Below are 57,671 nucleotides of genomic sequence, written 5' to 3' on the forward strand. Positions count from 1 at the left end.
ATCATAAAAATATTCTTAACTGATCTGCATTACGCCACTTTGGGCTCGTTTTTTTGTATTTACTGATAACTGACAGCTGCTTTTTTATTCCGGCTCATACCCCAAGTTAGGCGATAGCCATCTTTCAGCCTCTGCGAGTGTCATATTAGTTCGCTTGGCGTAATCTTCTACCTGATCCTTTTGCACCGCGGCTACGGCGTAGTATTTTGCCTCTGGGTGTGAGAAATACCAGCCCGAAACAGCAGCACCTGGCCACATGGCGTAGGAGCTGGTGAGCTGCATACCAATGCGCTTTTCGGTATCGAGTAGTTGCCAAATTTTCTTTTTCTCGGTGTGCTCTGGGCACGCTGGGTAACCAGGCGCTGGGCGAATACCTTGGTAGTTTTCGCGAATGAGTTCATCGTTAGGCAGGTTTTCATCTGGTGCATATCCCCAATACTCTTTACGCACTTGCTCGTGTAGGTATTCTGCAAAGGCTTCGGCGAGCCTGTCGGCAACTGCTTTAACCATTATTTTATTGTAGTCGTCTTGCTTGGCATCGAACGCATTGGCGAGGTCGTCCTCTTCTAGGCCGCCCGTTACCGCAAACGCACCAAAGTAATCAGGTATGCCTTTTGGCGCAATGTAGTCGGCTAAACAGTAATTAGCAAAGTCGGTTTTTTCGGTTTGCTGGCGTAAATGGCACGAGGTGGCTAACAACTCTTTGCGAGTTTCGTCGGTGTAAATTTCTATATCATCCCCCACGCGGTTTGCAGGGAATAAACCAATGACACCTAAAGGTTGCAAAGCACCTGACTTTTCAAGGTCGTCGAGCATATCGTTAGCGTCTTTAAATAAGCTACGTGCTTGCTCACCAACGACTTCATCGTCCATTATGCGCGGATATTTACCGGCGATTGACCAGGTCATAAAGTACGGCGTCCAGTCTATGTATTTACGTAAAGTCGAAATTGATACATTTTTAAATTCGGTCACACCCAGCTTTTTCGGCACGGGTGGGGTGTAGTTATCCCAATCGAGCTTTGCAGCATTATCGCGGGCGCGCTGTATGGTAACCGGTTTTGAGCGCGGCTTTTTGCGCGCTTGTTGTTCGCGTACTTTGTCGTATTCGGCTTTGGTTTTTTCTAAAAAGGCGGGTTTTAGCTCTTTAGATAACAAGCTCGATACCACGCCCACTGCCCGGCTGGCGTTATTTACATACACCACGCCTTTGTCGTACTGCGGCTCTATTTTTACTGCGGTATGCGCTTTTGAGGTGGTTGCGCCGCCAATCATAAGGGGTAATTCAAAACCTCGGCGGGTCATTTCTTTGGCTACGTGTACCATTTCGTCAAGCGATGGGGTAATTAAGCCAGAAAGGCCTATAATATCGGCTTTTTCGTCGATAGCTGTTTGCAGTATTTTTTCGGCAGGTACCATTACGCCTAAGTCGATTACTTCGTAGTTATTACATTGCAGTACCACGCCTACAATATTTTTACCTATGTCGTGCACGTCACCTTTTACGGTGGCCATAACCACTTTACCATTAGTGGCGCCTTCTTCTTTTTCGGCTTCAATAAATGGGTCTAGGTAGGCCACTGCGCGCTTCATTACACGGGCTGATTTAACAACTTGCGGCAAAAACATTTTACCGGCACCAAATAAATCCCCTACCACGTTCATGCCATCCATCAATGGCCCTTCAATCACGTGAATAGGTTTATCGGCGCCTGCGCGGCACGCTTCCGTGTCTTCATCTATAAAGGTGGTTATACCTTTAACAAGCGCATGCTCTAGGCGCTTTTCAACAGGCCATGTGCGCCATTCTAAATCTTCTACGCGTTCGGCTTGTGCCATGCCTGAATATTTAGGCGCAAGTTCTACAAGGCGCTCGCCCGCACCGGGGTCGGTGTTAAGAATTACATCTTCTACGGCTTTACGAAGTTCTTCGGGGATGTCGTCGTAAACCGCAAGTTGCCCTGCGTTTACTATGCCCATATCCATACCCGCTTTTATCGCGTGGTATAAAAATACCGAGTGAATCGCTTCACGTACGGGGTTATTACCTCTAAACGAAAACGATACATTTGACACCCCGCCCGACACTTTACAGTGCGGTAAGTTTTGCTTAATACGGCGGGTGCCTTCAATAAATTCCACAGCGTAGTTGTCGTGCTCTTCTATACCGGTGGCTACGGCAAATATATTAGGGTCGAATATAATGTCTTCTGGCGGAAAGCCAATTTCGTCGACCAAAATACGGTAGCTGCGCTCACAAATTTCAAACTTACGATCGGCAGTATCGGCTTGGCCGTCGGTATCAAATGCCATTACAACAGCGGCGGCACCAAAGCGTTTAATAATTTTAGCTTGGCGCTTAAATGGCTCTTCGCCCTCTTTAAGTGAAATGGAGTTAACAATGCCCTTGCCTTGAATACATTTAAGTCCTGCCTCTATTACATCCCATTTAGAGGAGTCGACCATTATAGGCACTTTAGATATATCAGGCTCTGATGCAATTAAGTTTAAAAACTTAACCATGGCCGCCTTTGAGTCCAACATGGCTTCGTCCATGTTTATATCAATAACTTGGGCGCCATTTTCTACTTGTTCGCGAGCAACATTAAGGGCGGTCTCGTAGTCTTCTTCCATGATCAAACGTTTAAACATGGCCGAGCCGGTTACGTTGGTACGCTCACCAACATTGGTAAATACTGCAATTTGCTGTGTCATGTTGGCTCCTAGTTTAAGTTACAGGCTTCAAGGCCTGATAAACGCATGCGTACATCAAGCTCTGGTAATGGGCGAGGTTTAACCCCTTCAAGCCCTTTGGCAAAGGCACGAATGTGCGCAGGCGTAGTGCCACAGCAACCACCAACAATATTTATAAAGCCCGATTTACCCCAATCGATAATCTCGGCAGCCATGTCCTCTGCTTCTAGGTCATACTCACCAAACTCATTGGGTAAGCCCGCGTTAGGGTGTACTGAGGTAAATGTTTCGCATACGCGCGAAAGCTCTTCTACGTATTGGCGAAGTAAATCGGGGCCAAGGGCGCAGTTAAGGCCAATCGAAATAGGTTTTATATGGCGAATAGAGTTATAAAATGCCTCAGTTGTTTGCCCCGAAAGCGTTCGCCCTGAGGCATCGGTAATGGTGCCCGAGATCATTACAGGTAATGTGCGCCCTGCTTGCTCAAACGCTTCTTCTACTGCGAATGAGGCTGCTTTTGCATTGAGGGTGTCGAAAATGGTTTCAATAAGTATTAAATCAGCGCCGCCTTCCATTAATGCAAGAGTAGACTCAACATACGCAGTAACCAGCTTATCAAAGGTAATATTACGATAGCCTGGGTCGTTTACATCTGGCGAGATAGAACAGGTTTTAGAGGTTGGCCCTAACACACCGGCTACATAGCGTGGCTTTTCTGGGTTTTTAGCAGTGAACTCGTCACATATTGCGCGTGCTAATTTAGCCGACTCTAGGTTTACCTCACGGCTTATGCTTGCCATGTCGTAATCTTCCATCGAAATGGTGGTCGAGTTAAACGTGTTGGTTTCAATAATATCCGCACCGGCGGCTAAAAAGCTGCGGTGTATATCAGCAATTAACTCGGGCTTGGTAAGGCTTAATAAATCGTTATTGCCTTTTATTAGCACGTGCCAGTCTTTAAAGCGCTCACCGCGGTAGTCTTCTTCTTCAAGCTTGTGAGTTTGGATCATAGTGCCCATTGCACCATCTAAAATTAAAATACGCTGTTTTAGCGCAGCGCTTAATTCGCTTTGCTTATTTTTGTTTGGCACGTTATTCGGCATAGTTGTTAGTCCTCACATCTTGGCTAACTAAATTAATATCATAAGGTGTAGTTTGGTACACGTAGTAATTTAACCAGTTTGAAAACAGTAAAAAGGCGTGGCTTTGCCACGTTTTAGACGGCTTTTTACTTGCATCGTTATCTGGAAAATAGTTTTCGGGTTTTGGCGCGTCTGGGCTTTTTTGTAAATCGCGTTCGTACTCTGCTTTTAATGTGTCGGCATCGTATTCTGGGTGGCCGGTTATAAACACTTGGCTGCCCGACTTATTTTTCATTAAGTAAGCGCCTACTTTTTCAGAGCCTGCCAATACCACTATATCGTCGCAGGCATTAATTTTATTTATATCAATGTGGCCATAACGTGAGTGCGGCACTAAAAAGGTGTCGTCGAAGCCACGAGTAAGTGCTCCGTGATCAAAATAACACTGGTGGGTAAACACGCCACAGAGCTTATCTTTTTTTAAATCACGTTTTAAATTGTAACGATGATACAACGCCGCATGCGCCGCCCAGCATGAGTAAAGTGTGGAGGTAACGTGTTGCTCTGCCCAGTCAATAATCACTTTTAGCTCATCCCAGTAGGCTACATCGCCGTATTCAAGGTGTGCTAGTGGCGCGCCGGTAACAATTAACGCATCGTAGTTATTATCTTTTACCTCAGAGAAATAACGGTAAAAGGTATCTAAGTGCTCTTCTGAGTTGCTACTGCTGCGGTGCGTATCTAAGCGCAATAGCTCTACATTTACTTGCAAAGGAGAATTAGCAAGCAAACGAATAAACTGTACTTCGGTTTCTACTTTATTAGGCATTAAATTTAAAATAGCCAAACGCATTGGGCGAATTTCTTGCGTTTTTGCACGGCTTTTTGGCATTACAAACACATTTTCTTCACGCAAACGGGCAATAGCCGGTAGCTCGTCTTTTACTGTGATTGGCATATTTTACTCCTACTCATAAAAACCGAGAATTTATACGCTCTCATTATGAACAGAATGCTAAAAATATCAACCTCTAGATGTATAGATGTCTAAATGAATTTATTCACCCAGTTTGTACAAATTGAATATGTACTTTAAAACAGCCCCATTCGTTGACTGTTTAACCCCTCAACAACTACAATACAGCATTGAAATTTTTATTATTATTTGAAGGCTTTCCTCCATGGTTTTACCTGATAAGTTTATATTCTCGATGAATCGAGTATCTAAAGTTGTGCCACCTAAGCGCACAATTTTAAAAGATATTTCGTTGCACTTTTTCCCTGGTGCTAAAATTGGTGTACTAGGTTTAAATGGTGCTGGTAAATCTACATTACTTCGCATTATGGCCGGTGTTGACCAAGACTTTGAAGGTGAAGCTCGCCCTCAACCTGGTACTAAAATTGGTTACTTACCGCAAGAGCCAGTACTGGATGAAAGCAAAACAGTACGCGAAATAGTTGAAGAAGCTGTTGGCGAAGTAAAGCATGCCCTTAACCGCCTTGACGAAGTGTACAACGAGTACGCAATGGAAGACGCTGACTTTGACGCCCTAGCAAAAGAGCAAGGCGAGCTTGAAGCGATTATTCAAGCGCACGATGGTCACAACATCGATAACGTTTTAGAGCGCGCTGCCGATGCACTTCGTTTACCTGAGTGGGATGCTAAAATTGAGCACTTATCAGGTGGTGAGCGCCGCCGTGTTGCTATTTGTCGTTTATTACTCGAAAAACCAGATATGCTTATTCTCGATGAACCAACTAACCACTTAGATGCTGAGTCGGTTGCTTGGCTTGAGCGCTTCTTACATGACTACGAAGGCACTGTTGTGGCGGTAACGCATGACCGTTACTTCCTTGATAATGTGGCTGGCTGGATACTAGAGCTTGACCGTGGTGAAGGTATTCCGTGGGAAGGTAACTACTCTTCTTGGCTTGAGCAAAAAGATGCCCGCTTACAACAAGAGCAAAAATCTGAAAAAGCACGTCAAAAATCAATTGCACAAGAACTTGAATGGGTGCGTTCAAACCCTAAAGGTCGTCAAGCTAAGTCAAAAGCGCGTATGGCACAGTTTAGCGAGCTACAGCAGTCTGATTACCAAAAACGTAACGAAACCAACGAATTGTTTATTCCACCTGGCCCACGTTTAGGTGACCAAGTATTAGAAGTAAACAACTTACGTAAAAGCTTTGGCGACCGTGTTTTAATTGATGATTTAAGCTTTAGCATGCCTAAAGGCGCTATTGTGGGTATTATTGGTGCCAATGGCGCGGGTAAATCAACCCTATTTAAAATGCTAAGTGGCGAAGAACAACCAGATAGCGGCAGCATTAGCGTAGGTGAAACTGTAGAGCTTGCAACCGTTGATCAGTTCCGTGGCAACATGGACGAAAGCAAAACTGTATTTGAAGAGATTTCTGACGGCCAAGACGTGCTAAAAATTGGTAACTTTGAGTTCCCAAGCCGTGCTTACGTTAGCCGTTTTAACTTTAAAGGTAACGATCAGCAAAAATTTGTTAAAGACTTATCTGGTGGTGAGCGTAACCGTTTACACCTTGCTAAGCTTTTAAAAGCCGGTGGTAACGTAGTACTACTGGATGAACCAACCAATGACCTTGATGTTGAAACACTTCGCGCCCTTGAGAACGCTATTTTAGAGTTCCCAGGCTGTGTAATGTGTATATCGCATGACCGTTGGTTCCTTGACCGTATTGCAACGCACATTTTAGATTACCGCGACGAAGGCCAAATTAACTTCTTTGATGGTAACTACACTGAGTACGAAGAGTGGCTTAAAAAGACCCTTGGCGCAGAAGCTGCACAGCCTAAGCGTATTAAGTACAAAAAAATTGGCTAACAGCCACCGTTAATAAGTTAAAAGCCCTGCATTTTATGCGGGGCTTTTTTATGCAAGCTATTTTTAGCTTTGAGCAAATTGGCGTGTTAAGCATTACCAGCTATGCTTATTATAAATAATAACTTTATAAGATTATTATGCAAAACCGTCGGCAATTAACATTGATATAAACAGCATTACGCATTTAAAGCGCTTGGTTGAACTAAACCTTGCTGATGAAACATTATTACACCGTGAGCTTGAAACGCTTATTTACCAAACATAAATAGACGCACTGCGTGAAGTTGATTACCATAACCAAAAATAATTAAACGACGCAGATATGAGTTTAAATCCCAATCTACCTTTAGTTTATCATCCTAATTACTCGTTTAGTTTTGATCCCAAACACCGCTTTGTAATGAGTAAATTTGCGCTGTTATACCAGCATGTTAAAACCCTTGGACTTGCTGGCAGCAATATCATAGAGCCACCACATGGTCGTGTTGAAGAGTTAGAAATAGTGCACTGTGAAAACTATATTCACGATTTATGGCATAACCGCCTAGATGAAAAAGCCATGCGCCGTATAGGCCTACCTTGGTCACAAGCACTAATGAATCGCACATTTACCGCACCATTAGGGACACTGCAAACCGCGCGTTTAGCACTTAAAAATGGGCTTGCGTGCCATTTAGCGGGCGGCACTCACCATGCCCATAGTGATTTTGGTTCGGGTTTTTGCATGGTGAACGATTTAGCTTTTACCGCACAAACGTTAATTCAAAACCGTGAAGTAACCAACGTACTGATTTTTGATTTAGATGTTCACCAAGGTGATGGCACGGCAGCCATGCTGGCTCATCAACCTTATGCGTTTACCTGTTCAATACACTGTGAGAAAAACTTCCCGTTTAGAAAGTCCCCTAGCGATTTAGATATTGGTTTAGCCAATAATATGCAAGACGCTGAATACATAGGTATTGTTGACGATACCCTGCAATTTTTATTACACGAGCTTAACCCAGATCTGGTTTTATACGATGCTGGCGTTGATATTTGGCAAGAAGATGGCTTAGGTAAACTGGATATTAGTTGGCAAGGAATAGAAAAGCGCGACCACATAGTGCTTAAACGCTGCCTTGCAAATAACACCCCAGTGGCCACTGTAATTGGCGGTGGTTATGACAGAGATCATCAGCGACTAGCACAGCGCCACGGCATTGTTATTGAGCAAGCGGCTAGTTTTTAATTATATTTTTAACTGACTCGGCGTAATGCCGGTCCAACGCTTAAAAGCTCGGCGAAAATTAGGAATATCATAAAATGCTAATCGCATCGCGACTTGTTCATTGCCTTGCTGGCACACCCCCAGTAAATGCAGTGCTTTAAGTTTATTTTGCTCATCTTGTAATTGCGAATAGCTAACACCATGTTGTTTTAACTTACGTTTAAACGTAGCAGGGCTCATAGCAAAGTGCTCAGCACTGTTAGCAAGGCTGTTGTTTTTATCACGGTAAATGCGCTGGCACACAGCCTCAACAAAAGACTGTGATACATTCTTATTTAACTCACTTTGCGCTATGCACTGCTGCCAGCGCAATGGACTCGACTCTGGGTTTGGGCACTTAAGCAATTGTTTATCAAAATGCCAACGGGTATAGGGTTGTTCAAATCGTACCCGTAAACCTAAATGCTGCTCATACTCTTGAATATGACGCGGGCGTTTACAAGTAAAATCAAAATAACAGTGCGGGTAGTGATCTCTCACTCTTTTTAGTAAGCTCATTAGCGCAGCGCTGTATATTTCAAAACAATAATTTTTTAAAGGCTCGTCCATACCTACATTCGGTTGCAAGTACAGATAGAAATCATTTTGGAAAATATGCTTACGAGTAAAAAATAAGGGGGCAAGCATCGCTTGTATTTTATGTAATTGCTTTAAAGAGGCACCTAGTGTTTAATGCGGATCGTTTAAGTTAATTGAACGATCTTTCAGAGGCTTCATAATAGGCTACAACAAAAGTTGTGGCCTATTTTTATGTCTGAATTTATTAAAGAATTACACCTTACTACTGAGTTTAGCCAAGATCGTGATATTGATTCGTTTACTAAGCATATTCCCCTTGAGTGGATTGAAGCAGCCGTTACTCAAACAGGAAGAGCCTCTGTGCGTAAACGACGTTTCCCCGCCGAGCAAGCTGCTTGGCTTGTATTAGGGATTGGTTTATTAAGAAACCGCTCAATATCTGAAGTCTGTGACAAACTAGAGCTCGCTTTTCCTGACGCTAAAGGAGAGCTTCCACCATTGGCGACTAGCAGTATTATAAAAGGGAAAGAAAAGCTAGGCGCAGCGCCTATGAAACACCTTTTTAAACATACAGCAACGCAGTGGGAGCAGTCGCAAACTTTTGATGACGTGTGTGGTTTAAAGCTGCTCAGCATTGACGGTACACAATTTAAAACTCAAGATACACCGAGTAACCGTCACTTTGGCTATGCTAAATCGACAACAAACTTCCCCTCAGTACTTGCTGTGACCTTGATGTCGACAAGAACGCATTTAATATCCGATGCAGCGTTTGGCCCCATTACTCAAAGTGAAATTCATTATGCTCAACAGCTTGTTGGCTCAGCACCTGAATATTCATTGACGCTATTTGATAGAGGTTTCTTTTCGGCTGAACTATTTACGAGCTGGCAAGGCGTTAGCGAAAATCATCATTGGCTTACGCCCATCAAAAGCAAAATGCGCTATGAAATAACGGAGTCATTTAGCGATTACGACCACTTAATAACAATGCCTATTTCACCACAAGCTAAGAAATCAGCCCCTTACCTAGGTGATACATGGCAAGCAAGGCTTATTCAAATTCCGACACCTAAAGGGGAAATAAAAGGGTTCATCACCTCATGCGTCTGTCCAGAAAAGTACCCGCTGAAAGCGCTACTCGATGTGTATTGGCAACGATGGGAAATAGAGCGAGGCTATGGTGAGCTCAAGCAGTATCAACTATCAAATAAACCAGCATTACGGAGCCTGAAACAGGAAGGTATTTATCAAGAGCTCTGGGGTATTCTGACATCATATAATATCGTGAGACTTGAAATGGCAGAGATGGCTAAAGCCCATAAAGTTGAGCCATTACGCATCAGTTTTATTAACGCATTATATCTCATACAAGACGAGTTTTTATGGTGTTCAGGTCGAAGCCCAGGGACAATCCCTAAAAAGCTAAAAGAACTACGTGAAAACGGTAAACGGCTAATATTACCGGAGAAAAGAAAGCGAAAAGCTTATCCGCGAGCGGTGCTGGCAAAGACACAAAAATATCCGGTTAGATATAAACGAAAAAACACCACTCGTTCTTAAACGAGTGGTGTTACACCTAGTGTGGGGCCTAAACGCACACTTTGCACCGCAGGGCTAACATCATTAACCAATTGATGACCCAGTAAAAAACCACTGTCGTTACTCTTCATTAAGGTTTTAAACTGGCTAATTAATGCCAATAACTGCAATAAACTAAAGCGCTGTGATAGATCATATAAATCTTGCTCAAAAATACCCGTACCACGCAGCAATTTATGCAGCGGGATCCCTCGTCCTTGAGCAAGCTCCACCAGCGCAGTGATCATTCCCTCCGCGCTGAGGTATTTATCATCTAGGCTAATATACTGCTGCACCTACAAGGGCCTTTTCTTTTTGTAATTGTTGATGTAACTGACTGGTTTGCTGCACTGGATCTTGCGCTAAATCCATTGCCATGGTGGCGGTTAAAATATGCTGAAACTGTGCGCCTTTGCTTTTTGCGACTTTAAACGCACAATGGTTAAGCGCCGCTTTCATTTGCGCTAGTAATTCTTTGGCTTGGCTTTGGCTGGTATTCGGCATAAGCACAATAAAACAATCGCCAGCATAGCGACAAAGCACATCATTCAAACGGCAATTCATTACTAGTAAATCACTAATTTCTCTTAGTAACCTATCACCTTCACTAAAACCAAACTGCGCATTAAACTTTGCAAAATCACGAATATCAATAACACCTAAAGTGGCGGATTGCTGCTCTGTTTGGCGTTGCTGCATCAGTGAATGTAAGTAGTTAACTCGGTATAACCCTGTTACCGGACAGACTTTTTCATGTTCGCGAAGATGCGCTTCACGACGACGCAATTGACGATTTAAAACAAATTGCTCTGATGCCAATAATAAAGCCCTGCGCTGGTAAGCGACATACCAAACGGCGCTGGTAGTGACTCAAACCAGGTGAGCCATAATTGTGAAGGTTGCTTTAACCACTCATCGAGTAAATCGAGTGTGGCTGGGCAGCTAAATGAACTCACTCGTATTAGTCCGCCTCAAGCTCAGCCTAATGCAGTGTGTTTATTTAAAAACAGCAATACCGAGACTGTATCAGCGTTTGTGCCAGATGTTCGCGGCCTGATCAGCGAAACGGTTATATATGATTTAGCCACTAACCAAGCTAAAAATATCGCAGTACGTGAGTTCTCTGCAGTCACAGAGGCTTCAGGTTGTGCAGTAAATGACGACACAAAAACCCTGTATGTGGGTGAGGCAAAGTTAGGTGTGTGGGCCATTAACGCGGATGCAGAATCTGATGCCAATAAGCAGCCTGTGGCTTTGGTACAACCCTACGGCGAATTAAACAGTGAAATTGGGGCCCTATCGGTATCACAAGACGGTACATTATGGCTCAGTGCCACTGATGGTAATGTGGTTTATGCTTACCAAGCTCAAACAGACAAGCTAAGCCAATGGTCACTGGCAGGTGAGCCCACAATAGAGTCTGTTGCAGCGAGCTTTATCAATGACAGCCAAGCCCAGCTGGTTTTAATTGATGATGAAACAGGCGCTTACATTCAAGCAAACATTAACTACACAGCGCAAACAGCGACTTCACAAAACAATGTCGCGATGACTCACCTTCATGCCAGCGCACAAACAACACCGGTTGCAGCATTTGGTGATGCAGCAGATGATCCGGCTATTTGGATAAATGAGCAAGACGCTAAAAACAGCTTAATTTTAGGCACTGATAAACGTCGCGGCTTGATGGTTTATGACCTTGCTGGCAACAAAGTACAATCGCTAAATATAGGGCGTTTAAATAATGTTGATGTGCGTCAACATCAAGGTATAAACAACGAAACTCACACTTGGATCACAGCCAGTAACCGTACTCTTAATAGCATTAGCGTATTTACTGTCGATAGTGATAACCAAGTAAACCATGTAACAGAAATAGCGACTAACCTACCTGAGGTTTACGGTATGTGTATGTATTCCTCTGAGTCTGGCTATTACGTGTTTGTTAATGATAAATCAGGTTTATTTCAGCAGTATAAACTCACCGGTGAGCAAAGTAATTTAAGTGGTGAACTGGTTAGAGAGTTTACTCTACCAAGCCAACCTGAAGGCTGTAGTGCTGATGATAATCTAGGCCAACTATTTGCAGGTGAAGAAGATGCAGGCATTTGGTATATCGGTGCAGAGCCTACCGCTGGTAACAAAGCAGTAAAGCTACAAAGTGTTAATGAGCAACTGGTGGCAGATGTTGAAGGTATGGAAATTTATTATGCTAATGATGCTCGCTATTTAGTAGTATCAAGCCAAGGCGATAATAGCTATGTGCTTTATAAAATCTCAGATGACAAAGAGCCGAGTCTAAGCTTTGCAGGTAAGTTTAATGTAATTGCAAACCTAGATAAAGGCATTGATGGCGTAGGTGAAACTGACGGTTTAACCGTTACAGCAACGGCTTTGCCAGGTTACCCCGAAGGCATGCTTATAGTACAAGATGGCTACAATCGCATGCCTCTACAACCACAAAACTTTAAAATTATTGACTGGCGCGAAGTGAAAAAAGCAATTAGATAATAGCTAACCCAAAATGTACTGATACACACTAAAGCTTTAGTGTGTATCACGTTTAAGCTTTACTAAAATATGAATGAAGATAATTATGTATAAATGTATACTACACTTTATATCTATAAATTAATTGAGGTTATTATGCGGCTACCCTACTTCGTATATTTATTTATCAGCATTATATTTTGTACCAGCTCGCTTGTTAATGCCGAAGAGCCACCAGAACTTCCGCCATTGAACCCCAAGTATGAAGCAGAGCATGCTATGGTGTTGGTTAATAAAGGTTCAAGTGTATACGCGATTAACATTCCAAGCTTTGAGCTTCCTTATGATGTGCATGTTATGTACAAGGTAGATGTATCTGATATTCCATTTTTAAATTTAGTACGCGATGCTGAGTTAGTTACAGTAAAACCAAAGCCGTTTAATATTCAACGCTTAATGCGAGGCGAAGAAGTCGCGATTACCGCAGATGTGTATCTTGGAGATTTTAGACAAGGAGGTAGCTTAGTTTATAGTGATAAATTAATAGAGCTTAGCGAGCAGTTATTTACTCGTGAGCTAACTGATTTAAGCCCAGCCTCAAAATGGCAACAGTACGATATGGTTACGCTAAAAAATAACGAGCGTATTTATATTCACCAAATAACTCAGCCACCAAGCTATCATCATATAATGTTTGTTAATTTAAGTGGTGCCTGTTTACAAAAGTTTCGCACCTCAACTGAAGTGCCCTCTGCTGATGAGCTCAATTATAAGTTTATAAATTGTGGCACATTGAAACCCATGTTTTATGATGCTGAAAGCTTAAGTAAATAATTTAGCTTTGTTTTAGGGACGAAAAAAGGCTCCTCGCAATGCTCAGAGCCTTTGGTTAACTTTGGGAATTAACTCGGTTCACTGATCAGATAAGATCAGTTTAGCGCCACTAATTGTGGCGCAATTGTTTGATAATCTACCGCCATCGCAATACTCAAAGCGGTAATATTAATAATAGAAAACGCAAACACTTGGCGTGCCCAACGGGTAGTATCTATGTTGTAGCGGTATCCTCTAAGTGCCATGAGTAACCACCAAAAACTCGTAATACAGGCAACGGCCATAAAGGCAGCACCGGTATAACCACTAATTGGCAATAGCATCACCACTAAAGCATATACCGCAATATAAAGCACAATATGGCGCTTAGCTTTATTAACCCCTTGCGCCACGGGCAATACTGGAATATTAGCGGCTTGGTAATCTTTAAAGCGAAAAATAGCAATCGCATATGAGTGCGGCATTTGCCACAAACTAAACATCACCAGCAGTATTAATGCACCCATATCGAACACACCCGTAACGGCGCAATAGCCAACAACAGGAGGAACTGCGCCCGACAGACTACCAATAAAGGTGCCGTAAACAGAGTTGCGTTTCATGTAGAGGCTGTACACGCCGACATAAATCACATAGCCAAAGGCGGCAAAAAATACCGCTGCTTGAGTGGTAAAGCCGATTAATAAGCCAAAGCCAATTAGCCCTAATAACACGCCATGGCTTAAAGCGGCTTTTGCAGACATTTCGCCCGTTACAGTTACACGTGAGCGAGTACGCGCCATAGCAACATCAATGTCTCTATCTATAACATTGTTTATGGCACATCCCGATGCAACAACAAGCGATAAACCAACCAAGGTAACCAACATTAACCATGGGTCTATATCACCGCGGGCGGCAAGTAAAAAACCACCGGCAACGCTGATCAAATTCCCCATAATAATACCTGGCTTAGTAACAGCTAAATAACGGCGAAACATCTGAAACCTCTAATACATCATCATTGCGTTTGATTCATAAATGATCCAAACAGACAGTCCAACCACCATGACGATGATCAACGCGCTAAACAAGAAGGTAAAGGTATTCGCTTTGCCTTCATCAGTGGTGAAATTAAGGTGTAAAAAGTATTTTAAATGCACCCAAATTTGCACGATTGCAAAAGTAACGATACTCCAAAGCGTCATGACTTTTGAAAAATCGCCCTCCATCACCATCCAAAATGGAATGGCCGTTAAAATCACTGACAATACAAAACCAATAAGATAGGTTTTTACACTGCCGTGTGACTGATCATGATGTTGGCTTTGCATTTGCGCTAAAGCATGCGTTTCGCTATGGCTCATTACATTGCTCCCATTAAATAAACAACAGTAAATACACAAATCCACACAATATCTAAAAAGTGCCAAAATAAGCTTAAGCAACTTAAGCGCGTGACGGTTTGTTTACCTAAACCGCGCTTGATCACTTCAATCATCATTATGCTCATCCAAATAAGGCCTGCAGTTACATGTAAACCATGCAAACCCACTAATGAGAAAAACGAGGTTAAAAAAGCACTTTGCTGTGGGCCATTGCCATGAACAATTAAATGATGAAACTCATAAATTTCCATACCAATAAACACCGCGCCTAAACAAAAAGTGACCGCGAGCCAACCAAGCGTCAGCGCCTTTTTTTTCCCCTGAGCGGCAATCATGGCAAAACCAAAAGTAATACTACTTATAAGTAGCGCCGCAGTTTCTACGGCAACAAAATCAAGCTCAAAAATATCTTTGCCCGATACACCACCTGCGGTGTTCATATAAAGCACTGCGTAGGTTGCAAAAAATGAGGCAAATAAAAGGCAATCGGTCATTAAATAAAGCCAAAAGCCAAAGATTGTATCGCCAGAGGTATCGTGATGCTCATGCGTATGACTTACGCTATGAGGCTCTAAATTTACATGGCCTTGAGTTGCAGATAACGTACTCATGCGCTTACCTCCTTCGTATTACTGGCAATATGCGCGCCTTCAATTTGTAATATTTCATCGTTTTGCACGTAGTAATCTACATCGCTGGTGTAAGCGCGGTTAATAAATAGCGCAATTGCACCAATAAAACCAAGCCCTGCTAGCCACCAAATATGCCAGATCATGGCAAAACAAAACGCCGTTAAACTCGCTGCAATAAGCACACCCGATGCCGTATTTTTTGGCATATGAATTGGGCTATAGCTAGATTTACCTTGATAAGCTAGGCCTTTTTCTTTCATATCAGTCCATGCATCAATATCATCAACATGCGGGATTTCAGCAAAGTTATAGTATTGCGGTGGTGATGACGTTGACCATTCAAGCGTATGGCCGTTCCAAGGATCACCGGTCGTATCATCAAGCGCTTCGCGGTTTTTAAAGCTCACATAAAGCTGAATAACTTGGCAAATAATACCGAACATAATAATCACGGCACCCACTGCAGCAATATAAAGCCAGATATTCCAATCAGGATTATTAGAGTGATTTAAGCGACGTGTCATACCTAAAAAGCCGAGTACATACAATGGCATAAAGGCTACGAAGAAACCGATTAACCAACACCAAAATGATGCTTTACCCCAACGCTCATCGAGCTTAAAGCCCATTGCTTTTGGAAACCAAAAAACAAAGCCAGCTAAGTAGCCAAATACTGCGCCACCAATAATGGTGTTATGAAAATGAGCGATTAAGAATAAGCTGTTATGCAATACATAATCGGCACCAGGGATTGCTAGTAATACCCCCGTCATACCACCAATACTGAAGGTAACCATAAAACCAAGCGTCCACAGTACGGGCACTGTAATGCGCAAACGGCCACGGTAAATAGTAAACAACCAACTAAATAACTTAACCCCAGTAGGCACAGCTATGACCATGGTCATTACTCCAAAAAAGGCATTTACATTGGCACTTGAACCCATAGTAAAGAAGTGGTGTAACCATACAATAAAGCCAAGAATAGAAATGGCACCGCTTGCATACACCATCGATTTATAACCAAATAAACGTTTACCAGTGAAGGTCGACACTATTTCAGAGAAGATACCAAAAGCTGGTAATACTAAAATGTATACCTCTGGGTGGCCCCATGCCCAAAACAGGTTTATATACATCATGGCGTTACCGCCTGCTTCATTAGTGAAGAAGTGGAAATCTAAATAACGGTCTAGCGTTAGCATGGCGAGCACTGCGGTTAAAATTGGAAATGATGCTGCAATTAAGATATTTGCCCACGTACATGCCCAAGTGAAAATTGGCATTTTCATCAGAGTCATACCAGGAGCACGCATTTTAAATACTGTCACTAGAAAGTTAACAGCGGTTAATAGCGTACCGAGCCCCGATATTTGCAAGGCCCAAATATAATAATCGACCCCCACCCCAGGGCTAAAGGTCAACTCCGACAACGGTGGGTAAGCAACCCAGCCTGTTTTAGCAAATTCACCAAATATAAGTGATAAATTTATTAAAATGGCGCCACTAGCGGTAAACCAAAAACTTAAATTATTTAAAAATGGAAAAGCCACATCTCGGGCACCAATTTGCAGTGGTACAACAATATTCATTAAACCAATCATAAATGGCATCGCCATAAAGATGATCATAATAACGCCATGAGCGGTGAATATTTGATCGTAATGCTCTGGCGGCAGATAGCCTGGCGCACCACTGGTAGCAAGCGCTAACTGTGCACGCATCATAATGGCATCAGAAAAACCACGAAACAGCATGATTAGTGCTAATAAAATGTACATAACGCCTAAGCGTTTATGATCAACCGAGGTGATCCAGTCACGCCAAAGCACACCCCATTTTTTATATTTTGTTATTAGCCCAGCTATAATAAGCCCGACAACAACAATCACCGCCATAGTAACCATGATAATAGGTTCATGAAACGGAATTGCATCTATAGATAATTTACCTAAAAACGACATGATTATTCCTCGCCCTGGCTGTGTGATGATGGCATTGAATGATTACCCATTGCTTGATGCTCATTACTCATCTGCTGATGTTTACCCATAGCATGATGTTTTTTATTCATATCGCCATGCGCCTGCATGTATTTCATCACTATGGTATGAAATAAACCGTCATCAACCTTGCCATAGTAAGCAACTGGGTTGTTCTCACTTGCTTTTGCAAGCTCAACATAATTGGCATGAGTAAGGTTATTAGCGTTGCTTTTTACTTGTTCAACCCACTGGTTGAAGTCAGCTTTTGTTGGCGTTGCAATGGCATTAAATTTCATACCGGTAAAACCTGCGCCACTGTAATTAGCCGAAAAGCCTTTAAATGTGCCTGGCTGATTAGCAATTAAATGCAGCCTAGTTTCCATGCCCGCCATTGAGTAGATTTGACTACCTAACTGAGGGATGAAAAACGAGTTCATGGTACTTTCTGACGTGATTTTGTATTCAACCGGAACATTGGCTGGAAATACCAATTCATTCACCGTGGCAATACCTTGTTCAGGGTAAATAAATAGCCATTTCCAATTAAGTGACACCACTTCAACAGTAAGATGTTCACCTTTACCTTCTATCGGTTTATAGGGGTCAAGCTCTTGCGTTGACTGCCAGGTGATCACACCTAAAATAACAACAATAACAATAGGAACCGCCCATACAACAGCCTCAATCTTATTAGAGTGAGCCCATTTTGGTGCGTAAATTTCATGGTTTTGTGTGTCTCTGTATTTCCAAGCAAAATATAAAGTCATCACAATAACGGGGATCACAACTAACAACATAAGCACAGTGGCGATGATGATCAGATTTTTCTCATCAATACCTATCTGCCCTTTTGGGTCGAGTACCCCGCCATTACAGCCTGATAAAATCAGCGCCATACTAGCTAAAGCAATATTAAAAAGGTTACGAATTAACAAGGGACTATCCTAAAACCTAAAGAGTTTTTATTAGCTGCCAAAAATATTTAGCAACGATATTTGATAAAAACCCAAGTTAATTAATATTGAATTACAATAATGCAGAGCGAATGCAAGCATGAAGTATTGACCACTGGCTTAATAATAAACACCTAGCAGAACCAACCCAGCTTTTTAAACACATTAATATAACGCAATAAAAATTAACTTGGGTGAGGTGTGGTTGGCTGAGAGTGTGTAAAAAACACTAAGCTACAATGAAAGTAATCGTTATTTACAGCAAGAATAAATAATTAGATACCACAGGTGTAACCTATACCCATAAAATTAATGGGTAAACAGACAACCTGTAAAGCTAGGTGGAGCACGACAACCATGCGCAGCTTGCACGGGTTGCTGAACTTTAGCCTCGCTAAAAGCAAAGGCTGCTTTACGGAGGATTATCCCAGCACGACGCGCTGGAAACATGTGGAACAAGAGCCAACAAAGGCCAATAAGTAACTGACACGATAAGATGGGATGAGCTAAAAATTCGGCAATTGTCAGTAATAATGGCTCTATAAAAAAGCCATCACTGACCAATGCTTCAAGCCTAAAGGCATCCTCAATAGCGCCACTAAGCAACATAACGACATTAAAAACTAATAATGTTACAGCCACACTCACGCCCTTTTTCGCTTTTTTAAAGCGCTCATGCAACACTGACTTACCTAAGGTAAGCAAAGCGCTGGTATGAAACAAAGAAAGTGAGTTCAAAAACATTAACCTATTAAAATGACTAATAACAAAATTAGGTATACACCGTGGCAACAAAAAAGGTTGCAGCCGTAAAGCCTTATACAGTGACATGAAATACAGTCTCAACGCATTAGCATTATTTTGCCAAGCTAGTTTTGATCCGCATCAATAGAACTTTCAAAACTTACTGAAAGTTCGGGCATGAGTATAACAAAGAGAATTTTCTGTTCAAGATAAAAACACGATTATTTTATCGGCTGGTGATTTATTTATGCCGATATAAATAAAAAACCTCCCGTAGTGAGCTACGAGAGGTTTTTTGTTTAAACAGGGATACCCTATTTAAAGAATTTGGTTTTCTTTCCATACTTGCTCTTTGGCTAGACGCTTTTTGCGTTTATCACATGGATCATCGCAATCACATGCTTTATCAATACCTACAGAGCCTAGGCCTCCGCAGCTACTCGCCATCGATTTTCTTTGTACTATCATGCCTATCGCCATTGCAGCGACAATTAAAATAAGTAAGCCAAAGGTTAGAAAAAAAAGTGACATTGCTTAGCCCCTATTGTTCAGCAATAAAATGAGCCCAAACATCATATCTGAGCTCATTGCATTATATACCCTCATGATAAGGATATAAACCTAAAGACTATAAATAAGGCTTAAACGCAGGGCTTGAATAGGTGACTAACCCCTGTGCCGATTTCGCAATTAAATACACAGGTAAATCATGCTGCTGCGCATAACGTTGTGCCTTTTCCATGCCCATTACCGTTAAAGCAGTCGCTAAACCGTCCGCCGTCATTGCACTTGGGTGTAAAACAGTAACAGAGACTAAGTCGTGCTTAATCGGCATGCCTGACATTGGATCAATGAGATGCGTATAGGTTTCGCCATCCATAGTATAAAATATTCTATAATCGCCTGAGGTGGCAATGCCATTATTACCCGGTGTTAATACGCGGTGTACTTTGCGCTCGCCCGGATTTGCATCAGGTTGTTCAATTGCTATTCGCCATGCTTGATTGTCTGGTTTTGTACCAGCAATACGTAGCTCCCCGCCAATCTCAACCATGTAATCTGTAATGCCTTTGCTTTGTAATAGCTCAGCCACTTTATCAATACCATAGCCTTTTGCTGTAGCTGAAAACGACAACTCTAAATCAGCAACTGTTTTAGCTAACCCTTGCTCATTAAGGACCAGCTTATCTATACCAATGTTACTGACCATATTTGCCAGTGCTTCATCCGTTGGGCGTTTTGTTGGTTTTTTATCAGGACCAAACCCCCATAAATCAATTAGCGGTCCCATAGTCACATCGAGTGTTTTAGTTGAATCACCAATTCGTATAGATTCTGCAATAACCGCTCTAAAATCATCACTAATTGGCATTACTTGATTAGCACCTAAACGGTTAAAGGTGTTTATTTCTGAATCCTCAATATAGGTCGACATAGACTGGTTAATATCAACTAAAACCGCATCTATTTCTGCTTGTACTGCTTGAGGGTCCACTTGATCAGCGTAAAACTTGATGTGGTAAGTTGTCCCCATCGTTTTACCTTCAAGGTAAGCTTCTTCGTTGTGTTGTGAATTGCCACAACCGGTAATAAGTAACGTGGATATGATTAAAAATAAGGCTACCACGCCTTTAACTGTGCTTAATCGATTCATAATAGCCTACTTATAAAGGTTAAATAGAGTATCAACTAAAATCAGCGGTAAAGCCAAACTCAGTCAGTTGATATAAAAAAGCCTCATAACACTTAGTGCTATGAGGCTGGTATTTTAACTAAATTTATTTAGTTTGGGTATTAGCCACCGAAATCATCTAATAAGATGTTTTCGTCTTCTACACCTAAATCTTTAAGCATAGAGATAACTGCCGCATTCATCATTGGAGGACCACACATGTAGAACTCACAATCTTCAGGCGCTTCGTGATCTTTAAGATAGTTCTCAAATAACACGTTATGGATAAAGCCTGTGTAGCCTTCCCAGTTATCTTCTGGTTGCGGATCTGAAAGCGCTGTGTGCCAGACGAAGTTTTCGTTTTGCTCAGCTAGGCCGTCAAAATCTTCAACATAGAACATTTCACGCTTAGAACGCGCACCATACCAGAAACTAATTTTACGCTTAGAGTTTAAACGCTTAAGTTGGTCAAAGATATGTGAACGCATTGGTGCCATACCTGCACCACCACCTACGAATACCATTTCAGCGTCTGTGTCTTTAGCGAAGAACTCACCAAATGGACCAGAAATAGTTACTTTATCGCCTTCTTTAAGTGACCAAATATACGAAGACATTTTACCACATGGTAGGCTCAAGTTTCTTGGCGGCGGCGTAGCGATACGCACGTTAAGCATAATAATGCCTTCTTCTTCTGGATAGTTAGCCATTGAGTAAGCACGAATTGTTTCTTCGTCTACTTTTGACTCCAGGTCGAAGAAACCAAAATGGTTCCAATCGCCACGATACTCTTCAGGAATATCGAAATCAGCGTATTTAACATGGTGAGCTGGCGCTTCGATTTGGATGTAACCACCCGCACGGAACGGCACTGACTCGCCATCTGGAATTTGTAGCTTAAGTTCTTTGATGAACGTTGCTTTGTTATCGTTAGAGATAACTTCACAATCCCATTTTTTAACACCGAAAATTGACTCTTCAAGTTCAATTTCCATGTCATTTTTAACATTAACCTGACACGCTAAACGACAACCTTCACGTGCCTCACCTTTAGAGATGTGGTCAAGTTCAGTTGGCAGAATATCACCGCCACCTTCTTTAATGTGAACGCGACACTGACCACAAGAGCCACCGCCACCACATGCAGAAGATACGAAAATACCTGACTCAGATAGTGCACCTAATAGCTTACTACCTGCTGATGTTTTAATGGCTTTGTCTGGATCGCCATTAATACCGATGATGATGTCACCGCTTGCAACTAGCTTAGATTTAGCACCAATGATGATTAAAACTAGTATTACAACGATAGCGATAAAAACACCAACGCCTAAGAAAATATCCATGATTGACCTCGCTATTATTACAGTGAAATACCAGAGAATGACATAAAGCCAAGACCCATCAAGCCAACAGTGATAAAGGTAATACCTAGACCACGTAAACCATCTGGTACGTCTGAATACTTCATTTTCTCACGGATACCTGCAAGTAATGTAATTGCAAGCGCCCAACCCACACCAGCGCCAATACCATAAACAACAGACTCGCCGAAGTTATAGTTACGCTCAACCATGAATGATACCGCACCAAAAATTGCACAGTTAACTGTGATTAGTGGTAGGAAAATACCTAATGCGTTGTACAGCGGTGGGAAGAACTTATCTAATGCCATTTCAAGAATTTGCACCAGTGCAGCAATAACACCAATGAACGTTAAGAAACGTAAAAAGCTAAGATCCGCTTCTGGGTAACCAAGCCACTCTAATGCACCCGGTGCAAGTACCGCATGGTAAACCAAGTTATTAACCGGTACTGAAATACCTAATACAACAATAACCGCTACCCCTAGACCAATTGATGTAGTTACTTTTTTAGACACGGCTAAGAAAGTACACATACCTAGGAAGAAAGCTAACGCTAAGTTTTCAATAAAAACGGCTTTTACAAATAAACTAATATAATGTTCCACTTATCGCCCCTTACGCTTTAGCTTCTACTTGATCTTTCTTATAAGTACGAAGTACCCAAATGAATAAACCAATAATGAAGAATGCACTCGGTGGTAAGATCAATAGACCCATAGGTTGGTACCAACCACCATTTTGTACTAATGGAATAATATCAACACCGAATAGTGTTCCCTTACCAAATAGCTCACGAATGAAACCAACAGTAAGTAATACCACTGAGTAGCCTAAACCATTACCAATACCATCTAAGAATGACATAAGTGGTGGCGACTTCATTGCGTACGCTTCAGCACGACCCATTACAATACAGTTAGTAATGATTAGACCAACGAATACTGATAACTCTTTTGCCGTAGCGTAAGAGAAAGCTTGTAGTACTTGGTCAACCACGATTACTAATGATGCAATAATCGTCATCTGTACGATGATACGTACTGATGATGGGATATGGTTACGAATAGTCGAGATAAAAAGGCTAGAGAATGCAGTTACCAAGGTCAATGCGATTGACATGATTAATGCATTTTTTAAGCTAGACGTTACCGCTAGCGCAGAACAAATACCAAGTACTTGTAATGCGATTGGGTTGTTAGCGAAAACTGGACCGAATAGGACCGCCTTCATTTCTTTAGTATCAGCCATTAGTTCAATGCTCCTTTACGTACTTTCGCAAGGAAAGGGCCAAAGCCATTTTCGCCAGTCCAAAAGTCAACTGCATGGTCAACACCATTAGACGTTAATGTAGCACCTGAAAGACCGTCGATCTTGTGCTCATCACCGGCTGCAGTCCCTTTAACGATTTGGATTGGTAACTCTTTACCTTCCCACGTTGCAGTCCACTGTGGGTTTTGAATTTCACCACCTAAACCAGGTGTTTCGTTATGTTTGTAGAAAATAATGTCTTTAATAGTTTCGCCATCGCTTTCAAGCGAGATAAAACCGTACATTAAACCCCATAAACCATAACCCTGAATAGGAAGGATGATTGCATCAGTAGAGCCATCGTCTTTTTTAGAGATGTAAACAGGCGCACGTTTGGTAATACGTTGAATACCTGCGATGTCCTTAATCCCATTCTCTTTTAAAGATTTACTTAAATCAGCATCGTATTTGCTTTTTTCAAAGTCGAAATCTTCTACCGGCTCAGCAAACTCACCACTTTGCATATCAACAAAGCGAGTTTCGATTTTAGCTTCAAACGTTTCGGCAACGTTATCAACTTTACCAATACCAGCAGCAGCTAAGATATTACTTTGAATATCTTTTGCTTTATTTGCTTTTTGCAGAGGGCGAAGTTGCACAGACGTTAGCGACACAATAACTGCACACACTAAACATAATGAGACAACAACAGCTAGCGTTTTGCCAATTGATTCGTTATTACTAGACATTACGTGCCAACCTCCGCTTGATATTAGCTTGCACTACAAAGTGATCGAATAAAGGTGCAAACAAGTTAGCAAACAAGATTGCTAGCATGATGCCCTCTGGGTATGCAGGGTTTACTACACGGATCATAACTACCATAAAGCCAATAAGCGCACCGTATGCTAATTTACCTTTATCAGTAAATGCAGCAGATACAGGGTCAGTTGCCATAAAGAACATACCGAATGCAAAACCACCTAATACCATATGCCAATACCAAGGCATAGCAAACATAGCATTGGTTTCAGAACCAATAGTATTTAGTATTGATGAGGTTACTACCATACCTAGGAATACACCTAGCACGATACGCCAAGACGCGATACGTACATAAATTAGGAATAAACCACCAATAAGCACTGCTAGTGTAGACGTTTCGCCCATAGAACCTTGAATGAATCCGTAAAACGCATTCCACCAAAGCTCAATATCAGTCGCGTAATTTAACGTACCAGCAAACGCTTGACCAAGCATAGTCGCGCCAGAGAATGAATCTACGGCAGTCCATACTGTGTCACCTGAAATTTGTGCAGGGTATGCGAAGAATAAAAACGCACGACCAGCAAGCGCAGGGTTTAAGAAGTTACGACCTGTACCACCAAATATTTCTTTTGCGATAACTACACCAAAAGTAATACCTAGCGCAACTTGCCATAAAGGAATCGTTGCAGGCAGGATTAATGCAAATAATACAGAGGTTACGAAGAAACCTTCATTTACTTCATGCTTACGCACAGAAGCAAACAATACTTCCCAAAAACCACCGACAATAAAGGTTGTTGCATAAATAGGTAGGAAGAAACATGCTCCGTAGAACATTTTTGCGCCCCAACCAGCATCAACGGTTAACTCACCGCCTAATAACTGGAATAAACCTACTTGCCAAATGTTAGCTAGTTCAAAACCATTACCAAGCGCGATTGCCGCTTGATGACCAATATTGAACATACCAAAGAACATGGCAGGGAACGTCGCCATCCACACTAAAATCATCATGCGTTTTAGGTCAATGTTATCACGAACGTGAGTTGAACCTTTGTTTACGTAACCTGGCGTGTAAAAAATAGTCGCAGCGGCTTCATACAGCGCGTACCATTTCTCATGCTTACCACCTGGTTCAAAATGCGGTTCGATATCTTCTAAGAAAGTTTTTAAGCCCATTTTAGCCTTCCTTCTCGATCGTAGTTAAGCAATCGCGTAGGGCTGCGCCGTACTCGTATTTGCCAGGACAAACGAAGGTGCATAACGCTAAATCTTCTTCATCTAATTCAAGCGCACCTAATGAAATTGCACTATCTAAATCACGAGACAATAAGTCACGTAATAAAAGCGTTGGCAAAATATCAAGTGGCATAACACGCTCATAGCTTCCAAGTGGAACCATGGCACGTTTTGAACCGCCCGTAGACGTTGTCATTTTAAATAAACGACTCGGTGTAAGGTGAGACAAGAATGTACGCGTTACAGAGAATTTATCACTACCTGGTGCAATCCAGCCAAAAAATTCTTTTTCGCGACCTTCAAGTAAAACAGATACTTGAACATGGTAACGACCTAAGAATGCATGAACACCAGACGACGTAGCACCGGCAAGTACAGAACCAGAAATAACACGGTTATCACCGTCTTCTAATTCGCCTGCCACTAAGTCATCAAGTGAAGCACCTAATTGTGTTTTCACTAAACGAGGATTTTTAACGCGTGGACCTGCGAGAGAAACAACACGGTCTGTGTAAATTTCACCAGTAAGGAAAAGGTGACCATACGCAATAACGTCTTGGTAACCAATGTGCCAAACTTGCTTACTAGCAGATACTGGGTCAAGGTAATGGATATGAGTGCCAACAAGGCCAGCCGGATGCACGCCACCAAACTCATGCACTTCTACTTGAGCAATAGGTGAACTAGGAACTTGACTACCTGCTTGCTTACAAACAAATACTTTGCCATCGGTTAAACGTGACACAACAGCCAAACCTGCTTCAAATGCTTTCGCATTTTCAGCAATAATTACTGCAGGATCTGCAGCAAGTGGATTGGTATCGATAGCTGTCACAAAAATAGAGCTCGGATTTGCATCCAACGCTGCTACTTTACTAAATGGACGAGCACGAAGTGCTACCCATTGACCCGATTGAACTAGTACTTCTTTAGCTTTTTCACGATCTAAGCTGTTAAGCTCAGTTTCCGAGAAAGAACCAAAGGTGATTTGCTCACTGCCGTTTACTTCAATAACAACAGATTGCAGAACACGTTTAGCACCGCGATTAATTTCTTTTACTGTACCAGAAGCTGGTGCAGTAAATAATACGCCTGGGTTCTTTTTATCTTCAAAAAGTACCTGGCCTTTTTTGACTTGGTCATCCACACGAACATGCATGGTTGGACGCATACCGATAAACTCTTCACCTAGCACAGCTACACGTTTGACGGCAGAACCATCATGAATAACTTGCTGAGGTGCGCCCTCTAAGGGTAAATCCAGACCTTTTTTTATATTGATCATACGCACTTGCACTACATTAACGGAAAGAAACTGAAAAATCGTACCAACCACGCCGCTATTTGTATTATTGCAAGCTATATAAAATGACTCGCTAAAAATACCAAACAAGCAGCGCAGTAAAACTCCTCACATATTGCTTTGATTTTAACATTATTGTGGCTGACTATGCGAGTGTATTTATGAAAATTATACGAGAGAAACGTTTATTTAGTTTTGTAATTAACAATTAATAAAATACAAGCTAGACCAAAGTGGTAAATTAGCCAACAATTAGCAAATATTTTTTTAAATCAAAGCTAAAAAACAAAAAAGCCGCACAAGGCGACTTTTTCAAAAATGCGTTATCAGCGACAAGTTAGTCAATCATATTAGCAATAGGTGCAACAGGATTTACATCTTGTTCATAATCAACCGCGTCAATACCAAAACCAAACAAGCGTAAAAATTCATTATGGTAACCAATATAATCGGTTAACTCATCAATTGAGTTTGTATCTACACTATCCCAAATGGCTTGAACGCGAGATTGAACATCATCTTCCAGCTCTTTGTAGTTTTGGAATAAATGCCCGCCCTCATCAAAGCGAGGTGAATCACCATATAAGTTCTCACTAAATAGCGCATGAATTTGCTCAATGGTGCCTTCATACGTGCCATCAGCCTTCATCACTTTAAATAAGGCAGAAATATAAAGTGGCATGATTGGAATTGCAGAGCTTGCTTGAGTAACAACCGCATTAAGCGATGAAACGTAGGCTTCACCATTTAAATCTTGGGTAGCAGCTTTAATAGCAGCAGTGGCACGGTCTAAATCTTCTTTGGCTTTACCAATTGTTGCATGACCGTAAATTGGCCACGTTAGTTCTTTACCAATATAAGTGTAAGCTGTGGTTTTAAAGTTATCTGCTAATACATCAGCGTTCTTAAGTGCGTCAATCCACATTTCCCAATCTTCGCCACCCATTACTTTAATGGTGTTGTCGATATCGTCTTGGTTTGCCGCTTCAACAGTTACTTCATCAATTTCACGCTTTGACGTATTCAAGTTTTTAGTGGTTACCGCATTACCAATTGGCTTAAGCGTTGAAGAAAACACTTCGCCGGTATTTGGATCAGTACGACGAGGTGACGCTAAGCTGTAAATAATACAGTCAACTTTACCTAATTCAGCTTTAATGGTGTCGATTGCTTTTTGTTTAATTTCGTTAGAAAACGCATCACCATTAATATTTTTTGACCATAAACCTTCAGCTTCAGCGGCTGCTTGAAACGCCGCCGTATTATACCAACCCGCAGAGCCTGTTTTACGCTCAGTGCCTTCTTTTTCAAAGAAAACACCTAATGTTTTAGCGCCACCACCAAATGCAGCGGTAATGCGAGACGCTAGGCCATAACCTGTAGACGCACCAATAACTAATACATTTTTAGGTGCATTTTTTAACGCCCCTTGCTGCTTAACATAATTAATTTGTTCTTGTACATGCTTTGCACAGCCTACTGGGTGTGCATTGGTGCAGATAAATCCGCGAATTTTAGGCTTAATGACCATTGATCATCCTATATCTTTTACAATAAAAATTAGCGCTAGTTTAAAGGCTAAAACAAAAAAAACTGATCTGATCAGTTACTCACTGCTCAAACCAATTCACTATACCTGTTATCCAACTTTTGAGCCGCCCATGCAATTAGGTGACTGCGGCGCTTCGCCGTCGTGCTCTGTAAATTCCTCAGGAGTATAAGTGTGCATCGCAAGCGCATGAATATGATTTGCCAGCTCATCTTTTAAAATTTCGTTAATTTCACGATGACGCTGCAATAATCGCTTACCAGCAAATTCCTGACTAACTACAATCACTTTAAAGTGTGATTCAGTGCCTGCACTGTGCATATGGCTTTCGTTGATCACATTTAAATGCTTGCACGCAATCGCATCGGCTAGCTTGTTACGTATTTGTTGTTGCATTGACATAAAAACCATCCTCAAAATTCAGTTATGGGCTTACTATAACAACTGCGGCTATACCATGGCTAATGCTATTTAACTGAAACTATTATTATAGTCTGTTGACCTTTCAAGATTAAATCTGCAGCAACCTGTTTAGTATTTAGGCAAGGCAGAGCTTATGTGGTGTAGTTATTCCCCATAAATAGGCGATAACGCAGCATCAATGCCAAACAGGCGCTGCCCTTCGGGTTCTGCCTAGGGGCGATTTACTCTTTTGTTGCCTACATGGATGTAGGTAAGGGGCGTGAGCAGGACGCGTAAGCTTTGCTCGGTTTTTACTTATTCTTACATGGATGTAAGCCAGTAGAATAACGAAGGAGCAGTTATCGAGCCCACTAGGTTACAAACCTCGCGCCGCGATTAAACCGCTCCTAGTTTGAACAAATTATAATCCGCAAAGATCAACAGACCCTGATATAGCGAAACGTTAAACTTATTCGAGGGTGTTTAAGCGTTGTTTGTTTGGGCAATGCATGTTGGTAATTTTGTTGGCTTTGGCCGCTCATTATTAAACAGCTACCACTTTGTAATTTAATGTTAGTAATGCTGTTACTTACTTTGTGTTTAAGTTTAAATAATCGCTCTGCGCCAAGCGATACACAGGCTATGGTAGGCTCAGACCCTAGTTGCGCCTCATCATCGCTATGCCAGCCCATACTATCGTGGCCATCTCGATAGTAATTAACCAAAATTGAATTAAACGGTTGCTGTAGGTAATTTTCTAAACGTGTTCGCATAGCAAGTAATACGTCTGGCCAAGGCTCTAAATCGAGTTTATGCCCAGAATAGCCGTACTCAAGATTCTCTTCGCTGATAAAACATTGCAACCTTGGTATTGGCCCCGTTTTGCCAAACACCGTGATATTTGGTTGTTGCCAATTTAAGTTTTGCTGCAAATAATAAAATAAACCGAGGCTTTTTTGCGCACTAAGCACCCTACTTTGATAAGAAAAGCCATTTGGTAACAGTTGGGGGTTGGCGTTTGGCGGTTGCATGTTAGAATTTACCTATCATTTGATTACCGATCATTAAACTATTATGACTACGCAAGCTACGCTCGGCGATAACACCTTTACTCTTGAACGCTTTCCTTTGGATCAAAAAAACCGCAGCTTACAAGCGTGGGATTCAGCAGACGAATACCTCATTGACTATGTTAATGAACACTACCCTGATTGTCGCTCGTTACTGATCTTAAACGACAGCTTTGGTGCACTTAGCTGTTATTTTAGCAAACAACAATTAACTGTTTGTTCAGTAAACGACTCTTACATTAGCCATCAGGCGGCGGCTCATAACTTAGCGCAAAACAAAATTGCAACAACTGCGTTTAGCCAGCTTGATAGTTTATCGGCTTTGCCCGAACAAGTAGACCTAGTGTTGGTAAAAGTACCACGCACATTGGCTTTTTTACAATATCAGTTATCTGAATTAAGCGAGGTACTGGCGCCCGGTACACCGGTTATTGGCGCAGCAAAAACTAAAGACGTGCATAACTCTACTATAAAAGCATTTGAAGATTTTATTGGTGAGACGAAAACAAGCCTCGCAGTAAAAAAATCACGCTTAATTATTAGCCAAGCCGCTGGCGGTTATAAAGGCGCAGATTTCCCAGTCAGCTGGCCACTCGAAGGCACTGATTTTACAATAAGCAATCATGCCAATGTGTTTTCACGTGATTCACTTGATATTGGCGCACGTTTCTTTTTCAATTATTTGCCACAAACAAATAAAGCCAAAAATATTATAGATTTAGGCTGTGGTAATGGCGTGGTTGGTTTAATGACATTAGCGCGCTGTCCTAATGCTCATATTAGCTTTGTTGATGAATCATATATGGCGGTTGAATCAGCTCGACTCAACATTGAATTAAACATGGAAGACAAGTTTGAACAATGTACTTTTATAGAGAATGATTGTTTAACTGACTTTGAACGTAAAAGTGCTGATATTGTATTGTGTAATCCGCCATTTCACCAAGCACAAGCGGTTACCGACCACATAGCATGGCAAATGTTTAAACAAGCAAAAGACACATTAAAAGAAGGTGGCGAGTTGCGTATTATTGGCAACCGTCATTTAGATTATCATGGCAAACTAAACCGTATGTTTGGTAACTGTACTTTATTAGGCTCTAATAAAAAGTTTGTGGTACTCAGCGCAACTAAAAATAGTGGGACGTTATAAATGAAACTCATAAAGATATTATTGAGCTGTTGTACTTTAGTGGTTTTTTCGGGATGTGCCAATCAGCCTAATCAACTTATTCTTAACCCTGTGTATAAAAGTGGTCAAATAAGCTCAATCAATAACAGCTTAAACACCAGCGTGATTGATTTACGTGGTGACAGTGCAACCTTAAAGTTGATTGAATCGAGCAAAACAAAAACCATTGCCAGCACGGGTATTACTGAGTCAGTTAAAAGTGCACTAGACAGTGCGCTTAGTCGCAATGGCGCCAGCATTTCTAATTTAGCGCAATTGCGCTTTGAGTTAGATATTCACACGCTGCAAGCGGTAGTTACAGAAAAGCTAATGAGCCATACCAGTGAAGCCAAGATTGAATTTGAAGTGCGGGTGATTCGCCCGACCAGTAATTTTAGTAAACGCTACAGCGGTAATGCTAATTTATCTGGACCACTTGGTCATGATAGAGCAAAAATTGAAGGTCAGCTCAATAAGTTGACTGAGCAGTTAATTACCCGCATTGTATCTGACCCTGAATTAATTGCATTTTTAGAAGGTTAATAATGAAGCAACTTTTTTTAATCTGCGTAAGCTTATTTTTTAGCGTAAATAGTTTAGCGGCACAAGAAGGCCGTTTTGTGCAAAAAGATAACATTTTTCCTCGGGTAGAAATTGTGACATCGTTGGGCAGCATTGTGGTTGAATTAGACCGCTCAAGAGCCCCTATTACGGTCAATAACTTTTTGACGTACGTGTCGGATAAAAGCTATCAAGGCAGCGTGTTTCATCGTGTAGAACGCGATGTAGAAAATGATCGTGATTTTGTAATTCAAGGCGGTGGTTATGATAAAGATTACGATGGCCTACATGAAAACGACCCTATTTTTAATGAAAGCGGTAACGGCTTAACAAACGATATGTATAGCATTGCGATGGCTTATCAAGACCGTGAACCACACTCAGGAACGCGTCAGTTTTTTTTTAATATGGATGATAACGATCATTTAAACCCTGGCCGTGATTGGGGATTTGCCGTGTTTGGCAGTGTGATGGAAGGCTATGAAACACTCGATAAAATCATGGCTGTAAAAACCGGATTTAATGACAAAATTGGCTACAACTTTGTACCCGAAAAACCGGTCGTTATATTAAATATTAAGGTGCTTGAGCAAGTTCCTTTATAACTTTTTTAACAAGAGCAGCCTTAGCTGCTCTTTGTATAAGCCAATGAGCCTCTATGAATAGCACACTTTCTGTTAGCGAATACTTTTCTTATTTTAAAGATAAACGTTTGATTAATGTTTTTATATTTGGAATGAGCAGTGGCTTTCCGTGGGTATTAATTGGCTCAGTAATGTCGGCATGGCTTAAAGATGAGGGCTTGAGCCGCAGCATGATTGGCCTATTTGGCATTGTGTTTGGTGCCTACAGCATCAACTTTTTATGGTCACCTTTAATAGACCGCACTAAACTGCCCTTTTTATATAATTGGCTTGGTCAGCGCCGTAGTTGGATCCTGTTTTGCCAAAGCTTTATTTTGCTTGGCACATTGCTACTTGCAGGACTTGATTTGAAAGCAAACCTAGCGGTTGCCGCCGCACTTTGCTTGTTAATCGCCATAGCCTCTGCAACGCAAGATATTGCAATTGACGCCTTTCGAATAGACACCCTTAGTGAAAATGAATCTCACAAAGCCACCGCGGCGGCTGCAATGGCCACCTCAGGTTGGTGGACTGGCTATGCTTTATTAGGAGCTGTGCCTTTTTACATGGCTGATATGCCAAATATTGACTGGCCACAGGTGTATTATTTTTTATCCGCGATTATGCTGTTATTAATTAGCTGTGTATTTTGGGCTAAAGAGCCACAATCAAATCGCGAAGCCGTACATGCCGAACTAGAACGTGTTTATCTTGAAAAACTCGCCGCAACTAAACAAACACCACTAACAAAAACGCTCGCATGGCTAGGCGTTACCGTGGTTGATCCGTTTAAAACCTTTTTTGCTAAAAATGGCGTTAAAACCGCGTTGGCGCTGCTGGCGTTTATTTTCTTATTTAAGATTGGTGAAGCATTTTTAGCGCGGATGTCGATTGTATTTTATAAAGAAGTTGGCTTCAGTAATACGCAAATAGCAAATTACTCAAAACTCGGCACGGGGTTAATCACCATTTTATTTGCCTTTTTGGGCAGTATTTTTAACCATAAATATGGCATTGTGAAAGGCTTATTTATTAGTGGCGTAGCCATGGCAGCATCTAACTTAATGTTTTCTTGGATTGCCTTAGCTGGTCCACAAGAGCACTTATATGCAATGGCAATTGTAGTTGATGGCTTTACCCAAGCTTGGTCTTTAGTGGCAATGGTTGCCTTTATATCTATGTTGTGTGACAGAGCGTTTAGCGCTACTCATTACGCGCTATTGGCATCATTGGGTAATTTAGGGCGTACGTTATTATCGAGTTACAGCGGTGTGGTTATTGATGATTGGCTAATGGGGAATTGGTCATTGTTCTTTGTATTAACTGCGCTTATGGTTTTACCCTCATTAGTGTTTTTATTTCTAATTAGGCACAAACTATATTCACTAGAGCAAAATTATCATAAAAATACCTAATGCATCCCTGCACTAGTATTGGCTGTAGACGCTAATTTAACTTTACGATTAGAGCCAAAAAGAAAGCGTTAGTCAGCTTTAATTAAGCTTAATGCTTCATACGGGTCGACTTCTAATGCATTACAGTAGCGAACAAACTCAATTACATCTAAACGACGTTCCTGATTTTCAATTTTGCCAATAAAAGAATGTGGCGTACCCAAGATTTGCGCTAAGCTGCGCATGGTGTAGCCTTTTTCATGGCGTTTAGTTTTAAGCCACTTTGTTAATTTTGCATTTTCTTCCGAAGATACGGTTTTACCCATCATATACAACTCCTACTCGTTGTTTAAATATACATATAGCTAAGCGCTTAAAATCGCCAACACTGTAAAACTACAACCACTCACTAAAGCGCAGTGTAAACGCTTACAATTCAACCAATAAAAAACGCTCAAATATGTATTAACACTTTATTATTGTGAAAAATGAAACCTTGCCCGTTTCACTCTTGGATACATTATATACCATTCACCGTTGATCTGAATGATTAATTAGTAATTATGCGATTAAAGTTTAACAACAAATATTTACTAAGTCTGAATAAGGTTAAATATTTTATAACTTTTTTGTTTCATTTAAATATAAGCCGTTTATTATTAACTTATTATTTGCTTAAAAAGGCTAAATCATGTTTAGACTACTTTTTTTACTGCCTATTATTTTATGCTTGGGCTGGTACTTTTTTTTGCGCCATTATGCAATTCCAATCAAACAGGGTAAAAAAGGCTTTATCTATATTTTAGTCTTCTCTGCGTTTGTGCTTGGCTTTTTTGTGTTAATGATGCAAATAACAGAATACAGCCCAACTGAGTTATGATTTTTTAAGCACATAAAAAAACCGCTGATTAAGCGGTTTTTTTGGATAACGATATTTTTATACGCTAAAACTAGCGCCACAGCCACACGTTGTTGTGGCATTAGGGTTAGAGACAAAAAAGCGTGCCCCTTCTAATCCCTCGGTGTAATCAACTTCACCATCAACTAAATATTGGATACTCATAGGGTCAATGACTAAGGTAACCCCGTTTTTAACAATTTCTAAATCGCCAGGATTCGCTTTTTCATCAAAAGTAAAACCGTATTGAAAACCTGAACAACCACCGCCTGTGACATAAACACGCAGTTTTAGATCTGGGTTTTCTTCTTCGTCGATTAACTGTTTAACACGCACAGCGGCTGCGTCGCTAAACTTAATGGGTAATTCTTCAGACATTTTATAACCCTCAATACCTTTATACTAATGCACCAGATTATCTAATACCTGAGTGTTTTAATCAAGTATAGTAAGCTCGCGTTTATAAGCTTTAATTAAAACAATGCGCGTTTAATCTGTTCAGTGAATCAATATACTATAAATTTAATTTAAATTAATCGGTTGTTAAAAATCTCAAGGACTTCCCTAGACTATTTTGATAAACTTGACGCCTAAAAATGCTACGGGGAAATAAAGCATGTGGCTTGAGCGACTGAGACGTCGATTAGCAAAACCAAAAACATCCGTACAATTATGCTTATTGGGCGTAAGTGCCGGACTAATTGCTGCATTTTTCATTATACTGTTTCGCCTAACCATTTTATTTTTTCAAAGTTTATTTTTAGAAACCCCTGACGACTTTACTACTCTCCCTACCCTAGAACGGGTATTAATGCCTTTGATTGCTGCACTTCTGATAGCCACATTTGCGGCTTTTACCGGCTTTAAACATTACCGCTTGGGTATCCCCTTTGTAATACACAGAATAAAACGTCATTACGGGCAAATGCCACTTTATAATACGGTTAACCAGTTTGTAGGCGGCGCGCTTGCACTGATCAGCGGTTTTTCTGTTGGCCGCGAAGGCCCCTCAGTTCACATGGGAGCAGCAGGGGCAAGCATATTAGCAAATAAACTACACTTACCCCACAACGCTATGCGTACCCTCAGTGGTTGTGGCGTTGCTGCGGGCATTGCTGCGTCGTTCAATACTCCTCTTGCTGCGGTTATTTTTGTAATGGAAGTCGTGCTCAGAGAATACAAAGTGCATATTTTTGTGCCGATAATGCTCGCAGCCGTTACAGGTGCATTAGCTACTCAATTTGTATTTGGTGAAGGCTCAGAACTTGCGCTAATAAGCATTGCGCCTTTAAGTGGTTGGCATTACCCCTATTTAGTTTTGTGCGGCATGGGGTTGGGCGCGGTGGCTTATGCTTTTAATCAAAACTTAATGCTGATTATTAAAACCTTTAAACCACTTAGTATGTTTCCACGTTTAATAATTGCAGGGTGTATTGCCAGTTTAATTGCTTACGCAGTTCCACAAGCAATGGGCTCGGGTATGAGTGCGATAACTATTGCGGTTGAGTCACCAGAAAACATGCAACTACTCACCACTATTTTAATTGCTAAGTTATTAGCCACCTTATTTGCTATTGGCTTAGGTATTCCTGGTGGGTTGATAGGTCCGGTTATTGGGCTGGGCGTTTTAACCGGTACTTTAATGGCATTTTTTGCTCAATTTATTAGCCCCGGCACCGATATAGCCGGCACTTACGGGGTGCTGGGCATGGCAGGATTATTAGCGGCCACACTACACTCCCCCTTAGCGGCACTGACCACCGTAATGGAGCTGACCTCGTCACCGGAAATTATTGTGCCAGCGATGATCGTCATTACTACCGCCTACGTTACAGCTTTACAGGTATTTGGTAACCGCTCCATATTTTTACAGCAATTAGACTTTCAAGGGCTTCCCTATCATGTCTCTCCCGCCACTGAAGCCTTACAAAAAGTAGGAGTGATGGATGACATGGATGAAGACTTTAAACTGCTCTACTCCGACGATAAAGAGCAAATAAAAAACAGTCTAGATGCCATGGACAGCCAAACACCATTAATTGTATTTGATGAAGAAAATGGTTATCGCCTAGCTGAATATGACTTAAGTTTAATGTCTGATCAGGCGGTCAATATAAAATACATTAGCTTACAAGGTATTAGCAGCCAAGCCACCCTTGCAGATGCATTTGAAATTTTGAATGATAAACGCAGTGGTGCACTTTATGTATATAACTTGCTAGATAATCAACAAATTATGGGATTACTAAGGTGGGATCAAATCCACCATATTTTAACCATACGTAACAGTTTACTTTAACAATAATGAGAACAATATGAGCGCATTATTAATTTACAAAACCTTGCACGTATTTTTTATGATTGCTTGGTTTGCCGGTATTTTTTACCTACCTCGACTTTTTGTTTATCACGCTATGAGTGAAGAAAAATCGTGTAACTCAATGCTAAAAGTAATGGAACGTCGGCTACTTTATTTTGTTACACCCTTTGCGGTGCTTACCGCAGTATTTGGCGTATTAACTATTGTTGAATACGGCCGCGAATGGTTTCGTTACAGCATGTGGCTGCATTACAAACTCGTGCTGGTGATTATTTTATATATTTATCATGGCTACTGTTTCAAATTGTTAGCTGATTTTAAACACGATAGAAATACTAAAAGCGATCGGTTTTATCGCATTTTCAACGAGCTACCCGTTTTAGCGCTACTCGTTATTGTCGCTTTGGCGATTATTAAGCCAAACTTTTAGCAAAGGCTTATAAATTACGCTGCCAAGTCGCATACTAAGTTTGTATAATACGCGCGATTGCGTGCTCCTTTGTGGATTATCGCGCCTTTTTGAATAACTAGGAATAACCCCATGTTCAGTTTCCAAGGTGAAAATATACTCTCTGTTAATCAACTCGACCGAGACTGTATTGAACGCATATTTGCTGTGGCAAAAAAAATGGAGCCATATGCTAAAAAACAAAAGCGGACCAACGTGCTTGAAGGCGCTATTTTAGCAAATCTATTTTTTGAACCCAGTACACGTACTCGTGTTAGTTTTGGCACTGCGTTTAACTTACTCGGTGGACTGGTTCGTGAAACCACCGGCATGCAAAGCTCTGCGCTTGCTAAGGGCGAATCACTTTATGATACCGCACGCGTTATTTCAGCTTATGCTGATGCGGTTGCTATGCGCCATCCTGACTCAGGCTCAGTAGCTGAATTTGCAACAGGTTGCAGCGTACCAGTAATAAACGGTGGTGACGGACCCAATGAGCACCCTACCCAAGCATTGCTTGATTTATTAACTATTGAGCGTGAACTTAACCGCTTCGATCAAAATATCGATGGTATGCACATTGCGCTAGTCGGCGATTTAAAATATGGCCGTACTGTTCACTCGCTATCAAAGTTATTATGCCATTACAAAGACATTAAGTTTTCGATGGTTGCCCCTAATGGCTTGCAAATGCCTGACTCGATTTTATCTGCGGTTGAAAATGCCGGTCATAAAATTGAACTGGTAGATAAAATGGAAGGTAACTTAGCAGCCGATATCGTTTATCAAACACGAATCCAAGAAGAGCGCTTTCCGTCGCAAGAAGAAGCCAACAAGTACCGTGGTGGATTTAGAATTAGCCAGTCTATTTACAATAGCCATTGCAAACCTAATTCGGTATTAATGCATCCGCTTCCTCGCGATAGCCGTTTAGAGGCAAACGAACTTGATAACGACTTAAATGCTAACGACAATCTAGCGATATTCCGCCAAGTACAAAATGGCGTACTTATTCGTATGGCACTGTTTGCTTTAACCCTCGGCGTAGAAAACAAAGTCGAGCAGTATGAAGTAGACGTTCCTTGGTTTAGCCGCAAACGCGATAGCTAAGCTTTTAATTTTAAAGTGATAAAACAATAGGATTTTTCATGACAATTAGCCAAGACTTATTTAAACGAGCTCAAGACTCTATTCCTGGTGGCGTAAATTCACCAGTGCGTGCATTTAATGGTGTAGGTGGTACTCCGCTGTTTATTACTAAAGCACAGGGCGCGTTTACATTTGATGCTGATGGCAACCGTTACATCGATTATGTAGGCTCTTGGGGTCCAATGATTATGGGCCACAATCACCCTGAAATAAAACAAGCAGTGCATGACGCGGTAGAAAATGGTTTAAGCTACGGTGCACCTACTGAAGCTGAAATTTTAATGGCTGAAAAAGTAAAAGAGCTAGTCCCATCTATCGAAAAAGTACGTATGGTAAGCTCAGGTACAGAAGCAACAATGAGCGCAATTCGCTTAGCCCGTGGCTTTACTGGTCGTGACAAAATCTTAAAATTTGAAGGGTGTTACCACGGCCATGCAGATTCACTGCTAGTAAAAGCCGGCTCTGGCGCATTAACTATGGGTGTACCTAACTCTCCAGGCATTCCTGAAGATTTAGCTAAGCACACACTCACCGTTTCGTTTAACAATATTGAAGAAGTGAAAGCGATTTTTGCCAAGTACGCCGATGAAATCGCGTGTATTATTGTTGAGCCAGTTGCCGGTAACATGAACTGTATCCCACCAGTACCCGGCTTTTTAGAAGGTCTGCGTGAAGTATGTGATCAGTACCAATCTGTGCTTATTTTTGATGAAGTAATGACAGGTTTTCGTGTCGCCCTTGGTGGCGCTCAAGCGTATTACAACATCAAGCCAGACCTAACCTGTTTAGGTAAAGTAATTGGTGGTGGCATGCCAGTTGGCGCATTTGGTGGTAAAACAGAAATAATGGATTACATAGCCCCTGTAGGCCCTGTTTATCAAGCGGGTACACTTTCAGGTAACCCAATTGCGATGGCAGCAGGCTTAAAATCACTTGAACTACTAAGCGCTCCTGGCGTGCATGATAAGTTAGAAGCCATTAGTAAGGCGATTTGTGAAGGCTTTGAAGCCGCAGCTAAAAAAGCAGGTATTGCCTTAACGACTAACTACGCTGGCGGTATGTATGGCTTTTTCTTCACCGATGCAGAAAAAGTAACTACTTACCAACAAGCTACTGAATGTGATTTAGAGCGCTTTAAAAAGTTCTTCCACTTAATGCTTGAAGAAGGGGTTTATTTAGCGCCTTCAGCGTTTGAGGCGGGTTTTGTTTGTGCTGCGCACACAGAGCAAGAAGTTCAGGCAACGATTGAAGCGGCAGAGCGCGCTTTTGCCAAGCTATAACGTTTAGCTCATAAGATCGCTTACCCATAAAAAAAGCCCTTTCGGGCTTTTTTTGTTTTTACTATTTAACGAATACATTGGGGTCTTGGTTTAAACTCACTGGCTCTAAGCGGTAGCTGAATCACTTTGCCACAGCCCGGTGGTGCTTGCTTACCGGTTTGCTCGTTTACAAATGCCCACCTAATTGAAGGCGGACGGGTATCGGCAATTGCTTGGGGGTTTAGCGGTTTTAAATAACGAATATAGGTTTCAAGCGCGCCAACACTGCCGGTTAAGCCGGTGCTTTTATTATCGTCACGGCCTATCCATGCAACCGTCACTGTATTTTGATCAAATCCAGCAAACCAGCTGTCGCGTAATTCATTACTGGTGCCTGTTTTACCTGCCAACTGGATTGACGGAAAATGTAAGTTTAAGCGCTTAGCGGTGCCATCTTTAGTTACTCGCTTCATAGCATATTTGGTCATGTACATGGCATCTTTATCAAAGCGTTGCTCGTTAATTACTTTGTGCTTATAAAGTACTTTACCAACAGAGTCGGTTAACGCAGAAATAGACGTCAGCTCTCTGTATTCACCGTCTGCTGCAATCGTGGTATAAAGCTGTGCCACTTCAAAGCTCGACATTTCAATAGCCCCTAATAGCAGCGATGGGTATTCATTAATATAGCCTTTAGCTCCTAAGCCCCTGAGCGTGTTAGCCACTTTATCGACGCCTACATCAAGCCCTAAGTTAACTGCCGGTATATTAATACTGTGGCTAAATGCTTTATAAAGAGGCATGGCACCACGGTATTGATGATCAAAGTTTTCTGGCTGCCATACTTTTCCCTCTTCGTTGGTGACTTGCACGGGTGAATCATCAAGTAACGTCGCTAAGTTATAATGAGGAAGCTGCAGTGCACTTAAATACACTGCCGGTTTAACTAATGAGCCAATATTGCGCTTGGTATCAAGCACCCTGTTAAACCCTGAGTAACGCACATCGCGTCCAGAGACTAACGCTGATACACCGGCTTTTTCAACATTAACGGAGATCATTGCCGCTTCTAATTCTTTGGTATTTGGACGCCTTTCCAAATAAGGTAAACTGGCCTGAATCGACTCTTCCATCGCGGTTTGTTTTTGTAAATCAAAGTAGGTAAATACGCGCACACCCGCATCCAATACGTCTTGATCAGGTAGCAGCTGTTTCAGCTCGCGATTAACCAACTCTAAGTAACCTGGGTAAGACTTTTGCAAGCTGGCTTTCATTGGTGCAATATCAATTGCGCGCTTTAACGAGGCTCTATACTCTTTAGTAGAAATAAGTTTGTTATCGACCATTAAACGCAGCACTAGGTCACGACGCTCCATAGCACGTTCTTTGTAACGTCTAGGATTGTAATAAGATGGGCCTTTAACCATAGCCACCAGCAAGGCAATTTGGTCGTACTCGAGTTCATCAACAGGTTTAGCAAAGTAAAACTCGGCGGCCAGCCCCATTCCATGTACCCCTTGGTTGTATGACTGACCTAAGTACACTTCGTTTAAATAGGCTTCGAGAATCTGATCTTTTGAGTAACGGTAATCAAGAATAAGCGCAATAAAGGCTTCATTAATTTTACGTACTAACGAACGCTCACGGGTAAGGTAAATATTTTTAGCCAGCTGCTGGGTTAATGTACTCCCCCCTTGCACGGTGCGGCCTGCGCGAATATTGGTATACAAAGCGCGTAAAATTGAAAATACCGATACACCGTGATGATCATAAAAATCGCGGTCTTCAACTACTAATAAGGTATTTTTAAGCATGTCAGGAAATTTATCTAATGGTACAAACTCTCTATCTTGTTTTGAGTCATTACCAATACGGGCTATTTGTACAGGCTCTAATCTGGCAGTGTTTAAACGACGGCCAAACTTATCTTTAATACTGGCTACCTTCTCTCCAGAGAAGCGCAATTCAATAACATGAGCGCTCTCTAAACCATCATAAAATTCAAAGTCACGGCGAAAAATCTTAATACTATTGGCTGTTTTAATATACTGCCCAGTCCGACTTAAGCGATTAACTTGCGTGTAGTTTAAGCGCTTAAGCTCCCATAAAACCTCTTGCTCTGATAAAAACTGGCCTGGAAAAAAAGTCATTGAGCGGGCATATACTTGTGCCGGAAGTTGCCATTTATTGCCTTCAAACTGGCGAGTTATTTTTGCATCAAGGTAAATAAAATAAAGTGCAATGGCGATAAAAGTCGCCAGACTCAGTTTCCAAAAAATAGAAAACAACGTTTTAAAAAGTGGCCGTTTTGCGGTGCTTGAAGTTTTTTTGGTCGCACTTTTTCGCGCCGATGATTTAGATGACTTAGTAGCGCGCTTAGTCGAGGGTTTACTGGTCGATGTTTTCTTTTTTTCAGCCATTTAAGTGTAATATATTCCGAAGGTTAATTTAACGCGAGGAGCTTATCACATTACCTTAGCACCTGAAAAATTAACCTCCCCTGAAATCAAAAAAGCCCTAACAGAGTAGGGCTTTGATTGAACACACAATACTTTTAATTAATTACTTCTAACTGATACAAACTCTGGATAAGCATCAATACCACAATCGTGTTGATCCATACCGTTTAACTCTTCTTCTTCGGTAACACGAATACCCATAGTTTGCTTGAGGATTGCCCATACAATGAATGAAGCAATAAACACAAAACCAATAATACATAGTAGGCCAATCAACTGATTAACAATGCTGGCCTCAGCATTAGTAACAGGTACTAGCACGATACCTAGGATGCCACACACACCATGAACAGAAATAGCACCCACGGGATCATCTATCTTCGCTTTGTCCAGTGCGACAATACTAAGTATCACTAATGAGCCACCTAGTAAGCCAAATAAACACGCCATTAGTGGTGATGGTGATAATGGGTCTGCAGTAATAACCACTAAGCCTGCAAGTGCACCATTAAGTACCATGGTTAAATCGGCTTTGCCCCATAAAAGTTTACATAAGAACAAGGCTGAAATTGCCCCCATAGCTGCAGCAGCATTGGTATTAAGTAATATTTGACCTACCGCTGTTGCGTTTTCTTTATCTGAAATTAATAACTGTGATCCGCCGTTAAAGCCAAACCAACCCATCCATAAAATAAACGTACCCAATGTAGCAAGTGGCAAGTTTGAACCTGGAATTGGGTAAATTTCACCATTTTTACCATATTTACCTTTACGTGCACCCAGTAGTATTACACCCGCAAGCGCTGCAGCCGCACCCGTTGCATGGACAATTGCAGAGCCTGCAAAATCAACAAAGCCTAATTCAGATAAGAAGCCGCCACCCCATGTCCAGTAACCTTCAATTGGGTAAATTAATCCTGTAAGTACTACTGTAAACACTAAGAAAGCCCATAACTTCATTCGCTCTGCTACGGCGCCAGATACAATAGACATGGCCGTTGCAACAAACACTACTTGGAAGAAAAAGTCAGACTCTAATGAATGATTAGCATCTGCCGCTTGGCTACCTATTAGCCCACCAAACGAAGGAATAACGCCGCCTTCAACATTATCTACGTACATAATGTTGTAGCCTATCAACAAAAACATAGTACACGCGATAGAATAAAGCGCGATATTTTTAGTTAGAATTTCTGTGGTATTTTTAGAGCGCACTAAACCCGCTTCTAACATTGCAAAACCGGCTGCCATCCACATGACTAAGATGCCAGACATTAAAAAGTAAAACGTATCGAGCGAAAACTTCAGCTCTATAATTGTATTTTCCATGTTGCCCCCTTAAATTGCATCATCATCAAGCTCGCCAGTACGAATACGGACGATTTGGTCTAGGTCGTAAACAAAAATTTTGCCGTCACCAATTTTGCCCGTTCCAGCGACTTTGGTAATGGTTTCTACAACGCGTTGGCAATTTTCACTACGAGTAGCAATTTCAAGTTTAATTTTAGGTATAAAGTCAACCTGATATTCAGCACCACGGTATAACTCAGTATGCCCTCTTTGACGTCCAAATCCCTTAACGTCAACCACTGTCATTCCTTCGATGCCTAAATCAGCGAGTGCTTCACGCACATCATCTAGTTTGAATGGCTTTATTATTGCACTGATCATTTTCACAAAGGCCCCCTTAGGACGCTAGCTTGTTATTGTATTTCCTCTATACAATCCAACCTTTGTGCCATTTTTAAATTAATAATAAAAACATAAACTTAAAAAAATAAATAATATATAAAACAAAAAAGCGCACCATTTAGGTGCGCTTTTTTTATGCAAAATGCAGGATTGGTGCGATATCAATGAAATACAAAGAAGGCGTTTAAAAAAAGTCTAACTATTAAACAAAGTTTATTCTTAACAGAGGTGGTTACTCGCTAACTCAACGATTATTATCGGCAGCTAGTCTCAATACTTTTGTTTTTTACTCAAATATCGCTATAACTGCAGTACATAAAATAAAAAGGGTCACTTATGAAATTTAGTCGAAGTCTATTTTTACCCATTGCCGCTATTGCGCTCACCCTAAGTAGCGCCTCGTTTGCCGATAATCAACGTCGTATTGATATTGACAGTAAAGTGGTTACCCAGCACAAAGCAAAAATAAATAATGAACGATTTTCTTACACAGTAGCAACTGGCACACAACCGGTATGGGATGACAAGGGAGACGCCATCGCAACCCTTCAATACACTTACTACACGCGCGATAAGGTCGATGATAGAACAAAGCGCCCATTACTTATTTCATTCAATGGTGGCCCAGGCTCAGCGTCAGTTTGGATGCATTTAGCATACACCGGCCCACGCGTTTTAAAAATTGACGACGAAGGCTACCCTATTCAACCTTACGGTGTTAAAGATAACCCTTATTCGGTTTTAGACGTAGCCGACATCGTTTACGTAAACCCTGTAAACACGGGTTATTCGCGTGTCGTTGAAGATAAAGATGGTAACCTTCTACCAAAGGATAAACAAAAAGAGTTATTTTTTGGTGTGAATGCCGATATAAAATACCTAGCAGAATGGCTTAATACTTTTGTATCTCGAAATGAACGCTGGCGCTCTCCAAAATTTTTAATTGGTGAAAGCTATGGTACCACTCGTGTATCAGGCTTAGCGCATGAGCTACAAAATAGTCAGTGGATGTACATTAACGGTGTTGTACTCGTTTCACCTACCGATATTGGCATTAAGCGCGATGGCCCTGTAAAAGCCGCTAATCGCCTACCTTACTTTGCAGCTACAGCGTGGTATCACAAAGCACTAAACGCCGATTTACAAGCAAAAGACTTAGACGAGCTATTACCAGAAGTTGAACAGTTTACTGTTGATGAGCTTATTCCAGCGCTTGCAAAAGGCGGGTTTATTGCCCCAGATGAAAAACGTCGTATTATTAAAAAAATGGCCGAATATGCAGGTCTATCTGAAACATTTGTTAGCCAAAATAACTTAGACATCCCGACACAATTTTTTTGGAAAGAGCTATTACGTGAACGCGGAAAAATGGTTGGTCGTCTGGATTCTCGTTATTTAGGAATTGATAAACGCGATGCCGGTGAATCACCAGATTACTGGGCAGAGCTTACATCGTGGCTGCACTCTTTTACCCCTGCAATTAACTACTACCTGCGTGAAGAGCTTAATTACAAAACCGATATCAAATATAACTTATTTGGTAACGTTCACCCATGGGATAGAAGCGGAAACAATACAGGTGAAAACTTGCGTTTAGCTATGGCTCAAAATCCGTATTTAAATGTGATGGTTCAAGCTGGCTATTATGATGGCGCAACAAACTACTTTGATGCTAAATACACAATGTGGCAACTAGATCCAAGTGGCAAAATGCAAAATAGATTAAGCTTTAAAGGCTACCGTAGTGGTCATATGATGTACCTACGTCATGCAGATTTAGAAAGCTCTAACAACGATTTACGCGAGTTTATAAAACAGTCTATTCCTAAAGACGGTCAATCCGCTAAATACTAATGATTATGCGCTTATAACAATTAAAAAAGTGACCACTCAGGTCACTTTTTTTGTATATAACTGAGGTCATTAGCTATGCGTGCAATTACCGGTGCGAATGACGGTTGGCTTTGCTGCGTACTGCTTTGTCGTGAGTATTTCAGCTAGATTTTACACATTTGTAACAAAACACAAAAGCGATAGAATAATGCACTTTTGCAACAAGTTAAGCGTGCAAAAGTGCTTAGCCATCAAAGCCAATACGGTTCTGTATCAAATGAAGCGTGTCGACTTTGCTCCATGGCACTGACTAAAAAGTCAGACTTTTGTTCCAACCATAGTTGTATTTTTGCTAGTTGAGCATCTTCTTGTCCGCCACACAGCTGTTTTAAATAATCAAGCGTACTTAGCTCATACATGCCATGAGAAATATCGAGCCAAGGGAGCCTAAATTCTAATCGTTCATCTTTATCAAACAGTGCACCTAAACAGTTACCACTGAGTAAGCTATTTTCTAACTGAGTACGAAAATTTAAATAATCATTGCCCGATAAACTTTGCTCTTTAGGCAATAAGCGGTGTAAATTTTTCCAATCTTTATCAAATAAACGATGAGCAATATCAATAACGGGCTGCTCAGCGTTTTGAAGCTCTGCTTGGCTCCAGTCTTTACGCCACTGCTTATTTATCAGCCACGTTGTTAAGCTCAGCAATAAACGGTTGTAGCGCGCACTATGAAAAAGCGCAAAAATATCATCAATACTCGGTTGTAACTCTTTTAAATCGTTAATAACTTGAGCTAAGGCGGGCGCACTGTTTATTTTTTTATAAAAAGCATGACGCTTAGAAGTGTAAGTTTTTAACTGAATGGCATTTTCAACCCATGCTAATTCACTCAATAACCACTTTAGCTCCGTTCTGAGATGCTCGGTGCTGTCTTTACTGACAATATCATCAAATAACCAAAAGTTATGACGAATTAAACTAATACCGTCAGTCACACGTTTTAATGTTTTTAAACTTGGCTTATCAAAATAGCATTGCTCATGTTTTTGCACAAAGCGAATACCAAAGCCCATGGCTTCAATAAGTGCTTGCTCTTGAGTGGCTTGCTTAGTAAGTTTAACAAAACCGATAGATTTACTCGGTTGTAACGGTGTGTTATCCGCTAGGCGGTAGCCTCTTGCTGCTTTTGAATAAAGCCCCAAGCGCACACTGTTTTGGCTTATTAATTTATCTGCTAAAGCAAATAGCTCGTCTCGGCTACCTTCGACGAGCTCTATTTCAAGCTCGCTAATAATCTCCACTTTACCCGAAGCGGCCACTTCACCTTTATCTAATACCACTTCAATTTTGGCACCATTTTGCGTTTCAATTAACCACGTACGGCGGATAAAATTAGTACTAAATATAGGGTAGAGGTTTTGTGATATAACATCAATTTGCATGCCGTGTGGCCAAATTGATGAATCAAACGCCATTAAATTAGGCCGATTTGTTTCTATGGGTAGGTTATATTCTGGACGTTGATGTAATCCCCCCACCACGTCTCCTGCAAGCTTAATTGTTTGCTCACAGCGCTCGTCTGTACAACGCGTTCTAAAACCAATATCGAGTGCTCTCAGCTCTCTGCTTGGCGTATCAAAATAAGCATTTTGCAAACTTTTAGAAGGCTTGTTTGTGACTGTTTTTGCAAATTGAGTAATTAACGAGGGGATCAGTGGAATGACGTCATCTGATACCAAAAACTTCAGTTCTATCTCAGTATCCATTAGGCTTGCGGATTACCCTTAAAATTAATAAGTGCTCAAAATAAACAAAGCAGACCTATATTGCAAATTTTTTAGTCATAAACACGCAAGCAAAATGCTTTGGTTACAATATCTATCTTGCTATTAAACTATTAAATCCATACTATCTATATACTTATGCGAAATAAAAATCACGTTCACAACGGACACTGCTAGATTAACAAGGTAGATAAATGCTAAAACACTGTTTACTATGGCTGCTTTTAACAGCCGCCCCGTTTATGAGCCAAGCAGAGGAAGCTCAATCAACGCCGCCTACTAATGCTAAAACAGCTTATATAATCGATAACTTGTATACTTTTATGCGTTCAGGCGCCAGTAAAGACTATCGCTTACTCGGTTCTATAGATGCAGGCACACAACTGACTTTATTATCTGATGAACAAAACGGTTTTATAAAAGTTAAAGATGATAAAGACCGTGAAGGCTGGGTAGAGGCTAAATTCATCAGCGAATCAGCTGGTTTAAAGCAGCAGTATCAAGCGCTTAACAGCGAAATTAGCGCTATGCAAAATAAATTACGCCAAGCGCAAGTAGAATTACCTGAACTACAAGAACAAAACTCACAGCTAACCGAACAAAATGCTCAGCTGTTAGCACAAATAAGTCAATTACAAGACTCGCTTACTCAAGAACAACAATTAAAGCAAGCAACCAGTGCTAAAGAAAAGCGTCAGCTACTCACTTATGGCGGTGCTATTGCATTTTTAGGCTTGTTCTTAGGAATTATTTTAACCATCGTGTTATCGCGCAGAAAACGCTATGAAGGTTGGGCGTAAGCGCCACCTATATTGCAGGCATAAAAAAAGCATCAAAAAGATGCTTTTTTTATGCCTGCAATTTTTTATACCTGCAATAATGTACTCAAAAATTACATATCTAAACGCAGTCCAGGATCTTGTTTTATTTTTTCTATTACCATGTAAGTGTGGTGTGTACCCACTCCCGGAATATCGACCAAATCACCTAATACTTCTCTGTATTCGTCCATATTAGAGACGCGAATTTTTAATAAATAGTCGTAACCACCCGCTACCATGTCACATTCAACAACCTGCTTAATTTTAAGAATGTGTTCGCGAAACACTTTAAATACCGCTGTATTTGAGGTGACTAACGATACCTGCACATGCGCCACTAAGCTTTGATTAAGCTTTTCTTCGCTTAACTTTGCAAAATATCCCTCAATGTAGCCTTCTTGCTCCAGACGTTTAACTCTATCTAAACAAGGACTAGGACTTAAATTCACTTGTTTTGCGAGGTTAACATTTGAAATTCTACCATTGCGCTGCAAAACGTCTAAAATTGATATATCGATACGATCAAGCAGGCGTAATCTATTCGGATTAGTCATATCAGTATTTTATATGGATAAGTTAATAATATGCCCTGTAAATTATCGTAAAACGACAAAATTAACCAGCATATTCTGCTGGATTTTAATTAGAATGCACGCTTTACACCAACAACATTTAGCGGTAATTAACAATTACCCTAAGTCTTAACACTCCTGAGGGTTGCTTATGTTATTCAATGGCGATTTAACAACGACTTGTCCGATCAGACAAAAGATCCGTGACTTCTACCGTATAGATGAAAATGCGGTTATTGATCACATTTTACCACTTGCAGAAGTCGGTGTTAAAGCACGAAGCCGTGCATGGGAAAGAGCTCGCCAAATAGTTTTAAACATTCGTAAAGACCAAGACGGTCAAAGCGGTGTTGATGCGCTATTAAATGAATTTTCACTATCGAGTGAAGAAGGTGTGGTATTAATGTGTTTAGCCGAAGCGCTGCTTCGTGTTCCTGATAAAGCAACTCAAGAAACATTAATACGTGATAAATTAGCAAACGGCGATTGGAGCTCTCACTTAGGTAGTAGTGACTCTTTATTCGTTAATGCCTCGTCTTGGGGGTTATTAGTAACCGGTAAAATGGTTAACTATAACGATAAGACTAAAGAGCAACAGTTTGGCATACTCAAAAAAACCATTGGTCGTTTAGGCGAGCCAGTTATACGTAAGTCTGTTAACTTTGCTATGAAGATAATGGGCAAACAGTTCGTAATGGGTCGTACCATTAACGAAGCGATTGAGCGTGCTGCTGAAAAAGAGCAAAAAGGCTATGTATATTCTTACGATATGCTAGGCGAAGGTGCTCGCACAATGAAAGACGCCAAGCGTTACTTTGATAGCTACATGAATGCGATTCATGCTATAGGTAAAGCCGCAAATGGCCGTGGCCCAATAAAAAGCCCAGGTATTTCTGTAAAGTTATCGGCTATTCATCCTCGATATGAGTTTACTCATAGAGAGCGTGTAATGGAAGAAATCGTTCCAAAACTAAAAGAGCTAGCCCTTGCTGCTAAAAAATACGATATCGGCTTTACTGTTGATGCAGAAGAAGCTGACCGTTTAGATATTTCTCTTGATGTTATTGAGGCAGTATTTAGCGATAACGATTTAGGCGATTGGCAAGGTTTTGGTTTAGCGGTTCAGGCTTATCAAAAACGCGCTATTTTTGTTATTGAATGGCTAACCGACCTAGCAACCCGTGTGGGTCGCAAAATGATGGTGCGTTTAGTAAAAGGCGCATACTGGGATACAGAAATCAAAACCACACAACAAGATGGTTTAGATCACTTCCCGGTGTTTACGCGTAAAGCAACCACGGATGTATCATATAAAGCGTGTGCGATTAAAATGCTTGAAGCACGTGATGTACTTTACCCGCAATTTGCAACTCACAACGCCTACACTGCAGCGACTATTTTAGAAGTGGCCAAAGGTGATAACCAAGGTTTTGAATTCCAACGTCTTCACGGTATGGGTGAATCTTTATTTGACCAAATCGTTAATGAAGAAAAAATTCAGTGCCGTGTATACGCACCGGTAGGCCAACACGAAGACCTACTTGCTTACCTTGTACGTCGTTTACTAGAAAATGGCGCTAACTCATCATTTGTAAATGCCATTGTGGATACCACAAAACCGGTTGAAGCGTTATTACCAGATCCTGTTGAAACACTGCAAGGTTTACGTAATAAATACAACACGCAAATAAAAATGCCAATTGATTTATACGGTGAAGAACGTGCCAATTCAAAAGGTATGGACTTAACTGATATTAACGTGATCACCCCGTTTAAAGAAAATTTAGACACTTGGTTTGAAGAGCACTTAATTGATGAAAGCCAAGTACCAGAAGGCGCGCTGGCAGTTAAAAACCCAGCAAACCATAAAGAAATTATTGGCCATATAAAATTACAAAATAGCGATGAAATGAAAGTGCTGCTAGCCAACGCTGAAACCGCATTTGAATCATGGTCACAAACACCGGTAAAAGAGCGCGCCAATTTATTACGTCGCGTTGCTGATATTTTAGAGCGCCATCACGATGAGCTTGTAGCTATCTGTATTAAAGAAGCAGGTAAAGTAGCACAAGATGGTATTGATGAAGTACGTGAAGCCGTTGATTTTTGTCGTTACTACGCAGCCCGTGCTGAAGAGCTTGCGCAAGATGAGCGCTTTGAAGCCCGTGGTGTTATTTTATGTATTAGCCCATGGAACTTCCCGCTCGCTATTTTCTTGGGTCAAGTTGCAGCGGCCATTGTTACCGGTAACACGGTTATTGCAAAACCAGCAGAGCAAACCAGCTTAATCGCACTTCGTGCTATTGAATTAATGCTATCAGTTGGTTTACCTGAGCACGTTGTACAACCTGTCATTGCTCGCGGTAGCGAAGTGGGTAAAACCATTGTTCCTGATGAGCGTATTCAAGCTGTTATGTTTACAGGTTCAACTGAAACGGGCACGCTTATCTCGCAAACATTAGCGGCACGTAACGATATTCAGGTGCCTTTAATTGCAGAAACTGGCGGCCAAAACTGTATGATTGTTGATTCAACAGCGCTTCCTGAGCAAGTTGTTGATGATGTTATCAGTTCTGGTTTCCAAAGTGCGGGTCAACGTTGTTCAGCATTACGCGTACTCTTTATCCAAGAAGACGTAGCTGATGGCATTATCGATATGCTTAAAGGCGCACTTGCTGAGTTGCATATTGGCGACCCATCATTACTCTCTACAGACGTAGGCCCAGTAATAGATGAAAAAGCGCTTAAAACACTCAACGACCATGTTGAATACCTAAAAGGTAATGCAACACTTCACTATGAGTGTAAAATTCCTGATAACAGCGAAAATGGCGCATTTTTCTTTGCACCACGTTTATACGAAATTAAAGACTTATCGGTATTAAAACGTGAAGTATTTGGCCCTTGTGTGCATGTTATCCGCTTTAAATCGAGTGAGCTTGATAATGTTGTCGACCAAATCAACAACACGGGTTACGGCTTAACAATGGGTATTCACTCTCGCATTGAAGAACGTTGTGAACATTTAGCGAAAATGTCGCGCGCAGGTAACGTATACATCAACCGTAATATGATTGGTGCCATTGTTGGCGTGCAACCGTTTGGTGGCCGTGGACTCTCTGGTACTGGCCCTAAAGCCGGTGGACCAAACTACCTACAACGCCTAATAAAAGAAAAAGCTTCACCAGATAACGTACAAATGACTAACCTAACGCCAGATGAGCTTGATTTACACCACTACAGTGGCGCAAATGAGCAAGTAGAAAAGCTAATGGTTAACTCTATGCGCGATGAAAAAATCTGGCGTGCAACGCCACTGAATGACCGTGTTTCTGCGGTACGTCAGTTATTAGCGAAAGTAGCGACTGTTGAAATTATTGACGACCTCGCGGACGATTTAGCGTTAACACTTGCCGATGCTCGCGCTCAGTTAAACCGCTTAGAAAAGCACATGCGTAAATATACAACATTGCCAGGGCCAACAGGTGAGTCGAATACACTTCACCTTGAAGCTCGTGGTTGTGTGGTTTGTTACGCAGATAAAAGCACCTCATTTAACTTTTGGGCACTGTCTATTATTACCGCACTAGCGGCTGGTAATACGGTAATTACTGTTGCATCTGAAATATTTTACGACGAAGCGGTTGCCTTTAGAGATAAGTTTATTGCAACCGGCGTTGCTGAAGGTGTTTTCCAAGTAGCTAAACCAAACCAGTTACAAGCTATATTGGCACACCCTCACCTAGCGGGTGCGGTAGTTGCTGCACGTTCTTCTCGCTTAGGCTACTTCAGCCAACAGCTTGCACAACGTAAAGGCGCAATATTGCCAGTGATCAGCTCAGAGTATTACGACACGCTAATTAAGCGCCTTATTACTGAAAAAACAATCAGTATCGATACAACGGCATCAGGCGGTAACACCTCGTTGATGACGCTTGTTGAAGATGATGAATAGATAATAGTCATCATTTAATTAAAAAGGCATCAATTTGATGCCTTTTTTTATTTCTAAATGTGAATTTATTTGTTACTTTCATTAATCATATTTGTTAACTAGAGTTCACTTTGAAAACCATTCCGACTACACAGCTAAAACCTGGTATGTTTGTACAAAAAGTTGTTAAGCAAACTGGCAATATTAGAATAAAAAACCAAGGCTGGGTTAAAACTCAAAGTGGAATTGATAAATTAATAAAATCTGGCATTTTAAAGGTTGAAATCGATCCTGATAAAATGCTCACCTCTGAAGAATCTGAAACACAACCAACGCCTGCAACTAAGCACGAAATCAAAAAGCGCGATCCATGGTTAATAACCCACAGCGCTGAGCAAGAAATGAATAAAGCTAAAAAGCTTTACGATGAAGCAAAAAACTTACAAACCAAAGCATTTGGCGATATAGAATCTGGCCGCACTGTTGATGTTGCTCCTTTTAGGGAGCTGGCTAGCGGGTTTATTGACTCCGTCTTTAGAAATCAAGATGCGCTGGCGTGCATTACGCAAATGCGCCAAAAAGATGCCTATTTATTAGAGCACTCGATAAATGTGTCTATTTTAATGAGTATTTTTGCAAAACATCTCAATATTGAAAAACCAATCATTGAAGAACTTGCAACAGGTGCCCTATTGCATGATATGGGAAAAATAAAAATACCTGACGCGATTCTCAACAAACCAGGTCGCTATAGTGACGAAGAATTTAAAGTAATGCAAAACCATGCGCGCTTTAGCAAAGAAATACTAGAAGACGCAGGATTAACGGGGATTGCTGTTGATATCGCAGGTATGCACCATGAGCGCTTAGATGGTAAAGGCTACCCCTTTGGTAAGAAAGGCGATGAAATAAGCAAATACGTTCGTATGGCCTCTATTGTTGATGTATATGATGCATTAACCGCTGAACGCGTTTATAAAGCGGGTATGGAGCCAATTAAGGCGTTTAAAATATTAAAACAAGGTTGCCCAGATAGCTTTGATGGCGTGCTGCTGAATAAGTTTATTCAATGCATTGGTATTCACCCTGTGGGCACGCTGGTAAAACTTTCCAGCCAAAAAGTGGGGCTGGTGACCCAAAGTAACCCTGCAACACCATTAAAACCAGTCGTAAAAACGTTTTTTAATGCCAAACATGGGCGTTACACTGAAGTTCAAGATATTGACTTATCAAGCAAAAGAACACAAGACACGCTTGAGTCAGCAATAAAACCCAAAGAGTATAATATAGATTTAGAGGGCTTTTATAAGCACTCTATCTTTAGTTAATTGGCCACTATTGTGGCCAATCTTGCAGGGCTTTTAAGCTAAACTCATAGCCATCAAAATCAAGTACGCTCTGATCCGGCGCTATTTCTAACACCTTCAACGCACCAATAGACTCCCCCTCATATAGCTCTCTGCCATTGAGCTTTATCCAGCGTTTATCTGCTGTCGACGAATAAATATGTGCCTGATATTTAATGCTTGGCAACATACTTTGTAGGCCATCAGGCAGTAGCTCAACGGGTTGTACCCGTGATGAATGACGAGAGCCTTGAGTTACTTCGTAGTCGGCTGTTGTTTCTGTATCATTAACGGCTTGCGCAAACGCATTTTTCAGCGTGTCGGGAACCGTATCTAGTTCAGCGGTTGATTCTGGCTGGGCAGGCACATTTTGATTAAGTGGTTTACCTAACACTTTGTATTTACTCAACTCATCGGCACTGAGTGTTCTTTTCGTTGATTGAGTTGGTACACTTTGAGGTTGGTTGCTCGGTGATTGAAAACTAGATGAAACGTTACTCTGCGCCGAGAAATTTTGCGTTTGCCCTTGAGACGCTTGATTAACGCTCATAGGTAAATATTGCCCTTGTGGCGTAAGCAACATTTGCTGTACACCCGTTGGGGTTTGTACATAAACCAATTGCCCTGCCAGTGGCACAGAATTGTTAGGCGCAGTTGTAACAAGGGGCGTTTGAGGGGTTGTTACTGTTTGAGCAACCGTTTTTTTTACTTCCTCTGAGCTTGTTGGTTTTTCTACTACTGCTGAGTCTTTTTGACTAAGGTCATTTTGAACAACCTCATTTTTTACGGCTACATTTTCTTGTTGCAGCCACTTACCGACAAAAAAGCCACTGGTCAATATACCCGTTGCCAATAAACTTCCTGCGAGTAAAAAACTAATTCGACGATAGGCCATCAACTGGCGTTGTTGTTTTAATTGTTGCGCTTGCAAGTCATATTGCTCTGCGCTCATGGTATCGTGCTTTGACTGCTTTAACGCATCTAATAAATAAGACATGAATCACCTAACTAAAGAATAAATGACAGGCCAATTCCTGCACCAAAAAGCATTAACGCAGCAGCACTATAAGGCCAAATAGAACCTGTTTTACTCACCTTATTATTTGTAGCAATAAAGTCGATAGGTAAAGATTCACTCGCCGCTTGCTTAACAATATCACTGCCAACAATTTCTTGCTGTTTGGAAAATGCCCCTACTAATGCGCGTTCACACACCAGGTTCATTAATCGTGGCACGCCGCCTGTGAGCTGATGCACCATTTGCATCGCTTCCATTGAAAATATTTTCTTGTCACAACCTGCAATATGTAGCCGATGTTGAATATAAGCAATGGTTTGCCCTGGTGTTAGCGCTAACAAGTGATACCTAGCAGTAATACGTTGTGCCAGCTGTCTTAACTCATTTCGCTTTAGAAGTACCTGTAACTCAGGCTGCCCTACTAATACTATTTGTAATAACTTTTTATGGTCGGTTTCGATATTGGTTAATAAGCGAAGTTGTTCAAGCACATCGGGGGCAAGTAGCTGTGCCTCATCAATAATTAAAATAGTATGCCCCCCCGCTTTATTATTAAACTCGAGGTGCTTTTTAATCACATCCGTTAGACTCTTCAGCGTGGCATTTTTGGCGTCGTAAGTTATTTGTAATTCATCGCAAATACTGGCTAACAGTTCAAGTTCTGATAAGGCAGGATTATAGATCATGGCTACTTGGGTATTTTCAGGCAGTCGCTCTAACATACTACGTGTTATGGTGGTTTTACCCGTACCCACTTCACCAGTTAACAGCACAAAGCCACCGTCTTCACCTAGTCCATAGGTAAGGTGTGCTAATGCTTCTTTGTGGCGTTCACTTAAAAATAAGTAGTGGGGATTAGGCGAAATTGAGAATGGCTTTTCTTGTAAACCAAAATAGCTTAAATACACCTTTATAGTCCTTGGTCGTTAATTCACGGCCTATAATGGCAAAAAAATAGCCTAGGTGACAACTACAACCAGGCTTTATTATTAAAATAGTGTAAATAAAAAGGCTAACCGTAAATAAAAGAGCATTTTTAGATTCGCTAATATATTAATTAACTACTTCTCATAGCGTACTAGGCGTAAATATACGTTACTTGTTTTAGCATGTAAGCTATTTAAACCACTGGAAAATTGATAAACCCATGCCGAATTTATATTGCTAATACCCGAGGTATTAGACCAATAATTTTGCGACTGCGTTGCTAAAAAAATACCCGCATTAATACTTGGATCGGTACAACGGTGATCTACTATACTAGCTAACTCTTTAATACTCGGCACTTGCCAGTCGTTATAATTTGCCGTGGTGTCATTCAGTGCGCCTTTAAGTGAGGCCTGCCAGTTTAATGGTTGAGTATCACCATCGCAGCTAGTTGTTTCGCTATTATAAACTTGACCATAGTTACAGCGCTGCCACATTAGCCCTGTTTTAGTATCTGACACAGTGCCATCAATATTAATCACAAATCGGTCGGTATCATCGCTAGTCGCTACCTCTTCATAACACTGCTGCGCTGCAAGTGACTGGCATAATCCCAAGGCTAATAACATAGAGACTTTAATTAATTTCATAATAATCACCTTAACGATTTCTAACTAAGCGCACGTAAGCGGTATTATCTTTTGGATAGGCTAAATCATTGCCATCCATCATATCGATAGTGTAAGCCTGAGATAAACTGGCACCATCAACCGCGGTCTGTGAGGTCCAGTAACGTAAATGCCCTACACTGTTAGTCGATGGTGTATTAGGAAAAAATGCAGTATCTATCAATACATTTTGCCCTTGTTTACCGTAATCAATTAAGCCTAACAACTCAGTATAAGTAGGTAAACGCCAATTACTGCCGCCACAAAAATCAAGCGCATTAACTTCATCAATATAGGTTTGTAAGCCACAATCAGTATTGCTCGGACATGTGGTATTATCACTACCCGCTACATCGCCACTATTGACAGTCCCTTGCCAAATATAGCGGTTTTGTCCATCTCGTAAAGTGGTATTTGGTAACACACCGGAATAAGGGCTTTTCACTTCCCAAACAAGGCCGGTAGTATTATCACGAATACAGCTAAAGTTTTGCGCATCATCGAGAAGCTCATCGGCAAACTCATTAAGTTTGGTGTAATCAAAAGCCAGATTCCCTTTACCCACTTTACCTAAACGATTGGCAAAACTATCGCGCCCAAGATCAGCATCTTGAGCTGGAAATTCATCATTATTACAGTTAATTCGCTGAGTATTGTTATAACACTCTCCTACCCCTGTATCATTTATTAACCCAAGCGCTTTGGGTGTTACATCAATAAATACGGTATCTGTGTCGGTGCGCCCTTTTAAGTCCATAACTTGTACTTCAAAGCTAAGCGTTGCATTTAAATCAATATCAGAGGCAAAAAAGCTGGCAGTACATGACTGTGATTCAATCAGGGTTTCTGCATTACCGGTAAGTTGTTGCCACATGCATTGATAAGATTGAGTTGCCGCTTCGCTTGCAGTGGCATCTAAAATAACCTTATCAAACTCTTCTACTGTTTGATTAGCGCCTGCATCGGCAATAATCACTTGAGCTGTTTTATTAAGGGTCATATCAAATTGTGATGCAGATACTCCGCCCTCATCATCTGTTACGGTGAGCTGCCATTTTAAGTTGGTGTTATTTTCTAATAATGGATGAGAAAAACTAAGCGTTGGATTGGTATAGCTATCAATTGTTAAATCAGGCCCTGACAATAATTGCCACAAATAACTGC

General features: G+C 41.2%; 53 protein-coding genes and 2 pseudogenes (1 of these 55 running past the window's edge). 19 read left to right on the plus strand and 36 right to left on the minus strand.

Going from position 1 to position 57,671, the window contains the following annotated elements; all coding sequences use genetic code 11:
- Positions 1–84: 84 nt before the first annotated feature.
- Genes metH through BG00_RS00015 form a run of 3 tightly spaced genes read right to left on the minus strand, consistent with a single transcriptional unit; the run spans position 85 to position 4,734 of the window.
- Positions 85–2,715, minus strand: coding sequence for a methionine synthase (gene metH / locus BG00_RS00005; protein WP_036979626.1), 2,631 nt, complete (start codon positions 2,713–2,715; stop codon positions 85–87).
- An 8-nt stretch (positions 2,716–2,723) separates the two neighbouring features.
- Complete coding sequence (locus BG00_RS00010) at positions 2,724–3,797, minus strand: homocysteine S-methyltransferase family protein (RefSeq protein WP_036979629.1); 1,074 nt, start codon at positions 3,795–3,797, stop codon at positions 2,724–2,726.
- The gene (locus BG00_RS00015) at positions 3,787–4,734 is read right to left on the minus strand and encodes a homoserine O-succinyltransferase (protein ID WP_036979631.1); all 948 of its coding nucleotides are present in this window, start codon (positions 4,732–4,734) and stop codon (positions 3,787–3,789) included. Before BG00_RS00015 ends, BG00_RS00010 begins: the two co-directional genes overlap by 11 nt.
- Before the next feature lie 223 nt (positions 4,735–4,957).
- On the opposite strand from BG00_RS00015, the gene ettA reads away from it, so the two are divergent.
- From ettA to BG00_RS00025, 3 genes and pseudogenes are all read left to right on the plus strand, one after another.
- A complete protein-coding gene (gene ettA / locus BG00_RS00020) occupies positions 4,958–6,631 on the plus strand; it encodes an energy-dependent translational throttle protein EttA (RefSeq protein WP_036979634.1) in 1,674 nt (557 codons plus the stop codon).
- Between the two features lie 157 nt (positions 6,632–6,788).
- Positions 6,789–6,896 (plus strand): annotated as a pseudogene (locus BG00_RS17900) (PilZ domain-containing protein); the annotation flags it as partial.
- 57 nt (positions 6,897–6,953) lie between these two features.
- A complete protein-coding gene (locus tag BG00_RS00025) occupies positions 6,954–7,862 on the plus strand; it encodes a histone deacetylase family protein (protein WP_036979636.1) in 909 nt (302 codons plus the stop codon).
- On the opposite strand, the gene BG00_RS18375 is transcribed toward BG00_RS00025, so the two are convergent.
- Both BG00_RS18375 and BG00_RS18380 read right to left on the minus strand, forming a co-directional pair.
- The gene (locus tag BG00_RS18375) at positions 7,863–8,144 is read right to left on the minus strand and encodes a helix-turn-helix domain-containing protein (RefSeq protein ID WP_301336083.1); all 282 of its coding nucleotides are present in this window, start codon (positions 8,142–8,144) and stop codon (positions 7,863–7,865) included. It abuts the gene before it with no gap.
- Positions 8,145–8,240: 96 nt separating this feature from the next.
- Positions 8,241–8,558: pseudogene (locus BG00_RS18380) on the minus strand (AraC family transcriptional regulator ligand-binding domain-containing protein); the annotation flags it as partial.
- Positions 8,559–8,651: 93 nt separating this feature from the next.
- Here BG00_RS18380 and BG00_RS00035 point away from each other — a divergent pair.
- The gene (locus BG00_RS00035) at positions 8,652–9,983 is read left to right on the plus strand and encodes an IS4 family transposase (protein ID WP_036979639.1); all 1,332 of its coding nucleotides are present in this window, start codon (positions 8,652–8,654) and stop codon (positions 9,981–9,983) included.
- Here the strand turns inward: BG00_RS00035 and BG00_RS00040 are convergent.
- From BG00_RS00040 to BG00_RS17905, 3 genes are read right to left on the minus strand one after another with little or no spacing between them, the layout of a single operon-like run.
- On the minus strand, positions 9,980–10,297 hold the full coding sequence (locus tag BG00_RS00040) for a hypothetical protein (protein ID WP_036979641.1): 318 nt from the start codon (positions 10,295–10,297) through the stop codon (positions 9,980–9,982). The two genes, BG00_RS00035 and BG00_RS00040, sit on opposite strands and share 4 nt — an antisense overlap.
- Entirely contained in the window at positions 10,281–10,820 is a 540-nt protein-coding gene (locus tag BG00_RS00045) for a GGDEF domain-containing protein (protein WP_253861340.1), read from the minus strand. The genes BG00_RS00040 and BG00_RS00045 overlap by 17 nt, the downstream gene beginning before the upstream one ends.
- Positions 10,796–10,957 carry a hypothetical protein gene (locus BG00_RS17905; protein ID WP_253861341.1) on the minus strand — a complete coding sequence of 54 codons (162 nt, stop codon included), beginning with the start codon at positions 10,955–10,957 and terminating at the stop codon, positions 10,796–10,798. Before BG00_RS17905 ends, BG00_RS00045 begins: the two co-directional genes overlap by 25 nt.
- Here BG00_RS17905 and BG00_RS00050 point away from each other — a divergent pair.
- Together BG00_RS00050 and BG00_RS00055 are read left to right on the plus strand one after the other, a co-directional pair.
- Positions 10,932–12,512: a phytase gene (locus BG00_RS00050; RefSeq protein WP_253861342.1), complete on the plus strand. Its 1,581-nt coding sequence runs from the start codon at positions 10,932–10,934 to the stop codon at positions 12,510–12,512. The two genes, BG00_RS17905 and BG00_RS00050, sit on opposite strands and share 26 nt — an antisense overlap.
- A 135-nt stretch (positions 12,513–12,647) precedes the next feature.
- Positions 12,648–13,325: a hypothetical protein gene (locus BG00_RS00055; protein ID WP_036983297.1), complete on the plus strand. Its 678-nt coding sequence runs from the start codon at positions 12,648–12,650 to the stop codon at positions 13,323–13,325.
- Positions 13,326–13,420: 95 nt separating this feature from the next.
- Here BG00_RS00055 and cyoE read toward each other — a convergent pair whose 3' ends face one another.
- The 17 genes from cyoE to BG00_RS00140 form a co-directional block, all read right to left on the minus strand.
- A complete protein-coding gene (gene cyoE / locus BG00_RS00060) occupies positions 13,421–14,305 on the minus strand; it encodes a heme o synthase (RefSeq protein ID WP_036979644.1) in 885 nt (294 codons plus the stop codon).
- A gap of 9 nt (positions 14,306–14,314) precedes the next feature.
- Positions 14,315–14,671 (minus strand): cytochrome o ubiquinol oxidase subunit IV, encoded by a 357-nt coding sequence (gene cyoD / locus BG00_RS00065; protein ID WP_036979647.1) that lies wholly within the window; start codon positions 14,669–14,671, stop codon positions 14,315–14,317.
- Positions 14,671–15,303 (minus strand): cytochrome o ubiquinol oxidase subunit III, encoded by a 633-nt coding sequence (gene cyoC / locus BG00_RS00070; protein WP_036979649.1) that lies wholly within the window; start codon positions 15,301–15,303, stop codon positions 14,671–14,673. The genes cyoD and cyoC overlap by 1 nt, the downstream gene beginning before the upstream one ends.
- Positions 15,300–17,288: a cytochrome o ubiquinol oxidase subunit I gene (cyoB, locus tag BG00_RS00075; protein WP_036979652.1), complete on the minus strand. Its 1,989-nt coding sequence runs from the start codon at positions 17,286–17,288 to the stop codon at positions 15,300–15,302. Before cyoB ends, cyoC begins: the two co-directional genes overlap by 4 nt.
- A gap of 2 nt (positions 17,289–17,290) precedes the next feature.
- Positions 17,291–18,244 carry a ubiquinol oxidase subunit II gene (cyoA, locus tag BG00_RS00080; RefSeq protein WP_036979654.1) on the minus strand — a complete coding sequence of 318 codons (954 nt, stop codon included), beginning with the start codon at positions 18,242–18,244 and terminating at the stop codon, positions 17,291–17,293.
- A 327-nt stretch (positions 18,245–18,571) separates the two neighbouring features.
- Positions 18,572–19,000: a hypothetical protein gene (locus tag BG00_RS00085; RefSeq protein ID WP_013464351.1), complete on the minus strand. Its 429-nt coding sequence runs from the start codon at positions 18,998–19,000 to the stop codon at positions 18,572–18,574.
- 324 nt (positions 19,001–19,324) lie between these two features.
- Complete coding sequence (gene nqrM, locus BG00_RS00090) at positions 19,325–19,537, minus strand: (Na+)-NQR maturation NqrM (RefSeq protein WP_010391098.1); 213 nt, start codon at positions 19,535–19,537, stop codon at positions 19,325–19,327.
- A 97-nt stretch (positions 19,538–19,634) separates the two neighbouring features.
- Entirely contained in the window at positions 19,635–20,660 is a 1,026-nt protein-coding gene (locus BG00_RS00095; protein ID WP_036979656.1) for an FAD:protein FMN transferase, read from the minus strand.
- Positions 20,661–20,800: 140 nt separating this feature from the next.
- Positions 20,801–22,024: an NADH:ubiquinone reductase (Na(+)-transporting) subunit F gene (gene nqrF, locus BG00_RS00100; protein WP_036979658.1), complete on the minus strand. Its 1,224-nt coding sequence runs from the start codon at positions 22,022–22,024 to the stop codon at positions 20,801–20,803.
- A gap of 17 nt (positions 22,025–22,041) precedes the next feature.
- Positions 22,042–22,650, minus strand: a complete 609-nt coding sequence (nqrE, locus tag BG00_RS00105) for an NADH:ubiquinone reductase (Na(+)-transporting) subunit E (RefSeq protein WP_036979660.1) — start codon at positions 22,648–22,650, stop codon at positions 22,042–22,044.
- A 10-nt stretch (positions 22,651–22,660) separates the two neighbouring features.
- Complete coding sequence (locus BG00_RS00110) at positions 22,661–23,293, minus strand: NADH:ubiquinone reductase (Na(+)-transporting) subunit D (protein ID WP_036979663.1); 633 nt, start codon at positions 23,291–23,293, stop codon at positions 22,661–22,663.
- Positions 23,293–24,042 carry a Na(+)-translocating NADH-quinone reductase subunit C gene (locus BG00_RS00115; RefSeq protein ID WP_024601889.1) on the minus strand — a complete coding sequence of 250 codons (750 nt, stop codon included), beginning with the start codon at positions 24,040–24,042 and terminating at the stop codon, positions 23,293–23,295. The genes BG00_RS00110 and BG00_RS00115 overlap by 1 nt, the downstream gene beginning before the upstream one ends.
- Positions 24,035–25,240, minus strand: a complete 1,206-nt coding sequence (locus BG00_RS00120) for an NADH:ubiquinone reductase (Na(+)-transporting) subunit B (protein ID WP_036979666.1) — start codon at positions 25,238–25,240, stop codon at positions 24,035–24,037. Before BG00_RS00120 ends, BG00_RS00115 begins: the two co-directional genes overlap by 8 nt.
- Position 25,241: 1 nt before the next feature.
- Positions 25,242–26,585, minus strand: a complete 1,344-nt coding sequence (locus tag BG00_RS00125; protein ID WP_036983299.1) for a Na(+)-translocating NADH-quinone reductase subunit A — start codon at positions 26,583–26,585, stop codon at positions 25,242–25,244.
- Positions 26,586–26,940: 355 nt separating this feature from the next.
- Positions 26,941–28,134 (minus strand): enoyl-ACP reductase FabV, encoded by a 1,194-nt coding sequence (gene fabV, locus BG00_RS00130; RefSeq protein ID WP_036979669.1) that lies wholly within the window; start codon positions 28,132–28,134, stop codon positions 26,941–26,943.
- A gap of 108 nt (positions 28,135–28,242) precedes the next feature.
- Complete coding sequence (locus tag BG00_RS00135; RefSeq protein WP_036979671.1) at positions 28,243–28,554, minus strand: BolA family protein; 312 nt, start codon at positions 28,552–28,554, stop codon at positions 28,243–28,245.
- A gap of 437 nt (positions 28,555–28,991) precedes the next feature.
- Positions 28,992–29,585 (minus strand): alpha-ketoglutarate-dependent dioxygenase AlkB family protein, encoded by a 594-nt coding sequence (locus BG00_RS00140; RefSeq protein ID WP_036979672.1) that lies wholly within the window; start codon positions 29,583–29,585, stop codon positions 28,992–28,994.
- A gap of 43 nt (positions 29,586–29,628) precedes the next feature.
- Between BG00_RS00140 and BG00_RS00145 the strand changes: the two genes are divergently transcribed.
- Genes BG00_RS00145 through BG00_RS00160 form a run of 4 tightly spaced genes read left to right on the plus strand, consistent with a single transcriptional unit; the run spans position 29,629 to position 33,394 of the window.
- The gene (locus BG00_RS00145) at positions 29,629–30,777 is read left to right on the plus strand and encodes a methyltransferase (RefSeq protein ID WP_036979673.1); all 1,149 of its coding nucleotides are present in this window, start codon (positions 29,629–29,631) and stop codon (positions 30,775–30,777) included.
- A complete protein-coding gene (locus BG00_RS00150; protein WP_036979675.1) occupies positions 30,778–31,338 on the plus strand; it encodes a YajG family lipoprotein in 561 nt (186 codons plus the stop codon).
- Positions 31,339–31,340: 2 nt separating this feature from the next.
- The gene (locus BG00_RS00155; protein ID WP_008111880.1) at positions 31,341–31,961 is read left to right on the plus strand and encodes a peptidylprolyl isomerase; all 621 of its coding nucleotides are present in this window, start codon (positions 31,341–31,343) and stop codon (positions 31,959–31,961) included.
- A gap of 53 nt (positions 31,962–32,014) precedes the next feature.
- A complete protein-coding gene (locus tag BG00_RS00160) occupies positions 32,015–33,394 on the plus strand; it encodes an AmpG family muropeptide MFS transporter (protein WP_036979678.1) in 1,380 nt (459 codons plus the stop codon).
- A gap of 68 nt (positions 33,395–33,462) precedes the next feature.
- On the opposite strand, the gene BG00_RS00165 is transcribed toward BG00_RS00160, so the two are convergent.
- The gene (locus BG00_RS00165; RefSeq protein WP_008111877.1) at positions 33,463–33,702 is read right to left on the minus strand and encodes a helix-turn-helix domain-containing protein; all 240 of its coding nucleotides are present in this window, start codon (positions 33,700–33,702) and stop codon (positions 33,463–33,465) included.
- Between the two features lie 362 nt (positions 33,703–34,064).
- Between BG00_RS00165 and BG00_RS00170 the strand changes: the two genes are divergently transcribed.
- Complete coding sequence (locus BG00_RS00170) at positions 34,065–34,253, plus strand: hypothetical protein (RefSeq protein WP_036979680.1); 189 nt, start codon at positions 34,065–34,067, stop codon at positions 34,251–34,253.
- 57 nt (positions 34,254–34,310) lie between these two features.
- Here BG00_RS00170 and erpA read toward each other — a convergent pair whose 3' ends face one another.
- The gene (erpA, locus tag BG00_RS00175) at positions 34,311–34,649 is read right to left on the minus strand and encodes an iron-sulfur cluster insertion protein ErpA (RefSeq protein ID WP_002958911.1); all 339 of its coding nucleotides are present in this window, start codon (positions 34,647–34,649) and stop codon (positions 34,311–34,313) included.
- Positions 34,650–34,887: 238 nt separating this feature from the next.
- On the opposite strand from erpA, the gene BG00_RS00180 reads away from it, so the two are divergent.
- From BG00_RS00180 to hemL, 4 genes are all read left to right on the plus strand, one after another.
- Positions 34,888–36,570, plus strand: a complete 1,683-nt coding sequence (locus BG00_RS00180) for a chloride channel protein (RefSeq protein WP_036979682.1) — start codon at positions 34,888–34,890, stop codon at positions 36,568–36,570.
- Between the two features lie 16 nt (positions 36,571–36,586).
- Positions 36,587–37,021 carry a CopD family protein gene (locus tag BG00_RS00185; protein WP_036979685.1) on the plus strand — a complete coding sequence of 145 codons (435 nt, stop codon included), beginning with the start codon at positions 36,587–36,589 and terminating at the stop codon, positions 37,019–37,021.
- Between the two features lie 111 nt (positions 37,022–37,132).
- The gene (locus BG00_RS00190; protein WP_036979688.1) at positions 37,133–38,149 is read left to right on the plus strand and encodes an aspartate carbamoyltransferase; all 1,017 of its coding nucleotides are present in this window, start codon (positions 37,133–37,135) and stop codon (positions 38,147–38,149) included.
- Positions 38,150–38,187: 38 nt separating this feature from the next.
- The gene (gene hemL / locus BG00_RS00195; RefSeq protein ID WP_013464335.1) at positions 38,188–39,468 is read left to right on the plus strand and encodes a glutamate-1-semialdehyde 2,1-aminomutase; all 1,281 of its coding nucleotides are present in this window, start codon (positions 38,188–38,190) and stop codon (positions 39,466–39,468) included.
- Positions 39,469–39,533: 65 nt separating this feature from the next.
- On the opposite strand, the gene mrcB is transcribed toward hemL, so the two are convergent.
- The 3 genes from mrcB to BG00_RS00210 form a co-directional block, all read right to left on the minus strand.
- Entirely contained in the window at positions 39,534–41,867 is a 2,334-nt protein-coding gene (mrcB, locus tag BG00_RS00200) for a penicillin-binding protein 1B (protein ID WP_036979691.1), read from the minus strand.
- Between the two features lie 138 nt (positions 41,868–42,005).
- Positions 42,006–43,235, minus strand: coding sequence for an ammonium transporter (locus tag BG00_RS00205; protein WP_016899363.1), 1,230 nt, complete (start codon positions 43,233–43,235; stop codon positions 42,006–42,008).
- Between the two features lie 9 nt (positions 43,236–43,244).
- Positions 43,245–43,583, minus strand: a complete 339-nt coding sequence (locus tag BG00_RS00210; RefSeq protein ID WP_010391070.1) for a P-II family nitrogen regulator — start codon at positions 43,581–43,583, stop codon at positions 43,245–43,247.
- Positions 43,584–43,934: 351 nt separating this feature from the next.
- On the opposite strand from BG00_RS00210, the gene BG00_RS00215 reads away from it, so the two are divergent.
- On the plus strand, positions 43,935–45,452 hold the full coding sequence (locus BG00_RS00215; RefSeq protein WP_036979694.1) for a S10 family peptidase: 1,518 nt from the start codon (positions 43,935–43,937) through the stop codon (positions 45,450–45,452).
- Positions 45,453–45,682: 230 nt separating this feature from the next.
- On the opposite strand, the gene BG00_RS00220 is transcribed toward BG00_RS00215, so the two are convergent.
- Complete coding sequence (locus BG00_RS00220) at positions 45,683–47,203, minus strand: CYTH and CHAD domain-containing protein (protein WP_036979696.1); 1,521 nt, start codon at positions 47,201–47,203, stop codon at positions 45,683–45,685.
- 212 nt (positions 47,204–47,415) lie between these two features.
- Here BG00_RS00220 and BG00_RS00225 point away from each other — a divergent pair, with 212 nt between their 5' ends.
- Positions 47,416–48,021, plus strand: a complete 606-nt coding sequence (locus tag BG00_RS00225) for a TIGR04211 family SH3 domain-containing protein (RefSeq protein ID WP_036979699.1) — start codon at positions 47,416–47,418, stop codon at positions 48,019–48,021.
- A gap of 92 nt (positions 48,022–48,113) precedes the next feature.
- Here the strand turns inward: BG00_RS00225 and BG00_RS00230 are convergent, their stop codons facing one another.
- Complete coding sequence (locus BG00_RS00230; RefSeq protein WP_016899359.1) at positions 48,114–48,596, minus strand: winged helix-turn-helix transcriptional regulator; 483 nt, start codon at positions 48,594–48,596, stop codon at positions 48,114–48,116.
- A 169-nt stretch (positions 48,597–48,765) separates the two neighbouring features.
- Between BG00_RS00230 and putA the strand changes: the two genes are divergently transcribed.
- Positions 48,766–52,569: a bifunctional proline dehydrogenase/L-glutamate gamma-semialdehyde dehydrogenase PutA gene (gene putA, locus BG00_RS00235; RefSeq protein WP_036979702.1), complete on the plus strand. Its 3,804-nt coding sequence runs from the start codon at positions 48,766–48,768 to the stop codon at positions 52,567–52,569.
- 110 nt (positions 52,570–52,679) lie between these two features.
- Positions 52,680–53,876, plus strand: coding sequence for a cyclic di-GMP phosphodiesterase (locus BG00_RS00240; protein WP_036979705.1), 1,197 nt, complete (start codon positions 52,680–52,682; stop codon positions 53,874–53,876).
- Positions 53,877–53,883: 7 nt separating this feature from the next.
- Here BG00_RS00240 and BG00_RS00245 read toward each other — a convergent pair whose 3' ends face one another.
- From BG00_RS00245 to BG00_RS00260, 4 genes are all read right to left on the minus strand, one after another.
- The gene (locus tag BG00_RS00245; RefSeq protein WP_036979707.1) at positions 53,884–54,891 is read right to left on the minus strand and encodes a general secretion pathway protein GspB; all 1,008 of its coding nucleotides are present in this window, start codon (positions 54,889–54,891) and stop codon (positions 53,884–53,886) included.
- A gap of 11 nt (positions 54,892–54,902) precedes the next feature.
- A complete protein-coding gene (locus BG00_RS00250) occupies positions 54,903–55,820 on the minus strand; it encodes an ExeA family protein (protein ID WP_036979709.1) in 918 nt (305 codons plus the stop codon).
- A 153-nt stretch (positions 55,821–55,973) separates the two neighbouring features.
- Positions 55,974–56,489: an Lcl C-terminal domain-containing protein gene (locus BG00_RS00255; RefSeq protein ID WP_016899354.1), complete on the minus strand. Its 516-nt coding sequence runs from the start codon at positions 56,487–56,489 to the stop codon at positions 55,974–55,976.
- 10 nt (positions 56,490–56,499) lie between these two features.
- A protein-coding gene (locus tag BG00_RS00260; protein WP_036979711.1) for an Lcl C-terminal domain-containing protein crosses the window boundary here: on the minus strand, positions 56,500–57,671 show its 3' portion. Its footprint extends 475 nt past the window's final position; the window shows 1,172 of its 1,647 coding nt (coding positions 476–1,647); its start codon lies off the right edge, out of view — the gene reads right to left on this strand; it ends in the stop codon at positions 56,500–56,502.

Source organism: Pseudoalteromonas sp. SCSIO_11900 (genome assembly GCF_000576475.1).
Taxonomy (GTDB): domain Bacteria; phylum Pseudomonadota; class Gammaproteobacteria; order Enterobacterales; family Alteromonadaceae; genus Pseudoalteromonas; species Pseudoalteromonas tetraodonis.

What these genes read in the sequence shown, in the direction of transcription:
- BG00_RS00165 (WP_008111877.1), bottom strand. Translation starts at nt 33,702, where the DNA reads ATGATGGGTAAAACCGTATCTTCGGAAGAAAATGCAAAATTAACAAAG.
- BG00_RS00185 (WP_036979685.1), top strand. Translation starts at nt 36,587, where the DNA reads ATGAGCGCATTATTAATTTACAAAACCTTGCACGTATTTTTTATGATT.
- BG00_RS00125 (WP_036983299.1), bottom strand. Translation starts at nt 26,585, where the DNA reads ATGATCAATATAAAAAAAGGTCTGGATTTACCCTTAGAGGGCGCACCT.
- BG00_RS00115 (WP_024601889.1), bottom strand. Translation starts at nt 24,042, where the DNA reads ATGTCTAGTAATAACGAATCAATTGGCAAAACGCTAGCTGTTGTTGTC.
- BG00_RS00225 (WP_036979699.1), top strand. Translation starts at nt 47,416, where the DNA reads ATGCTAAAACACTGTTTACTATGGCTGCTTTTAACAGCCGCCCCGTTT.
- BG00_RS00055 (WP_036983297.1), top strand. Translation starts at nt 12,648, where the DNA reads ATGCGGCTACCCTACTTCGTATATTTATTTATCAGCATTATATTTTGT.
- BG00_RS00245 (WP_036979707.1), bottom strand. Translation starts at nt 54,891, where the DNA reads ATGTCTTATTTATTAGATGCGTTAAAGCAGTCAAAGCACGATACCATG.
- BG00_RS00015 (WP_036979631.1), bottom strand. Translation starts at nt 4,734, where the DNA reads ATGCCAATCACAGTAAAAGACGAGCTACCGGCTATTGCCCGTTTGCGT.
- BG00_RS00140 (WP_036979672.1), bottom strand. Translation starts at nt 29,585, where the DNA reads ATGCAACCGCCAAACGCCAACCCCCAACTGTTACCAAATGGCTTTTCT.
- nqrM (WP_010391098.1), bottom strand. Translation starts at nt 19,537, where the DNA reads ATGTCACTTTTTTTTCTAACCTTTGGCTTACTTATTTTAATTGTCGCT.
- cyoB (WP_036979652.1), bottom strand. Translation starts at nt 17,288, where the DNA reads ATGTCGTTTTTAGGTAAATTATCTATAGATGCAATTCCGTTTCATGAA.
- BG00_RS00230 (WP_016899359.1), bottom strand. Translation starts at nt 48,596, where the DNA reads ATGACTAATCCGAATAGATTACGCCTGCTTGATCGTATCGATATATCA.
- cyoD (WP_036979647.1), bottom strand. Translation starts at nt 14,671, where the DNA reads ATGAGCCATAGCGAAACGCATGCTTTAGCGCAAATGCAAAGCCAACAT.
- BG00_RS00220 (WP_036979696.1), bottom strand. Translation starts at nt 47,203, where the DNA reads ATGGATACTGAGATAGAACTGAAGTTTTTGGTATCAGATGACGTCATT.
- BG00_RS00145 (WP_036979673.1), top strand. Translation starts at nt 29,629, where the DNA reads ATGACTACGCAAGCTACGCTCGGCGATAACACCTTTACTCTTGAACGC.
- mrcB (WP_036979691.1), bottom strand. Translation starts at nt 41,867, where the DNA reads ATGGCTGAAAAAAAGAAAACATCGACCAGTAAACCCTCGACTAAGCGC.
- cyoE (WP_036979644.1), bottom strand. Translation starts at nt 14,305, where the DNA reads ATGTTTCGCCGTTATTTAGCTGTTACTAAGCCAGGTATTATTATGGGG.
- BG00_RS00215 (WP_036979694.1), top strand. Translation starts at nt 43,935, where the DNA reads ATGAAATTTAGTCGAAGTCTATTTTTACCCATTGCCGCTATTGCGCTC.
- metH (WP_036979626.1), bottom strand. Translation starts at nt 2,715, where the DNA reads ATGACACAGCAAATTGCAGTATTTACCAATGTTGGTGAGCGTACCAAC.
- BG00_RS00205 (WP_016899363.1), bottom strand. Translation starts at nt 43,235, where the DNA reads ATGGAAAATACAATTATAGAGCTGAAGTTTTCGCTCGATACGTTTTAC.
- BG00_RS00170 (WP_036979680.1), top strand. Translation starts at nt 34,065, where the DNA reads ATGTTTAGACTACTTTTTTTACTGCCTATTATTTTATGCTTGGGCTGG.
- BG00_RS00155 (WP_008111880.1), top strand. Translation starts at nt 31,341, where the DNA reads ATGAAGCAACTTTTTTTAATCTGCGTAAGCTTATTTTTTAGCGTAAAT.
- hemL (WP_013464335.1), top strand. Translation starts at nt 38,188, where the DNA reads ATGACAATTAGCCAAGACTTATTTAAACGAGCTCAAGACTCTATTCCT.
- BG00_RS00150 (WP_036979675.1), top strand. Translation starts at nt 30,778, where the DNA reads ATGAAACTCATAAAGATATTATTGAGCTGTTGTACTTTAGTGGTTTTT.
- BG00_RS00095 (WP_036979656.1), bottom strand. Translation starts at nt 20,660, where the DNA reads ATGAATCGATTAAGCACAGTTAAAGGCGTGGTAGCCTTATTTTTAATC.
- BG00_RS00025 (WP_036979636.1), top strand. Translation starts at nt 6,954, where the DNA reads ATGAGTTTAAATCCCAATCTACCTTTAGTTTATCATCCTAATTACTCG.
- BG00_RS00190 (WP_036979688.1), top strand. Translation starts at nt 37,133, where the DNA reads ATGTTCAGTTTCCAAGGTGAAAATATACTCTCTGTTAATCAACTCGAC.
- ettA (WP_036979634.1), top strand. Translation starts at nt 4,958, where the DNA reads ATGGTTTTACCTGATAAGTTTATATTCTCGATGAATCGAGTATCTAAA.
- BG00_RS00135 (WP_036979671.1), bottom strand. Translation starts at nt 28,554, where the DNA reads ATGTCAATGCAACAACAAATACGTAACAAGCTAGCCGATGCGATTGCG.
- BG00_RS00180 (WP_036979682.1), top strand. Translation starts at nt 34,888, where the DNA reads ATGTGGCTTGAGCGACTGAGACGTCGATTAGCAAAACCAAAAACATCC.
- BG00_RS00035 (WP_036979639.1), top strand. Translation starts at nt 8,652, where the DNA reads ATGTCTGAATTTATTAAAGAATTACACCTTACTACTGAGTTTAGCCAA.
- BG00_RS00110 (WP_036979663.1), bottom strand. Translation starts at nt 23,293, where the DNA reads ATGGCTGATACTAAAGAAATGAAGGCGGTCCTATTCGGTCCAGTTTTC.
- cyoC (WP_036979649.1), bottom strand. Translation starts at nt 15,303, where the DNA reads ATGAGTACGTTATCTGCAACTCAAGGCCATGTAAATTTAGAGCCTCAT.
- fabV (WP_036979669.1), bottom strand. Translation starts at nt 28,134, where the DNA reads ATGGTCATTAAGCCTAAAATTCGCGGATTTATCTGCACCAATGCACAC.
- nqrF (WP_036979658.1), bottom strand. Translation starts at nt 22,024, where the DNA reads ATGGATATTTTCTTAGGCGTTGGTGTTTTTATCGCTATCGTTGTAATA.
- BG00_RS00255 (WP_016899354.1), bottom strand. Translation starts at nt 56,489, where the DNA reads ATGAAATTAATTAAAGTCTCTATGTTATTAGCCTTGGGATTATGCCAG.
- erpA (WP_002958911.1), bottom strand. Translation starts at nt 34,649, where the DNA reads ATGTCTGAAGAATTACCCATTAAGTTTAGCGACGCAGCCGCTGTGCGT.
- BG00_RS00160 (WP_036979678.1), top strand. Translation starts at nt 32,015, where the DNA reads ATGAATAGCACACTTTCTGTTAGCGAATACTTTTCTTATTTTAAAGAT.
- putA (WP_036979702.1), top strand. Translation starts at nt 48,766, where the DNA reads ATGTTATTCAATGGCGATTTAACAACGACTTGTCCGATCAGACAAAAG.
- BG00_RS00120 (WP_036979666.1), bottom strand. Translation starts at nt 25,240, where the DNA reads ATGGGCTTAAAAACTTTCTTAGAAGATATCGAACCGCATTTTGAACCA.
- BG00_RS00010 (WP_036979629.1), bottom strand. Translation starts at nt 3,797, where the DNA reads ATGCCGAATAACGTGCCAAACAAAAATAAGCAAAGCGAATTAAGCGCT.